Origin of the sequence: Sphingomonas sp. 3-13AW (assembly GCF_049311085.1) — a bacterium.
GTDB lineage: Bacteria > Pseudomonadota > Alphaproteobacteria > Sphingomonadales > Sphingomonadaceae > Sphingomonas.
Map to the genome: position 1 here is coordinate 166,501 of NZ_JASNVZ010000001.1, position 57,671 is coordinate 224,171.

54 protein-coding genes and 1 pseudogene (2 of these 55 only partly in view) are annotated in these 57,671 nt (G+C 60.6%); 5 read left to right on the forward strand and 50 right to left on the reverse strand.

Annotated elements, in window-relative coordinates; translation table 11 throughout:
• From QP045_RS00925 to QP045_RS01055, 27 genes are all read right to left on the reverse strand, one after another.
• Nucleotides 1-317, reverse strand: partial view of a phosphoadenosine phosphosulfate reductase family protein gene (locus QP045_RS00925; protein ID WP_422513072.1) — the 5' portion only. 757 nt of this gene lie to the left of the window's left edge; only the first 317 of its 1,074 coding nucleotides appear in the window; its start codon is at nucleotides 315-317; its stop codon lies off the left edge, out of view.
• 47 nt (nucleotides 318-364) lie between these two features.
• Nucleotides 365-700: a hypothetical protein gene (locus QP045_RS00930; RefSeq protein ID WP_422513073.1), complete on the reverse strand. Its 336-nt coding sequence runs from the start codon at nucleotides 698-700 to the stop codon at nucleotides 365-367.
• Between the two features lie 347 nt (nucleotides 701-1,047).
• Nucleotides 1,048-1,590 (reverse strand): DUF2939 domain-containing protein, encoded by a 543-nt coding sequence (locus QP045_RS00935; protein ID WP_422513074.1) that lies wholly within the window; start codon nucleotides 1,588-1,590, stop codon nucleotides 1,048-1,050.
• Nucleotides 1,587-2,756 carry a DNA methyltransferase gene (locus QP045_RS00940; protein WP_422513075.1) on the reverse strand — a complete coding sequence of 390 codons (1,170 nt, stop codon included), beginning with the start codon at nucleotides 2,754-2,756 and terminating at the stop codon, nucleotides 1,587-1,589. The genes QP045_RS00935 and QP045_RS00940 overlap by 4 nt, the downstream gene beginning before the upstream one ends.
• Entirely contained in the window at nucleotides 2,753-3,088 is a 336-nt protein-coding gene (locus QP045_RS00945; RefSeq protein ID WP_422513076.1) for a hypothetical protein, read from the reverse strand. Before QP045_RS00945 ends, QP045_RS00940 begins: the two co-directional genes overlap by 4 nt.
• A 20-nt stretch (nucleotides 3,089-3,108) precedes the next feature.
• Nucleotides 3,109-3,576 (reverse strand): hypothetical protein, encoded by a 468-nt coding sequence (locus QP045_RS00950; protein WP_422513077.1) that lies wholly within the window; start codon nucleotides 3,574-3,576, stop codon nucleotides 3,109-3,111.
• Between the two features lie 19 nt (nucleotides 3,577-3,595).
• Entirely contained in the window at nucleotides 3,596-3,958 is a 363-nt protein-coding gene (locus tag QP045_RS00955; protein WP_422513078.1) for an excalibur calcium-binding domain-containing protein, read from the reverse strand.
• A gap of 8 nt (nucleotides 3,959-3,966) precedes the next feature.
• The gene (locus QP045_RS00960; RefSeq protein ID WP_422513079.1) at nucleotides 3,967-4,626 is read right to left on the reverse strand and encodes a cell wall hydrolase; all 660 of its coding nucleotides are present in this window, start codon (nucleotides 4,624-4,626) and stop codon (nucleotides 3,967-3,969) included.
• Nucleotides 4,627-4,817: 191 nt separating this feature from the next.
• Nucleotides 4,818-5,234: a hypothetical protein gene (locus tag QP045_RS00965; protein ID WP_422513080.1), complete on the reverse strand. Its 417-nt coding sequence runs from the start codon at nucleotides 5,232-5,234 to the stop codon at nucleotides 4,818-4,820.
• A 141-nt stretch (nucleotides 5,235-5,375) separates the two neighbouring features.
• Entirely contained in the window at nucleotides 5,376-6,026 is a 651-nt protein-coding gene (locus QP045_RS00970) for a TadE/TadG family type IV pilus assembly protein (RefSeq protein WP_422513081.1), read from the reverse strand.
• Complete coding sequence (locus QP045_RS00975; protein ID WP_422513082.1) at nucleotides 6,026-6,691, reverse strand: TadE/TadG family type IV pilus assembly protein; 666 nt, start codon at nucleotides 6,689-6,691, stop codon at nucleotides 6,026-6,028. The genes QP045_RS00970 and QP045_RS00975 overlap by 1 nt, the downstream gene beginning before the upstream one ends.
• On the reverse strand, nucleotides 6,688-8,265 hold the full coding sequence (locus QP045_RS00980) for a pilus assembly protein TadG-related protein (RefSeq protein ID WP_422513083.1): 1,578 nt from the start codon (nucleotides 8,263-8,265) through the stop codon (nucleotides 6,688-6,690). Before QP045_RS00980 ends, QP045_RS00975 begins: the two co-directional genes overlap by 4 nt.
• Before the next feature lie 97 nt (nucleotides 8,266-8,362).
• Complete coding sequence (locus QP045_RS00985; protein ID WP_422513084.1) at nucleotides 8,363-9,421, reverse strand: DUF4236 domain-containing protein; 1,059 nt, start codon at nucleotides 9,419-9,421, stop codon at nucleotides 8,363-8,365.
• Nucleotides 9,422-9,636: 215 nt separating this feature from the next.
• On the reverse strand, nucleotides 9,637-10,761 hold the full coding sequence (locus QP045_RS00990; protein ID WP_422513085.1) for a S1C family serine protease: 1,125 nt from the start codon (nucleotides 10,759-10,761) through the stop codon (nucleotides 9,637-9,639).
• A gap of 37 nt (nucleotides 10,762-10,798) precedes the next feature.
• Nucleotides 10,799-11,347, reverse strand: coding sequence for a hypothetical protein (locus QP045_RS00995; RefSeq protein WP_422513086.1), 549 nt, complete (start codon nucleotides 11,345-11,347; stop codon nucleotides 10,799-10,801).
• A gap of 36 nt (nucleotides 11,348-11,383) precedes the next feature.
• Entirely contained in the window at nucleotides 11,384-12,406 is a 1,023-nt protein-coding gene (locus tag QP045_RS01000) for an ATP-grasp domain-containing protein (protein ID WP_422513087.1), read from the reverse strand.
• On the reverse strand, nucleotides 12,403-12,699 hold the full coding sequence (locus QP045_RS01005) for a hypothetical protein (RefSeq protein ID WP_422513088.1): 297 nt from the start codon (nucleotides 12,697-12,699) through the stop codon (nucleotides 12,403-12,405). Before QP045_RS01005 ends, QP045_RS01000 begins: the two co-directional genes overlap by 4 nt.
• A complete protein-coding gene (locus QP045_RS01010) occupies nucleotides 12,696-13,988 on the reverse strand; it encodes a VWA domain-containing protein (protein ID WP_422513089.1) in 1,293 nt (430 codons plus the stop codon). The genes QP045_RS01005 and QP045_RS01010 overlap by 4 nt, the downstream gene beginning before the upstream one ends.
• Nucleotides 13,989-14,145: 157 nt before the next feature.
• Entirely contained in the window at nucleotides 14,146-14,589 is a 444-nt protein-coding gene (locus QP045_RS01015; RefSeq protein ID WP_422513090.1) for a hypothetical protein, read from the reverse strand.
• 231 nt (nucleotides 14,590-14,820) lie between these two features.
• A complete protein-coding gene (locus QP045_RS01020) occupies nucleotides 14,821-15,405 on the reverse strand; it encodes a TerD family protein (protein ID WP_422513091.1) in 585 nt (194 codons plus the stop codon).
• A gap of 105 nt (nucleotides 15,406-15,510) precedes the next feature.
• Entirely contained in the window at nucleotides 15,511-16,131 is a 621-nt protein-coding gene (locus tag QP045_RS01025) for a TerD family protein (RefSeq protein ID WP_422513092.1), read from the reverse strand.
• A 75-nt stretch (nucleotides 16,132-16,206) separates the two neighbouring features.
• On the reverse strand, nucleotides 16,207-17,304 hold the full coding sequence (locus tag QP045_RS01030; RefSeq protein WP_422513516.1) for a DUF475 domain-containing protein: 1,098 nt from the start codon (nucleotides 17,302-17,304) through the stop codon (nucleotides 16,207-16,209).
• Between the two features lie 81 nt (nucleotides 17,305-17,385).
• Complete coding sequence (locus QP045_RS01035) at nucleotides 17,386-18,525, reverse strand: TerD family protein (protein ID WP_422513093.1); 1,140 nt, start codon at nucleotides 18,523-18,525, stop codon at nucleotides 17,386-17,388.
• A 10-nt stretch (nucleotides 18,526-18,535) separates the two neighbouring features.
• Nucleotides 18,536-18,904 (reverse strand): hypothetical protein, encoded by a 369-nt coding sequence (locus QP045_RS01040; RefSeq protein ID WP_422513094.1) that lies wholly within the window; start codon nucleotides 18,902-18,904, stop codon nucleotides 18,536-18,538.
• A gap of 113 nt (nucleotides 18,905-19,017) precedes the next feature.
• Nucleotides 19,018-19,608: a TerD family protein gene (locus tag QP045_RS01045; protein WP_422513095.1), complete on the reverse strand. Its 591-nt coding sequence runs from the start codon at nucleotides 19,606-19,608 to the stop codon at nucleotides 19,018-19,020.
• Nucleotides 19,609-19,994: 386 nt separating this feature from the next.
• Nucleotides 19,995-21,551, reverse strand: coding sequence for a UvrD-helicase domain-containing protein (locus QP045_RS01050; protein WP_422513096.1), 1,557 nt, complete (start codon nucleotides 21,549-21,551; stop codon nucleotides 19,995-19,997).
• Nucleotides 21,552-21,751: 200 nt separating this feature from the next.
• Entirely contained in the window at nucleotides 21,752-22,147 is a 396-nt protein-coding gene (locus QP045_RS01055) for a hypothetical protein (protein ID WP_422513097.1), read from the reverse strand.
• Nucleotides 22,148-22,457: 310 nt separating this feature from the next.
• Between QP045_RS01055 and QP045_RS01060 the strand changes: the two genes are divergently transcribed.
• Complete coding sequence (locus QP045_RS01060; protein ID WP_422513098.1) at nucleotides 22,458-23,528, forward strand: hypothetical protein; 1,071 nt, start codon at nucleotides 22,458-22,460, stop codon at nucleotides 23,526-23,528.
• On the opposite strand, the gene QP045_RS01065 is transcribed toward QP045_RS01060, so the two are convergent.
• The 8 genes from QP045_RS01065 to QP045_RS01100 form a co-directional block, all read right to left on the reverse strand.
• Nucleotides 23,525-23,911 (reverse strand): nucleoside-diphosphate kinase, encoded by a 387-nt coding sequence (locus QP045_RS01065; RefSeq protein WP_422513099.1) that lies wholly within the window; start codon nucleotides 23,909-23,911, stop codon nucleotides 23,525-23,527. The two genes, QP045_RS01060 and QP045_RS01065, sit on opposite strands and share 4 nt — an antisense overlap.
• 111 nt (nucleotides 23,912-24,022) lie before the next feature.
• Nucleotides 24,023-26,041, reverse strand: a complete 2,019-nt coding sequence (locus QP045_RS01070; protein ID WP_422513100.1) for a response regulator — start codon at nucleotides 26,039-26,041, stop codon at nucleotides 24,023-24,025.
• Nucleotides 26,042-26,095: 54 nt separating this feature from the next.
• On the reverse strand, nucleotides 26,096-26,617 hold the full coding sequence (locus tag QP045_RS01075) for a hypothetical protein (RefSeq protein WP_422513101.1): 522 nt from the start codon (nucleotides 26,615-26,617) through the stop codon (nucleotides 26,096-26,098).
• Nucleotides 26,614-28,188, reverse strand: coding sequence for a DNA cytosine methyltransferase (locus QP045_RS01080; RefSeq protein WP_422513102.1), 1,575 nt, complete (start codon nucleotides 28,186-28,188; stop codon nucleotides 26,614-26,616). The genes QP045_RS01075 and QP045_RS01080 overlap by 4 nt, the downstream gene beginning before the upstream one ends.
• A gap of 74 nt (nucleotides 28,189-28,262) precedes the next feature.
• Entirely contained in the window at nucleotides 28,263-29,468 is a 1,206-nt protein-coding gene (locus QP045_RS01085) for a hypothetical protein (RefSeq protein ID WP_422513103.1), read from the reverse strand.
• A gap of 74 nt (nucleotides 29,469-29,542) precedes the next feature.
• Nucleotides 29,543-30,280 carry a hypothetical protein gene (locus QP045_RS01090; protein WP_422513104.1) on the reverse strand — a complete coding sequence of 246 codons (738 nt, stop codon included), beginning with the start codon at nucleotides 30,278-30,280 and terminating at the stop codon, nucleotides 29,543-29,545.
• 124 nt (nucleotides 30,281-30,404) lie between these two features.
• Nucleotides 30,405-31,229 (reverse strand): transglycosylase SLT domain-containing protein, encoded by an 825-nt coding sequence (locus QP045_RS01095; RefSeq protein ID WP_422513105.1) that lies wholly within the window; start codon nucleotides 31,227-31,229, stop codon nucleotides 30,405-30,407.
• Nucleotides 31,230-31,239: 10 nt separating this feature from the next.
• Nucleotides 31,240-33,855 (reverse strand): AAA family ATPase, encoded by a 2,616-nt coding sequence (locus QP045_RS01100; protein WP_422513106.1) that lies wholly within the window; start codon nucleotides 33,853-33,855, stop codon nucleotides 31,240-31,242.
• A gap of 131 nt (nucleotides 33,856-33,986) precedes the next feature.
• On the opposite strand from QP045_RS01100, the gene QP045_RS01105 reads away from it, so the two are divergent.
• The 3 genes from QP045_RS01105 to QP045_RS01115 are packed head-to-tail and all read left to right on the forward strand — an operon-like array spanning nucleotide 33,987 to nucleotide 36,113.
• Nucleotides 33,987-34,502 (forward strand): hypothetical protein, encoded by a 516-nt coding sequence (locus QP045_RS01105; protein ID WP_422513107.1) that lies wholly within the window; start codon nucleotides 33,987-33,989, stop codon nucleotides 34,500-34,502.
• On the forward strand, nucleotides 34,499-34,786 hold the full coding sequence (locus tag QP045_RS01110; RefSeq protein WP_422513108.1) for a hypothetical protein: 288 nt from the start codon (nucleotides 34,499-34,501) through the stop codon (nucleotides 34,784-34,786). The genes QP045_RS01105 and QP045_RS01110 overlap by 4 nt, the downstream gene beginning before the upstream one ends.
• Nucleotides 34,776-36,113: a hypothetical protein gene (locus QP045_RS01115; protein ID WP_422513109.1), complete on the forward strand. Its 1,338-nt coding sequence runs from the start codon at nucleotides 34,776-34,778 to the stop codon at nucleotides 36,111-36,113. Before QP045_RS01110 ends, QP045_RS01115 begins: the two co-directional genes overlap by 11 nt.
• Before the next feature lie 54 nt (nucleotides 36,114-36,167).
• Here the strand turns inward: QP045_RS01115 and QP045_RS01120 are convergent, their stop codons facing one another.
• From QP045_RS01120 to QP045_RS01185, 14 genes and pseudogenes are all read right to left on the reverse strand, one after another.
• Nucleotides 36,168-36,503, reverse strand: coding sequence for a hypothetical protein (locus tag QP045_RS01120; protein WP_422513110.1), 336 nt, complete (start codon nucleotides 36,501-36,503; stop codon nucleotides 36,168-36,170).
• Nucleotides 36,504-36,567: 64 nt separating this feature from the next.
• Nucleotides 36,568-38,640: an ATP-dependent helicase gene (locus QP045_RS01125; RefSeq protein ID WP_422513111.1), complete on the reverse strand. Its 2,073-nt coding sequence runs from the start codon at nucleotides 38,638-38,640 to the stop codon at nucleotides 36,568-36,570.
• 37 nt (nucleotides 38,641-38,677) lie between these two features.
• Nucleotides 38,678-39,358 carry a hypothetical protein gene (locus QP045_RS01130; protein ID WP_422513112.1) on the reverse strand — a complete coding sequence of 227 codons (681 nt, stop codon included), beginning with the start codon at nucleotides 39,356-39,358 and terminating at the stop codon, nucleotides 38,678-38,680.
• Nucleotides 39,359-39,453: 95 nt separating this feature from the next.
• Nucleotides 39,454-40,509, reverse strand: coding sequence for a ribonucleotide-diphosphate reductase subunit beta (locus QP045_RS01135; protein WP_422513113.1), 1,056 nt, complete (start codon nucleotides 40,507-40,509; stop codon nucleotides 39,454-39,456).
• 139 nt (nucleotides 40,510-40,648) lie between these two features.
• Nucleotides 40,649-42,601, reverse strand: coding sequence for a ribonucleoside-diphosphate reductase subunit alpha (locus QP045_RS01140; RefSeq protein WP_422513114.1), 1,953 nt, complete (start codon nucleotides 42,599-42,601; stop codon nucleotides 40,649-40,651).
• 50 nt (nucleotides 42,602-42,651) lie between these two features.
• Nucleotides 42,652-42,882, reverse strand: a complete 231-nt coding sequence (locus QP045_RS01145; protein ID WP_422513115.1) for a hypothetical protein — start codon at nucleotides 42,880-42,882, stop codon at nucleotides 42,652-42,654.
• Nucleotides 42,879-43,301: a hypothetical protein gene (locus tag QP045_RS01150; protein ID WP_422513116.1), complete on the reverse strand. Its 423-nt coding sequence runs from the start codon at nucleotides 43,299-43,301 to the stop codon at nucleotides 42,879-42,881. The genes QP045_RS01145 and QP045_RS01150 overlap by 4 nt, the downstream gene beginning before the upstream one ends.
• 119 nt (nucleotides 43,302-43,420) lie before the next feature.
• Nucleotides 43,421-44,245, reverse strand: coding sequence for a hypothetical protein (locus tag QP045_RS01155; protein ID WP_422513117.1), 825 nt, complete (start codon nucleotides 44,243-44,245; stop codon nucleotides 43,421-43,423).
• A gap of 10 nt (nucleotides 44,246-44,255) precedes the next feature.
• Nucleotides 44,256-48,368, reverse strand: coding sequence for a hypothetical protein (locus tag QP045_RS01160; protein ID WP_422513118.1), 4,113 nt, complete (start codon nucleotides 48,366-48,368; stop codon nucleotides 44,256-44,258).
• Nucleotides 48,369-48,487: 119 nt separating this feature from the next.
• A complete protein-coding gene (locus QP045_RS01165; protein ID WP_422513526.1) occupies nucleotides 48,488-49,201 on the reverse strand; it encodes a hypothetical protein in 714 nt (237 codons plus the stop codon).
• A gap of 111 nt (nucleotides 49,202-49,312) precedes the next feature.
• Nucleotides 49,313-49,510: pseudogene (locus tag QP045_RS01170) on the reverse strand (CHC2 zinc finger domain-containing protein); the annotation flags it as partial.
• Between the two features lie 27 nt (nucleotides 49,511-49,537).
• Nucleotides 49,538-50,836 carry a Rad52/Rad22 family DNA repair protein gene (locus QP045_RS01175; protein WP_422513119.1) on the reverse strand — a complete coding sequence of 433 codons (1,299 nt, stop codon included), beginning with the start codon at nucleotides 50,834-50,836 and terminating at the stop codon, nucleotides 49,538-49,540.
• 49 nt (nucleotides 50,837-50,885) lie between these two features.
• A complete protein-coding gene (locus tag QP045_RS01180) occupies nucleotides 50,886-51,740 on the reverse strand; it encodes a hypothetical protein (RefSeq protein WP_422513120.1) in 855 nt (284 codons plus the stop codon).
• 114 nt (nucleotides 51,741-51,854) lie between these two features.
• Nucleotides 51,855-54,044, reverse strand: coding sequence for a DNA topoisomerase (locus QP045_RS01185; protein WP_422513121.1), 2,190 nt, complete (start codon nucleotides 54,042-54,044; stop codon nucleotides 51,855-51,857).
• A gap of 224 nt (nucleotides 54,045-54,268) precedes the next feature.
• Between QP045_RS01185 and QP045_RS01190 the strand changes: the two genes are divergently transcribed.
• On the forward strand, nucleotides 54,269-55,519 hold the full coding sequence (locus tag QP045_RS01190) for a hypothetical protein (RefSeq protein ID WP_422513122.1): 1,251 nt from the start codon (nucleotides 54,269-54,271) through the stop codon (nucleotides 55,517-55,519).
• A 116-nt stretch (nucleotides 55,520-55,635) separates the two neighbouring features.
• Here QP045_RS01190 and QP045_RS01195 read toward each other — a convergent pair whose 3' ends face one another.
• Nucleotides 55,636-57,671, reverse strand: partial view of an ATP-dependent helicase gene (locus QP045_RS01195; RefSeq protein ID WP_422513123.1) — the 3' portion only. The gene runs 25 nt beyond the window's last position; the window shows 2,036 of its 2,061 coding nt (coding positions 26-2,061); the start codon falls outside the window, past its right edge; its stop codon occupies nucleotides 55,636-55,638.

Consider the following 57,671-nt stretch of genomic DNA (forward strand, 5'->3'; position numbering starts at 1 on the left):
AACGCGGCCGCGAAGGCGTCGCAGTAAGCAGGTGTCACCGGCCAATCGAAAAAGGCGGCCTCACCGTGGCCGTCGATGTCGTGATGCCAGAGTTCAATGCGATCGCGCGGGACACCACGGTCGAGCAAGTCCAGGACACAAGCGACACTGTCCTTGCCGCCGGAGAATGCCACGATGACGTCGTCGTAGGTATCCAGGTCGGGTGTAGCTCTGCCTTCTACAACAGAAATCCGAGGAGCATTCACGTCCTTGATGTCGATCACATCGAGGACGCGTTCTGGGGTATCATCAAGGTCAAAGAAGCTGAACTGGTCCATGCTTCATCCCTTCCACGGTTGGAGGACCGGATCAGTGAGTTATCTGGTCAATAATCGGCGTCAGCATCGGGATCGCAGGCGCAGCGAGTGATCTTCCAAGTCCCGACGCTGTGTGAGGGGATCACGCCTCGAGGTGCAGAGTACCACGAAGGATCGAGGCGTTCGTTCCACCAAACGCCATCCAGGCGCAGCACCTCATCGGCGTAGATCGGCAACAGCAGATCAAGAACCTCGGCGGTTCCGGCGGATGGGCGATCCTGAAGCGCAACCACGTCCAGGGCCTTGGTGGAGACGTGTCCCTGGACCAACGTGACGCAATTGTCTTCTTCGTCGCCGTCGGCTTCGCTGAGCGCGGCCTCGCGACTTAAGAAGGTCTGGTGCATCTCCACGTCTAGTTCGTCGTCTCGGTACGTCCACCTCCAAAGAGGTACAGCGGCGCAATACCCGTGCCCCACTCCCCAGGCCAGGACGTCGGCTCGATCTGCCGCATTGAGACCCACAGCGTCGAGGAACAGGGCTCCGCGGCGGTCCATCCGCCAGGTCGCCCCACCGACTTGCCCTCGCGCGATCGTCCGCCAGGCGGCGGGGTGTAGCGATACCGAGAGGCCGGCCCCTTCGTACGAGTTTCTGCCCTTCGATGCAGGACGCATGTCGCCAACGTGCCAAAGCCGCTCGATGGGTACGATCAGAGGCTGTTTCATTTGCCGTCCCTATCTTCTAGCGGGCAGCGTTAGCGTGCCGCAGCAGGCCGGATGCCCACGAGCTTCCAGCCCAAGCCGCGCATCTGGAACACCACAGCCCCGCCCTTGCTTCCGGAAACCTCGAACTGGGTCAGGCCGCTGCGACGGACCGATACGTCCTCGCCGACGATCTTGCCGCCAATGGGGTTGTTCGAGCTGCGCGTGTCGGAAAGCATCATCGTGATCAAAGTCGGCTGGACGAAAGCATCGATCATCGCGTTGACGCCGGCGACAGCATTCTTGGCAGCCTCGGGGGATTTGCCATCGCGAGCAACTTTCCGAGCGATTTCGAGCGCGGTCTGCTGCTTGAGGTTCTCCCTCAGAGCGTCAAAGTCCACATAGCTCGTGACGGTCTGAGCGTCCTTCGCTGCCACAGCCCTCTGCATCCGATGAAGAGTGAGGTATGGGGAGACGGCAAGCCAGAGAGCAGCTACCAAGGTCAAACCGATGCCGGCGCCGATGGTGATGCTGCGGTTCTTCGTCATTTTTTCCGTCCTTTTGATGTATTCGCTGCGCGGTTCGATGGCAGTCACGCGGCAAAGCGGAAGCGCGCGCCTTCGATGTATTCACGGTGCATCTCGGTCGTGATCCATTTACGGCCGAGCTCTTCAGCTGCGAGCGCTGTCGTGCCGGACCCGCCAAACGGGTCGAGGACGAGTTCACCGGGACGGCTTAAAAAGCGGATCATGCGCGAAGCGAGTTCACGCGGCATTCTTGCCGGGTGAGGCCTTAGCCCTGCCTCACGACAGGCGGCCGTATAAGCCTGGTCGCCGGAATTCGGGAGACGAATGACGTTCGGCGCGATCGCTCCACCGTTGTCGACGGAGAAGGAGCCTTCCCGATGCGCGTGCCCGGAAGGCTTTATCGACCTGCCAACGCCACCTTTGTCGATGAGCTTTCGCATGGCAGGGGAGTAAGGTTCCAGGATCGAGCGGTTGTCTGCGTACGGACGCTCGGATGGAGAGAGCCACCACAGGGTTTCGTACGCGTTTTTCACTCTGATCCGCTCACGGCCGACGTAATTAGTGGGCACAGGAAGCGTCGACGGGTTATGCCACACGAAACGTTGACACAGGTTGAGGCCCAGCCGGTCGTGGAGGGCTATCACCGTGCGTTCTTGGTAGAGCGACACCGTTGGTGAGTTCTTGGTCCATACGTCCCCAAGGTTGATCACCAGGGACCCGTCCCCGGCCATTGCGGGCATCAAGGTCTCGATTATACGGCAAAGCCAGTCGACATACTCCTCAGCCGCCTCATTCCCGTACTTTTTGCGAGTGTTTAGGGGGTAGGGCGGGCTGGAAAGGAGCAGGCGGACACTGCCAGCATCGATGAGTGAAGCCGCTTCTTCTGCCAGCCCCCAGATTGCGCAGCCGTGCTCGGTGAAAAACACCGTGACCGGGCGGCCTGGGACTGATTTTGTCAGATGTTCCCTACCGCGGTCGCTTAAACTCCATCGCCTCTCGCCCCTTTCGACTAGCCCAGCGATGCGTGCGTGTTGTTGGGCCCACCGCACGCGATGTGCGAGCAGGTTGTGATCCTGTCCGCCGATCTTGCCGCGGCGCTGCGTGGCCTCAATGTCGAGGCCAAGACCGTCTGCGATCCTCTCTTTCAAGATCCCGGTCGTCGCGCTCCCGCCTTCGTCCTCAAGAGCTTCCAGCAATGGCAGGATAAGTTGCCTCTGGGAGGGCAGGCTGATCACAGGGTGTTACCGAACATATCAGGGGTCACTTCGCATCGGAGGGTGCAGCCGGCGGCATGCTCCCACAGGAGGGGGTGGTCGCGGCGGAGTAGCTCGAGGAGTGCGCCCTGATCGCGGAAGATCAGTATTTCAGGATGGGTCGTCGAGTCTAGTCCTGCAAGCTCGAGGTAAGCCTTTTTTAGCCCGGGTGGGGCATCGACGAAGCGCAGGCCGGTTCGCATTGCCATGAGGGCAACGACGTCTTCAGGCTCGGCGTGTGGGACCCATCCGCGCACATCGACGGTGCCGGAGAAACCCCGCCCTTCATACAAGAGGTCGAGAGGCGAGGTCATAGCAATTCTCCTAAGCCTTTTCAGGTGCGCGGCTTTTTGGCGTCTCCGAGGCCGCGAACAACAGTTCCGAAAACAGCGCCGAGCGGCGTCTTGGCGCCCTCTGGGGTGAGCGCTCCGGCAAAGGCGCCAAGCAGATCAATGCGGCCGTCCGTGCTGACCGGAATTCCCAGCGAAGCAAGGACCGCTTCTGCATCGCTGCTCATGGAGGAGTTGCTGCTGGCCGACGGTTCTCCTGTCGCTCGCATGTTGTCGGCGTGCGGACTGCCGTTGGCTTGGTAGGGCTTCTGGCGATTGCCAGCAGAAGTGTCAGCTTCAGAGGTCTCCGTCGTGCCTGTTAGATACGCGATGTACTGAGCCGCGGCCATTTTGCCCAAAGTGACGTTTCCGGCCGTTTTCTCGATGAAGTAGCGATCGATAATCTGACGCACGGTGGGGAGATCGTCCCCCTCAACCTGGATATTGCGATCGAGCAGACTGTTGATATTCACGTAAGGTTCCTTCCTGATGTCAGTGCTTTCCGCAGAGTTTCTCACAGGGGATGCCGTCTCCATCGCGATCCAGGCGACGCATTCCGCAGTGCTGCAAGTGATGATAAGCGTCGTCGCAGTCCGCCATGTCAGCGCAGACCCGCTTCCCGTCTCGACACGAGAGCGGATAGGCCGGATCGGCCGGCGCCGGCGGCTCCGCGATCATCGTTTCAGAGCGAATGGCGTCTACGTCCGACGGCAAGAGCATTTCGGCGTGGAACGGGTTGCGGCGCAAGTCCTGGCCCGGAGCGATTTGTTCAGGGGTTTCACTCCCGCCCATGGCTTCTTGTGAACAGGCCGCGAGCAGGAACGGAGCAAGTGCGATAAGTGGGGTGAAACGCATTCTCGTTCCTACGAGTAGAAGTGATGAGCCCCGATCCGGGCAACTGCTTGGCGGTTCCATCCTGGGGACACATAGGTCGCATGGAAGTACAGGGCTTTTCGCGCGCGGCTGGGCCACCCCTTCTTGGCGAGGAGCGCTACGGCGATAGCGGTTCGCCAAGCTTTGCTCGTCGCGTCCACTTCGGGGATCTCCCGTCCACGCACGAAGGAGAATTGTGAGGGTTGGCGGACTACCGCGCAGATGCTGTCGGGAAAGCTGTCCGATCGCGTCCGGTTCAGAACTGTGTGCGCGACGGCAAGCTGACCTTCAAGAGGCTCTCCCCGGGCCTCGAAATAGATGGTCCTAGCCAGACAATCGAGTTCACGAGAGCGGCGGTCAGGGATCGGGTGCTTTTTCACCGCCTCTCGCAGGCTGCGCCGCGATCGTTCCTGTCGCGAGGGAACTGTTGCTGCTGGTGCTGGCGACGGCACTGAAGCAGGCGATGGCGGGGGGATGAGCATGATGTCTCGCCGGGCATTCACCGGATTGGCCGGGATGAACCGATCGGAGACGCTAACGGTCAATATCCCGGCCGCTATGGGAACGAGATACACCCAGCTTCTCCCTGTCGGGACTGCTGATATCAAATTCTTTTCCGATCTGCCGTTGATGATGCCACCCCTTCTCATGAGGGGTCGGCCTTCAAGGCCTCTCCGGTACTTTCTGGATACGACCTAGCCGCCGCTAGACGAGCATGTCAAATCCGGCGCCGTTCCATCCTGAAACCCGTGGAGGTGCAGGCGCGCTTTCGCGCCGCCCGCCTCAAGGCGTTCCGAGTTCTGCCTTAGCCCTCCGAAAGGTAGGGCGCTCGCACCAGCCCTCAGGCTGCAACTGCCATAGGGCGCTCAAATGCGTAGCCAGCCGCGATGCAATCCAATGCTCGGCTGAGGCTGATCAGCAGTTTGTCGATCCCGGCCGCAAAGCCTGTGCATTTCGATCGATGGTGGGGATTTACGCCGGCGCCTACGGCAACGCCGAAGTCGTCCGTCATTCTCGCACCACTTTGCACGTGAGTGACCCAAGGCATGCAGTATACATCCCGATCCTCGCCGACGCCCTTGGAGCCGTCAAAATCGATGCAAACACGAGCGTCACCGAAGGATATCTCGAGGCCAATCTCGCGCGGATCGCACAAGTCTGGGTCTCGCCGGCTGACTCCGGCGCCCCGTGAGCGGCACAGGTCTTCGACCATTTTAGCCATGATCTCGCGATCTGCTTGCTTCATTTCTGTCAGCATGCCGTGCGTACTCCTGAATATGTGTGGGCCGCTGGGCGCGGGAAGGGCGGCCGAGAACCTAGTTGGTTCCAGCGAGCATAGAGGCCGAGCTGTACTGGAGATGCGGCGACGGACGGTTTGCACTGTCAGGCGTGGACCCGCTTAGCAGGTCTTGATCTTGCCCGAGCTAACGCCGCCATCATTCTTAATCGAGAAGGTGTTTCGATCTCGAACCACGTGCGCAGAGACCGCCCTCAGATCGTTACCTTCGGTTATGACCGAGAACGCATTACCTATCAAAGGCTGGTATCTCGTCTGCACTTCCACGACCATGATATTGACACCGTCAGCAGCTTTCAGTCCTGGCGCCGGCCCCACTTGGCGAAGCGAGGTGTCGGTACGCCCCTTGCCCTGCGCTCCGTAAGCGGATCTGATGGTGCGATCCTCACCCTCGCATCTTTGCCACTCGATCCACTGGCCATTCTTCGCAGCGTTCAGGCGAACAGAGGACAGGATCACCCTTCCTTTGCTGAGGATCGGGGTCCCCTCGGCTGCCAGTCTGGCGCCGGTCATGACTTGGCTGATGTCTGCTTCGTCGATCTGGTTTGTCCCCCGGGCGGCGTTCGCCGCGACCTCGCTCGCGATCCCCGCCACTTTCTGTTGGGTGATCGCCATGTTGGCGACTTCCAGGCCACCAAGGATGGCAACCAGAAATACCGGAAGGCCGATAGCAAACTCGATCAGGGATACGCCCCGGGTCTTCGTGCCTAGGTCACAGAGCAACCCTGCCACTCGGTCTGAGGCGGACTCCATCACAGGTCCTTACACGTTACCGGATTGCCCATCGCCGCGGAGATGCAACACTGCTTCGGTGCCTGGTCTTTCCCACCGCCGAAGGGCTCGTTCTGCATTGCAGATTGTCCCCTCAGGATGATCTCGGATGATCCCGTGAGGGTCTTGGTGAGAAGCGGGAAGAGGACAGGATATGTCAACGTGACCTTGTAGTTCACAATGTCATTCGGCCCGCCAAGACCACTTCGGCCCGGATCTACGTCCCAGCGCTGGTTCGCGTTGACGTCCGTCCAGCAATAGGGTGGGTTGGTGCTGGAGGTGTTCTTCTCTTCGGGGACCCGTACCTGGTCGAAGCTGTCGTAGTATGACTTCTCGACATCAACGCGTGCCTGGGTCGTTACCCGCAGTTCCGATCTGACCATCTCGTCGATTTTGGCCCCGTCAGCTCCGTTGGCATCATCCCCAGTGGTTGCCATGCGAGCTGCCTGCTGGAGCGTGCCGCTGAGGCGCGCTTTGCTGAACATCATGAAGCCGAACTCGATACCCGCCATGATGAGCAGGAAGAGCGGGAGAGCCAGAAGGGCGAACTCGACGGCTGCCAGGCCGCGGCGATCGCGCCGCAGCCGACACAGGAAGACAGATGGCATGGCTTTCCCTTTTGTGGAGAGCTGCAGCTGGTTCCTCATTTCGCTATCCGAAGAGAGCCGATGCTTTTTCCGATGGTCGCGAAGCGAGAGATGAGATCGTTGGAGTTGGCCGCAGTCGACGACTGGTCGGCGCTACTCGCGCATCGATCAAGCGACGCGACGCGACCGGTGCCGAACGCGATCGTCCACACGGAGATGGATTTCGCCTTGGCCGCGTTACAGGCCATGAGGAAGCGTTTGGTGTGGCGCTGGTTATTATCGTTGTCGCTAGTCGCGCCAACGCGGCGATCATAAGCCTCGATCCCATAGGACGAATAAGCGGCGGTGTGGTCGTAATTGGATGAACTGCAGTTGCTGTAATAGCATAGGTCACGAGGAGCGGACATCGCACCATCCGTCATGTAGACGATGTAGCGCTGAACGCCGATCTGGTTGAATGTATCGGGGTTGGTTGCCCCCCATATTCCCTCGTTCGAAATCAGGCGAGTTCCCCAGATCATGCCGATGTCGTGATAGGTAGACCCTCGTGCGACAAGCCTGGAGAGGAGAGTGTCGAGGTCCGAGGCTCTCATCTCAGTAAGTTCGGTTGCAGGGGCGGGGCAGTACGAGTTCACGCCGTTGCCGCCGACGTTCGCGCCGGCATATGGGTCGTAAATATAAGGTGGGTACTTCGTGTCGTCGCTCGTGCCCGGAATGAGATCGATATCGAGATCGAGCGCTGTGTTCGGCGCCGCGTCTCGAGTGTCGTTGGCAAGAATCCCGGGATCGGTCTTGCGCTCTTCGATGCAGCCTTCCCATCGGTTTCCGGAGCTGTCGCTGTTCCCGTTCAGGTTGCCGAGGGTGCCCCCCGCGACGTAGCTGCTCAGATTGTAGCGCTGCTGGCCGAAGCTCCAGGAGGTGGAGAACCAGCTTCGGGTGGCTTTCCAATGGTAATAGGGCACATTGGTCGTGCGGATGTAGTTCGGGTTCTTGGCGTAGAGCAGTTTGCCGACGTTCACGGTTGCAGCGTACGGGACGATCCCGAAGCGCATGCGCAGACCCTTCTTCTTGAGTGCCTCCTGGGCCGGCTGGAGCTGCTGATACAATGCTCGTACCGCCGACTTCAGCGCCTCGATCTTCCGTACGCCGTTGATGCTATCCTGCATGGAGCCGGTCGTGTCGAGCACCAGCATGATGTCGACGTTCTTGAAGGTCTGGACCGCAACGCCGCTCACCGAGATGTCGATTTTCTTGTACCCGAAAATGGCCATGACGGTGGTCGGTACAGAGGTGCGAGCCTGTACCCTGACCTCGCCCATATCGGGCTTCGTCGTGGTCGCGATAACCTTCGTGGATCCGTAGAGGCCTTCGGGGAAGTTGAAGGCGAGGTACGCGTCGACTTCGGGTTGTGCGGTCGCGATGTCGTCACCGGTCATGGCGCGTCGCCCAGCCAGCGCAGCAGCGTCGACGGCCTGCTGTAGCTTCGTGCGAGCCATATGGGCCCGGGCTATGTCTACACCGCTCCCGATCGCAGCCAACACAGGGAACAGGCCGGCGGCCATCAGGATCAAGGCGTTACCACGAGTGTCTTTAGCCAGGCGGAGCATTTGGCTACGCACGTCGAAGTTGTTCATCGGCTCTTCTCTCTCGGGCAACCCCTTGGTTACTCGGGGGTAAGTGGGAGCACCCTGCGAGTATGCAGGTTCATAATTCGTTTATGCCCCACGCTTCCTAGATGGCCGGGCAGGGCGCTACGGTCCGCAAGGAGCCACGACCTGTTCGCTCAAGCCTCATGCCAAAGCGTTGCAGCGCGTTTTCGGGATCAACGAGCGCAAGAGCCGAGAAATCGATTGCCGACCACCCCTCGCGGGGGATCGTGACGGCAACCACGTACTCGTCCTGGACCCTGCCGGTACCACCTGCCCTCTGGGTATAGCCTGAGATGCGAACCTCAGCGGCTGGAGAGCTCGCGAAAACCGTGCCGGCGAGCAGGAACACGACGGAGGCGACATGGGACGAATAGAGGTCCGCGACCCGCTTCGACGACAGGTCGACCAGCCGAATAGTCAGGGCCTTTCGGTTGATCGATGCCTCTTGGGACGGCATGTCCTCTATCTCAGGCAGATCGACATCGAGCGCGACGATCCGGCCATCCGGGCTGTGGTCATACGAGATTACGGTCTCACGTGGCCAAGTTAGCGCTGAGAGGGCTGCCTCCAGCCGCGACGGTTCGAAGCTAAAACCGGAAGAGCGCTCGTAATTCGCCTTGGCTGCTCGCCAGGACATCAGGGAGGCCATGTACCCTTCCTGGTCGGCAAAGTCGGATCGGACAGGCTTGGGGACCGCGTAGGTCGCGGGAGATTCACCGCTCGCCGGGGAGGGGGTGTCAAGGTGGAGGCTCGTCAGGACCGAGACCGCTCGCGCCAGAGCTTCAGCCTGTTCCTCTAGCATCCGCTCTGCCTCAACTCGGTTCTCGCGCACGGCAGCAGATCTCAGTTCGTCCGGAATGTCCCGCCCGTTGCCGTCGGTGAACTCGACACGTCCGTTGCGGACTTCGAGCATGAGCGTTGGCGGCAAGCTGGCTCCACTTCGACCCGGCGTACCCCCGCCATCTAGTCGCGTGCGGTAGCTCAGGCCGGAACCTGGAATGCCGACATTGCCGAAGACGCCCTTCCGGCCGATGCTTACGGAAGCGCCTCGTGGACCCACCGATAAAGAAGGCCCGCCGAGCCCAAGGTTGAGGCGAACACCGGGCATGATTGTCAATCGCTTACTGAAACGAAAACCCATTCAGCCCCTCCGTGGGTCGAGCAACATGGCTGCGTATCCGGCAGACCGCAGAATGGATGCTGGTGTCTCGGCGGGATGCATTTCCTGCAGCGAGGCTACAATCATAGGGGCGGTGGTCGTTGGATCAGCGGCGCGACAGAGGCGTACCGCATCAACGACGATTTCGACAAGGGCGTCGGGAACGTCAGATGCATGGATGGATCGGCTCTGCATCGTCAACTCCTATAGCAATCGACAGACACCACGGATTGCCGCGCGAGGCGAGCTAGAACTGCCCGGGTGAGTGGCTGTGGCTTTGCGTACTCCGGAGCCACGCAGCCCGCTGCTATGAGCATCTCACGAACCAGCGAGGCTTTGACGGCGAAGTTCACGTTCTCGCTGGCCGCTCCACGGTCCGCGAAAATGTTATGCCTCAGGGCCGACGACACCACGCCCACTAGTCTTCCAGACATGTCGAGCAAGGCTCCGCCGCTCGAGCCGCTGGCGATCGGGGCGGTGAACTGAACACGAGTGACGTCACCGCCGCCTCGCAAACCCGAGACGTCTCCATACGTCAGCTTTAGGTCGTCACCGAGAACCTGCGCCAGGGGAAAACCGGCCGCGAGGATCTCCTCTCCGAGATGACTCTCTGCCGGGTCTCGATGGGCGACAGCGGTGAGGCCGGCAAGATCGTGACGCACGAGGGCGATGTCGTGCTGGGGATCAGTCATGACGACGTGAGCGTCCGATCGTCTCCCCTCATGAGCGACAACCAGCCGCTCCACGCCTTCGATCACGTGATGATTGGTAACGATCAGGCCACGGCCAACGCAGACGCCGCTGCCTTGACCTTCCAGCGAACCGCAGCTCGGGCCGTGCGGAGACGGCTGGCCCTGTGGAGGTCGAGCGACTGGCTCAGCCTCTGACCGGCTGATCCGTGCGAAGGCGTTCCTATTCAGGTTGAAGGTGCGCGCATAGGCATCGACGCCGAATGCGTAACCATCGCCGCCGATGCGAGCGAGGCGTCGCCCTTGGCGGATATAGAGGACCATGAGGATGACAGCTGCATGGCTGCGGTCGGAGCGCTGGATCGCGAATGTGCGGCCTGCGATCGAGATCGTCCAGAGATTTGGCCCAGTCTCCTGTGGAGGTTCGTCGGCGCGGTAGACAACCACATCGAGCTCGTCCTCGATATCAGCTAGATCGGCTGACCACGTACTCCCTGATCGACGGAGGGGGGTGACAGCACCTGTTTTCCGATTGACGAGTGCAGCCGCTTGTCCTTCGCTCGCCGGCGCCTCGAGGACAAGCGTCGTCGGCCACGTCGACAGTTCGACGCGGCTTCCAGACTTCTCGATCATGTTGGTGTTCCTCGTTGGTCGCGGGGAGCGCAGACGATCAGATCGGAAGCGCCACCGCCATTGTCGCCACTCGCCGGCTCGAGGGAACCTGGCCGAGCAGGTGCGCGATCCCCATCATTGTCCCGCGCGCCCGATCTGCTGCATCGCCTTTGGCCGTCCGGATGATTTCCCAGGCTGAGCTGCCGTTGGCCGGGCGGCGTTCGCAAATCACCCGCCAGCTCTTCAGCTCGTAGGTAGGCCAAACCCGCGCTGTAAAGTTAAGCCGATTTGCCAGGTGTATATCGGTAGTCCCGCCCTTGCCGTAGACAGTAGAGCTCATGAATATGTCGTTGAGATTGCGAGCAATAACAACAGGTGGCACGCCTTGCCGCAGACGTGACTCATCAAACCCGATCCGTTCAAGAAATTCGTGATCGGTTTCTTCCCAGCCGGCTACGCCGTACGGATTTATTGCCGATGACCACAGCATGATAGCTGACGTGGGGGCAGTCCAACATGCCACACCAACTTCGATTGGGTAGCTATCGGAGGTGACGCTCGAAGGCGTCATCTCCATCGTCCATAACGGCCACGAGATCTCTTTCACGCTGTCATCCTCAAGCGGGCGGTGTCACCCCCGGGATCACTGCTTAGAAGCAGTGTGCCCGCGGATGATAGCCTCCGTATAGAAGTTTACGACGTGATCAAACGCGTCTTCTACCGGATCGATGCTCTGCCCCATCGCGCAACGTACCCAGTCCGCCGCGAGATCAACCCCGACGGGTATCCCATAGGAAAGGCCGCCGGCCATTCGTGGATTGATTTCCAGGATCTTCCACTCGCCGTTTGAGGTGGGCTTGAACTGAACGTTCACCACGCCGTTGAGGCGGTACCGGGAGGCGAGCCTGGCGGCGACCCGGACCAGTTCGTGGCCCCCGACGACCTTCTGGGTGCCCCCTTTGATTTTCACGCGAGTGACCGCTCGCAGGAGCCGGCCATCCCGCACGTGCGCATCGACTGAAGCCTCCGGGCCCGGGAGATGTTGCATGACGATCAGATCGACAGGCGAGCCTTTCCGCTCAGCCTGCGAGATCGCGGAGAGATAGGTAGCCAGGGGCATGCGCCGGCTCCCGATATTGTCCAGGCAGTCGAGCAGGTCGTCTTCTACGAGGTGCCAGTAGCCACGAGCGAAGATGCCATGTGCGGGCTTAACGCAAGCGTCGACGCCCAGCGCTCGAATGGTGTCTACCGCTTTTGCCACCGCCTCTGCGCCAGATGCGCGGATGGTCGGTGCTAGGACCGGATCTCCCTGGAGGTCTTCGGCCATGGCAGCCTTGTCGTCCAGAAGGCGGATTGTTGCTGGATCTCCCGGCAGCTCGAGGCGAATGCCGGCTGCGGCAAACCGTTCCGCCGCCTCCGCGATGGCAACCACTTCCTTTTGTGGAAAGAAGATATCTACACGCTTTTCGAGCGCCTTTTCGAGTGCCCAATCCGCGTAGTCGGCGCCGGCAAGGCCAGTGGGTTCACTCCACGTCTCACTGCCCGCCATCGCGGCGGGGGACATGGCTGCCTTGGCACTAACGAGCATTGTTACCCCGGGGACGCGCTCCTCCATGCCCCGCAGCGTCTGATACAGCGTATGCCCCTGATTGAACCAGATCCTCATGCTGTATGGTCGTCCTCAGATTTGCGATGAACGTTCAGGATGCGGCTGATCGCATCGATAAAGGCGATTGCGATGACCACCGCGAAGACGGCGAATACGACGGCTGGCGCGCGGCCCCACTCCGTTGCTACCATCTGTGAGAAGCGCAGGATCCCAAAAGCGTAGATTACGGCAAACGCGACCCCAAGAATGCCGACCTCCACGATTTCGTAGATACTCGGCCCCTTGTCGTCATGGCCTTGCGGAGCATCTTCCATCGTGGTTTCGTCCTGCGGCGAGAGCTGCTGGGTCATGGTAGGATCCCCGCAGACCGGGCGGCTCGCAGCCAGGCCGGGAATTCGGACAAGATGCGATCGTAAAGATCGTCGTCCGAGATCTTCGACAGGTCGTCGACGCTGAAAAAGCCGGCGTTGTCGATGACGCGGCCGTCGACCGTGTCGAGTTCGCGCAGCACGCCGTAATTCGCATTACCCACGCCAACGAACTGCCAGAAGATGCCCTTGGCCGAGGACTCGCGCAGGAGGTCCTTGATCACGCTCGACGTAGTCCGGTCGATCCCGCCATCCGTGACAAATATCACGAGACGAGGAATCCGCCGGTGTTCCGGCTCGCTCTCGAGAATTGCCCGCATCACAACAGGCTCGTTGTTGCCATAGCCGATCGATGCGCCACCGCTCTTGATAGCGCCTCCGAAGAAGCCCTTCTTACCGGTTTCGCTCGCGCCGATCCGGGCTCCTGGGCGGGGGAGCGTTCGCTCGACGAATCCTTCGAGATTGTGATCGGTGAGCGCCTCGACCTGTGCGCACGAGCTGGCATAAAACCAGGTATCCATGCTGCCGTCATCATCGAGCCGCAGCGCTACCGGCGCCGAACGCTCCACCGTTTCTTGGACCGTCCCATTGGCGTAGAGGGCAGCCATCGATCCGCTGCCGTCCATGACAAACGTCACTTCTGCCTTTTCGTGCTCGATCCCAAGCTTCTTGAGCGAGACGCCCACCTTTTGCTTGCGCAGGTCGACTTTGCCCAGCGTGACCGGCGCCTGAGGGGAGGAAGGCGCAACGTCCGTCCCGGAGGACGAGGGGCCGGCATCGTCCTCCACATCGCCGCCGAAGTGCTGGACGAGAGCTGCCAAGCCGCCGTTGAAGCCTTGGATGACGGCACCGATCCGCCAATCCGAGCCGTGGCGATAGAGGTCGAGCAGGACGACCGCTTTCTCGTCACCGAGCAGTGGCTTGGCATCGATCGTCATGGAGCCCGAGACATCCACGCTGAGGACGCTCGCCTGCCGCAGCATGAGATGGTCGTGGGTGGCAGTGATGGACACCCTGTGAATGTCGGAGGGTAGCCGATCAAGATTGACCGTGATCGTAGTCGAGTTGCTCCCCTTGGAGAACGTTAGAGCACCTTCAGGGCTCCGTTCGTTGCTGAACAGCACCACGTACCGATCGTCGCCGATCTTCCGGTCAGCGTTCAGCCCAAAGGCTGCGATATCGACATCCGCGGGAGAGTGACTGACGGAGAGGCGTATCTCCCGGCTAGTCGTCACGTCAGCGACGGGCCGCTTTTCGCCCGGCTTCATCATGTGCATGCGATACTTTCCGAATTGAGGATGGTTCTTTCAGCGGCGCAGATCGGTGCTGCTCAACGGGTGGCTTCGCGAAAGCCTTCGGGGTGCGAGCGAGAGATCTCCGATCGCTCCATCTGCCCGGGCGCTTCGTCAAACCAGAGCCGGCTCCAGGTCACTCAAGTTCGGGCGGACAGAAGGCCCTCAGGACCTTGTCGACCGGAGAACCGGGGATGATATCGCTGGCCTTGGCCGGAGAGGGCGGTGTGTATCGGTTACCCAACTCACCTGACCGGGCGATCTGCTGGGAGACCTCCAGAGACCAGGTTTTCGTCGTGCAATCCATTCGCCACAGCTGCTTGCTCGCGCCGCTCTCGTAAATGGGGTTTTCGCTCGTATCGATCGTCACCCAGACAAGCCTGTTCTCCGGCGTCCAGGCGTCGATATCTGAGACCTTGATCTTCCAGACCGTGCCTCCGGAATTGCGCGCGACCTCGAATGGGGCGTTCCGCAACTCGCGCAGGACCTCTTCAGTTTCGGCGCGTATTACCTCGATACGCCGCGTCTCAGCTGGATCCGCTGGCGCTGCAGCCTGCCATGCAGCGACGAGCGCTATCATCGTAAACAATTCGGGGAACCTTATTCAACGAGTGAACCGACACCGCCCTGACTAGCGTAAATCAAAAAAACCAAAGGGGTACCGGTGGACGCGTGTGATGGTAACGAAGCTCAGCCACGCCTTGGTGAGAGAGGAGGCCCGAGTGCCTTAGTCTAGCAATCAGACCCCCTCAACACATCATCCCGGCGATTTTTCTGCCGGCTTATTGGCAACGATTCCGAGGATGGAAGGTCAGGCGACGTTCACGCCATAATCGGTGGCCATGCGGGCAAGTCCACCAGAAAAACCCTGTCCGATTGCCTTGACTTTCCACTCGCCGGCATCGCTGCCGCGGTAGATCTCGACGAAGATCATCGCCGTCTCGCCAGCCGAATCCTCGGAAAGGTCGAACCGCGCCAGTTCCTCGTTCGACTTGTCGTTGAGGCAGCGAGCATAGGCGCCATCGACCATGCCGAAATTCTGCTTGCGCGTTTCCCACTCGTCGATCGTGACGGTGATCACCAGCTTCGTGATGTCTGCCGGAACCTTCGCCAGGTCGATGGTGATCGTCTCGTCGTCGCCGTCGCCCTCGCCCGTGCGGTTATCGCCGCCATAGACTACCGAGCCATCGGCCGACTTCGCGTTGCCGTAGAAGATGAAGTCCGCCTCGCTGCGCACCTTGCCGCTCGCGTTGAGCATGAACAACGAGGCGTCCAGGTCGAACTTGGAACCGTCCGTCCGCCGCGGATTCCAGCCGAGGCCGACCTTGAGCGAGGTGAGGCCGGGATCAGTCTTGGTCAGGGAGACATTGCCGCCCTTTTTCAGTGATACTGCCATGTTATTATTCCTAGGTACGTGGGGGTGGAATATTCTGCGCGCCGCCGATGATTACCGGGGCGCAGGTAAGGCCGTCTGCCCTGTGGCGACGGCCTTACTAACGGATCAGCCGTTGTCGTCGGCGTTGATTCCGTACATGTGGCATACCTTGTAGAGGCCGCCGGCGAATCCCTGCGACACGGCGCGGAACTTCCACTCGCCGTTGTGGCGATAGACCTCACCGATCACGATCGCAGTTTCGGTTGCCGCGTCTTCCGACAGGTCATAACGCACGATTTCGCGGCCGGTTTTGCGGTTGATGATGCGTGCGAACGCGTTCGAAACCATGCCGAAGTTGAGGCCCAGTTCGCGCGCCTTGGCGATCGTGATCACCACCGCGAGCTTCTGGATGTCGGCTGGAATGCTGTTCAGCGTGACGTCGATTGTCTCGTCGTCACCGTCGCCTGCGCCGGTGCGGTTGTCGCCCTTGTGAATAACCGCGTCGTTGAGGATGCGAAGGTTGCCGTAGAAGCAGAAGTCCGAAATGTCGTCAGTCAAGCCGTTTGGCGACTTGCTGGCAGCGCGGACCTTGTCGCCGAGGGCGAGTGCGAACAGCGAAGCGTCCAGATCGAATTCGCCGCCATCGGTCGCACGAACGTCCCAGCCGAGGCCAATCGAGATCTCGTTCAGGCCCGGCTCTTCCTTGCTCAGGCTGACGTTACCACCCTTCGAGAGCGAAATACCCATGATTACTCCTTAGTTTTCTTGTGGACGGGATCGTGCCGGCCGCCCCTCCCGTCGCAGGGGCGGCCGTATCTTGTGTTAGCGAGTATGGACGCCCGCGATGACTTCGCCGGTTGGCAGGATTGCTTCTGCCGCACCGTCCTCTTCATACTCTTCCGGGTAGAGTCGCTTGTGGCGGATGGAAGCCCACAGCGCCAACCCGATGCACGCGGCGCCGATCAGGCCGGTGACAATTTCAGGCGTGTGGACACGGATGCTGATGAGCATGATGATCGCGAGCGCGATGATCGCATAGAATGCACCAGGCTCGAGGTATCGGTACTCGTCAAGATGACCGCCACGCACCAGCGCGATTGTCATCGAGCGAACGAACATCGCGCCGATGCCAAGGCCGAGAGCGATGATCACGATATCGTTGGTGATCGCGAATGCTCCGATTACGCCGTCGAACGAGAACGATGCATCGAGCACTTCCAGGTACATGAACGACGCTGCGCCCGAGCGAACGACGACGCCCGTTTCATCTTCCTTGTTGAAGAAGTCACCGAACCACTTCACGGCGAAGTAGATCACGATTCCAGCGACGCCCGCCGTTAGAAAGGTCGTCTGCTCGGCCGGGTCGATCGTGAAAGACAAAGCGGCGACGATGAGGGTGGTGAGGATGTAGGGCGCATACGGAACGCGCGCCAAAGCTGCCATCGGCTTTTCAAGAACCGGTAGCCACATGTGCTCGCGTGTGTCGTCGAAGAAGAAGGTCAGGCCGACGAGCAGAAGAAACGCGCCGCCGAACCCTGAGATTCCGATGTGAGCGCCGGTTACGATCTGCTCATAAAGCTGATGGTCGAACAGGGCGATGCGTCCCGCTTCGATCGGTGAAACCCAGGCCGACACCGAGACGATGGCGAGGGGGAAGACGATCCGCATGCCGAACACCGCGATCAGGATGCCCCAGGTGAGGAAACGCTGCTGCCACTTCGGATCCATGTCCCTCAGGACGGCCGCGTTCACCATGGCGTTGTCGAGACTGAGGGAGGTTTCCATCATGCCGAGCACCGCGGCGATGAAGACCATCTGGAGCGCCGCGATCGCGAGGCCGGTCTCCACGTAACCGGTGACGCCGGCGAGTACCAGCGCCACCGCCGTAAAGGCGATAGAGCCATAAAAATTCTTAAACATGTTCATTTCCCTTGGAGAGAGAAGTCCACGCCCTAGCCTTATTTTTCCCTCAGCTAGTGACGACTATCGGTAGCTTAATCGTCAGTCCTTACGCGCCGCCTGCCACCGCATTTTGAAGCCCTGGCTATTGGCGTAATCTTCCTGGTTGATGTGATAGCTCACGAGGCTCGTGATCTTCATCTGACCGTTGATGTTCTCGATCAGAGCTACGCCGCACAGGCGTTTCCGGTTGTCACCACCAGTGAGACGTACTTCAATCTCAGGCTGATCTGGCATCTTGATGGTGATGACGCCATCGGTGGCGTTCCAGTTGGGTGCGCCATCGTAGATCAAGCCGAATACAGCAAGCCGACGGATGCGCTGGAACTGCGAGCCGTTAATCCGGATTGTCTCGCCTGCTGCGATGGCTCCGGTACGATCGTCGCCCGAAAGCTCGATAAACGGTTCCTGGTGATAATTGCCAAAGGATCGGCCGAGCGCTTGGACGACGCCACATCGGCCGTCCTCGAGCTCAAACAGACACCCGAGGTCGAGGTCGACGGCCTTCGCAAACAGCCCTTTCGGCTGGCTCCAGTTCAAATTCATGAACATTTCGCCGAAGCTGCTGCCCTTCTTGGCCAGGCTCACGCTCTCGTTCTTCTTCAGGCTGACCCTTTTTGGGGGCGGCGGAGGCGGAGGCGGCGGGGTGCTAGGATATGGCGCCGGCGCTGCTGCGGGTTCCCCGTCAACCTCGCCTCCGAAGTGGCGGATCATCTCGGCGAGACCGCCGTTGAAGCCTTGGGCAACCGCCCCCAGGCGCCATTCGCCCTTGTGGCGATAGATCTCCACCAGCTTGACGGCCTTCTCGTCCTTGAGGAAGCGACCGACGTTGAAGCTGGCATCACCGATAGAAACCACGAGCGGCAGTGCCTGGGAGACCGGGCACGTGTCGTGAGTTGCGGTCACCACCATTCGTTCGATGTTCGAAGGGAGGCGTCCCAACTCTACGTCGAAACGGGTGCTGCCTTGCGCGGGGCTGCTCATCCTGATTTCAGCCCCGGGCGTTTTCGGCTGGCTGAATAAGACGGAATAGCGATCATCCGAAATCCGCTGGTTGCCGTCGAGCGAAAAGATCGCGATGTCCAGATCGGCAGCGCCGTGGTCAACGATGATGCTGAAATTCTGCCCGACGCCGATTGCAGAGAGGGGCTTCTTCTCCCCCATGGTCATCTGAATGCTCAAAAGTATCTCCTCAGGCTGCAAGGGCCAGGGGTTTCCGCCCCGTCTCGGTCGGAACCGTATCCATCCCATTCAGCGCTTCGCCGATCGCCTTCAGGGTCGACGCATACTTGGGAGTGAAACGGGCGCCGAACCGCATCAGAAAGACGCGCACCTCTTGCGGGTACGACGCACGGACGGCGTACTGAGAGCTACTGAAAAGGCCCGTGTTCTCCCACGCCAGCTTGCGCAATGCGCGATAAGGGAACTCGTAACAGCGGATGCCGTCGAGCTCATCAGCGAGGCGCATGGTCCAATACGCCAGCGCATGTGCCTCAGGGCCGGCAATCCAGCCGACATAGACCATCGCATCGTGAAGATGCATGGCGCGTTCTTTTCTCATTTGCCCCGCCTTTGAATCGATTTCGAGACACCAAGCAGCGTCGTTGATCTTAGCTTCAGCCCCTTGCGAACAGAACCGCAGGGCGCCCGAACGGGCGCCCTGCGGTCGCCGCCTCAGAGATGTCCTTGCATCTGCGGAAGCAGGTCTTCGAATACGCGGGACCGGCCAGGCTCGCCGATTGCCTGGACTTCCCAGCTGCCCGACTTGCGCGACAGTGATGCCATGATCAGGCCAGTGTGGCTGCCGCCGCCCGAGATCTCGTAGCGTGCGATCTCGCGACCAGTCTTCGCGTCGACTGCACGAGCATATGCGTTGTCGATCGAATCGAACGTATCCCCGCGGAAGCTCGACACGACGAAGATGATGGTCTGGACATCGCTGGGCAGGCGGCTGAGATCAACCGTGATCACCTCGTCGTCGCCGTCGCCTGCGCCGGTAAGGTTGTCGCCGCTGTGCACGATGCTCCCGTCCTTGCTCCGCAACTGGCGGAACCAGACCTGATCGATCCGCGAGCCGTTAGCCCCGAAAAGCACCGCCGATGCATCGAGATCGATGCCACCGCCGCCACCGCCGCCGAAAAGGGCAGACATCAGGCCGCCCTTCTTCCGCTCGTCCCAGCCCAGTCCGAACTGAACGCTCTTCAAGCCCGCATCGACGTCCTTGCTCAGCGAAACGCGTTCGCCCTTCTTGAGAGAAACTCCCATAAAAATTCTTCCTTTTCCCTAGTTGAGCAGTCAATGCCCTAGCCCCCTTATTTAGGGGTATTTCGGGCATCGATGCATCCTTAAGCAACTCCAAAATTCAGGCTGCTGCGGATTCTTGCCCTCCTCCTGTGCGGAGGGGGGTTGTGAAGGCGTCGTCTCTGCGACAGCGTCGCGTTAGTCAGTCCGGTTGTCCAACCGGTCTGAGGACGCGTCGGGACGATCCATCCGCTGCCGCGTTTCCTCGACGGTCGCATCGATGTCGCTGGCGCCGAATGGCGGGTTTTCATACAGAGGGGGCGGACCGTCGGCGGTTCCGTTGCCTTCCCCGCCCATGCCGCAGGCGGTGAGGGCAGCGCAGGCTACGACGATAAAAAGGAAACCCTTTCTCATTCGACTGACTCCAGTGGGGCGCGGGCCGTATTCCCATCGCCAATATGCGGATGAAACGCGTCGAACAGCCGGTCTGCCAGCAGCAGACGTTTCTTCGCCCTCGTCACACCTACGTAGAGAAGGTGACACTCCTGATCGAAGGTAATCTGGTCCGTCTTACCTTCTAGCATTTTCTCCTTGAGATCACGCGGCGTTTCGAAGTCGTCAAGCATGACAACGACGTCAGCTTCGAGCCCCTTTGCCTTATGAGCGGTGGAGAGAATGATATATGCGTCTTCTGCCTTTTCCCGTGCGAGAACCTTCAGCCTGTCGATTAGAGCCGGGATCTCGTTGCCGTGTTCGGAGATCAAGCTGGAGAGCCGCTTCGCGTCAGGGTCGCCATCCTCAGCTTCGCTGGAGAATTCCTGCCAACTCGAAAATTGACGCACAAACTGGTCGGTTACCTTGTACATTTCCGCCCGTGAAAGATGATAGGCAGAGAGTAGCTGTGAAGCGAGCGGACCGAAGCCGCCGGCGACGTGGAAGGGCTTGTCGTGGATGTTGATCAGACCCTCGAAGAGGCGAGCATTCGTGCGAGCTAGAATGAAGCACTTCGGCGGCGCTGACCCGGAGTAGCGCTCTACGACGGTTTCGTGTTCAGGGCGGCCGACGATTGGTCGTTCGGGCGGCTCCGAGACATAGGTCAGGATGTGGTTGGCAACGTCCGCGACGTTGGATCCGAACCGCCAGCTCTGAGACAAGGGAAGACGCGGCGCATCGAACATGCGCATGGCCGACACGGCCCCGCGGAAAGCGTAAATGCTCTGGAACGGGTCGCCGACGATGATTGCGGGGAGGCCGCTTTTCTTGACGAGGCTGATTAGGACCGGGTTCAGGTCCTGCGCCTCATCGATCAGGAGATAGTCGTACTCCTTCGAAATCCCTCCGAACATCTCCAGGTGCTTTAGATAAATGTCGTGAGTGAACGGCAGATCGGAGGTCTGAAAGTTGATGAACCGCTCGACCACCGAAGAGAGGATAGGCATAACGGAATCCAGTGAGCGATCTGTCAGACCCTGAAGCCCACAATGGTACGGCTGGAGCTCTGCTCCCTGGTCGATCATGAAGCTCGTCAGGGCCTCGAGGAGTGCCTTCATCATGCGCTCCTCGGAGACATATAAGTTCCCCAGAGAAATACCTGCCTCACGGATATGCTGGCGTCGAATCTTGTTCACCAGGCGACCGTTGTAGCGGCTCACCCCAAGCGCCTGCGACGCGTACGAATGGGCCGTTCGAGCGGTGACATTCGTCCCGCGGAACCGCACCTTCGCCTCGCTCGCGATCGAACTGTTGAAACAGAGGTAGAGCCCTTTGGACTTCCACTTTTTCGCATATTCAACCAAGGTGCTGGTCTTGCCGGTTCCAGCGAATGCCTCCACGATGAGCGTGCCGCTGGGATCGTGTGTGACGATCCTGCTTTGCTCATCGGTCAAAGCGTTCCTGACGTTCACGGGGGTCGCTTCCGGCCTGTGGTCAGATCGGCCGATCGCCCTTGCATGGTTGCCGCCGCTCATCAGCAGCTCCTTTCGATGTTCGTTCCGGTGATCGCCCGCGAAAGAGCAAAGGCTCTCTCTGCAATTGCCATCCGGCTACAGGGGAACTCAGTGGGTCCGGCGCATGGAGCCCGTGGGATTTCGTGGCGTGACGCCTCTTTGGTGCAACGCACCCAGCGGCGCCGGGTATGCCGGAGGATCTTGTTTTCCGCTCCCATCCATCAATGCGCGTGGCTGAACGACACAAAGGTAGGATAATGCTGAGGAAGGATCTGGATCGCACCCTCCATCAGCAGAATGCAGGCAACGGCGACGATCCTGACCGTAATCCAGTGGACGCGCCCTTCGCTTAGCGGAGCTCGTAGGTTCGATCGGTGCATTTCCCGGTTCATAACGCCCGACGCCGCCCAAACAGCCAGTGCCGTGAACCCGACCGGGATAGCAGCGATTGATAAGCCGAAGAGGAAAGGGTCCGAGGGAGCCCCGATGCTCTGCGCCAGGCCCCCGAGGCGGCCAAGCTTCCAGAGGAACGCGCAGGCGAGCGAATAGGAGACCGCGCATAGCGCTGCAATGACGGCAAATGTCTTCAGGCGCCAGGCCCCGGTAAGGAAAACCACGTCACATCCCTTTCTGGAGAGGATGGGTTATAGGATGAAATTTCGGTGCGCGGAACCATGCCCGGATAATCGGTCACATTCTTGTGTCTCCTGCGCGGGTCCGTCCACCCTTCGCAGGCGCGAGTTGCTGTCGGTTGGCGAAAGAACACCGTGTGCGGATAGGGGCTGCATCCCTGATCAAGCGGCCGCGGCGTACCGCTCCGCCTCTCCATCTTCTCCTTACACCGCAAATAAGGACGCGGGTCCGGGTTAGGGGGTTTTCAGGATAGTGCGGGAGCTGTAGGTCGGCGCCTTCAGCGAGGGGGATTGAGTGATTGACCGCAACTGCGACGCGACCATCCTTTCAGGGGTCGCCGATCGCCGCCTCGCTGACAGGGTGCTCGAGTATGCACGCAGCACGCGGACAAGGCTCAATATCGAACCAGCCGATTTTGATCTGGGCTCGATGCTACATCACGACCTTCCATTCCTGGCTGCCGCCCTTGGGGCGCCGATGCAGGACGTTGAGATGCACCGGAATCCGCATATCACACGCTGCTACACAACTGACAGGAGCATCGCTGAGGCTTCTCGCCGGGTAATGCGATGCACCGTGTTCGCGCCTGGGATGCCGGACAATTACCTGCTCACCGATCCAACACGGGGCAATGTTGCCGCGCTGCTTGTAGATCGCGCGGCGAAGTGCGGAGGGGTTGCCCGCATCGATATGGATGGCCCGCGGGATGCTTTGGCCGGACACCTTGCCGCTGCGGGAGCCAGGCTTGGAAAGCCTGTGAGCCCGGAATGGTCAGCCGGGTGGCCGGACGCCCAGAGTGATCGACATGCAGATATCCGCGCGTACTCAGCTCGCGCCTTCGCCTTAGACGACAGGCAATTAGCAGCGGAACTCCTCGATCACTGTCGTGACGCAAGAGCCAGGCTTGGCATCGAGGACGGTCCGTCCTCTGTGGCCACAACCTTGTGGCAGACTGTGCCCAGCATGACGTCGTTATTCGGAGCAAAGCTGGAGAGCGGTGAGGCAGTGCGGTTCAGCCGTTCGGTCCGTGACATGGATGATCAGGAAGCATTCGGCTACGCTTCCAACCTGGTCTGGAACGCCTTGGAACAGAGCTTTCCAAATGAAAAAGCAGCTAGCGTGGGGGAGCGATCCCTTTTCTCCAGCCTCGGTACCGGCAACACGCTGGTGCTACTGCTCGACCGGACAGCACAGGCGCTTGATGCTGATCGTGGGGGATCGGACGATCCTGTTGGGCGCGCTGTGGCGAAGTTGAGCGAGACGCGTGCCCAAGCTTCTGATTTGCCCTGGCAGCCCGAAGCCCGCGCCGGCCGTTTGGAGAGTGTGGCAGCAATGGCTCATATAAGCAGCTGCCGCGCATTTTAGCCGAAGAAGCGCGAGATCTCAGCGGCCGCGGCTTCGGGAGAATCCGAGCCGTGAACACTGTTTTCCCGGTACCCGACAGCATATCGAGCTCGGAGCGTTCCGGCGGGCGCCTGGCTATGGTCCGTCGGCCCCATCAGCTCCCGAAATCGTCGGGGCGCATCGCCTTGCGGGTGTGTAAGAAGCAACATCACGACCTCTCCTGAAATCGTGTAGTCAACGAGCCCTCGGAAATGATCGCGATCTGCGTGCTCTCGATACAGCCACTCGGCTTCGTCTCGCGACAAAGAGCGCTGGATCCGCCGTTCGACGACGAAGCCGGCGACCTCGATATCGGTGACCATATCATCCTGCACGCCTCGCGCTGTTGCGTCTGGCTTGATCATGCCGAAGGTTCTGAGATTCATAAGGTCGTCCTCAATTTTCAGAAATGGGTGCACGGCTTCGGCGACGGTAGGGAGGGGCGGGGGGACGAAGGGCGACCGAAGCACGCGTGGCTATCCAATAAGCCTGCCTAATGCCTCCGAAATCTGAGCGGGGCGGAACGGCTTCGTAACCAGCAAGGTCCGACCGCCAAAGCCTTCCGTGATAGTCGCGTTCTCGGAATAGCCGGTCATGAACAGGATGGGGATGCCTGGCCGTTCGGACCGGGCCACCGTGGCGACCTGCCGCCCGTTCAGGACAGGCAGGCCAATATCGGTGACGAGGACGTCGATGGCTCGTCCCGAAGAAAGGATAGCAACCCCTTGACCGCCATCTTCAGCTTCGATCACGTGACATCCCATCTCGTCGAGAAGTTCGACCACAATTGCTCGAACTGCGGGCTCATCTTCGACTAGCAGGACCGTGGCCCCGCGAATGGCGCGGACAGAGTCCACCGGGGTTTCATCGATCATCGGCGAGATCGCTGTAGCCGGCAGGTATACCGATACGGTGGTCCCTTCGGCTTCGGCTGAGTGGATGTCCATGAAGCCGCCAGACTGGCGTGCAAAGCCGTAGACCATGGAGAGGCCGAGACCCGTCCCGTTCCCTATGCCCTTGGTCGTGAAGAATGGCTCCACCGCGTGGGACACTACTTCCGGCGTCATCCCGCAACCGTTGTCCGACACCGCGATCTTGATGAAGATTCCGGGATCGACGTCATGTCCAGGAGGAAGCTCGTCCAGTGCCACCTGGCCCGTAGCGATAAGGAGACGTCCCCCGGTGGGCATTGCCTCGCGGCTGTTGACGATCAGGTTCATCAAAGCGCTTTCGAGCTGCGATGAATCGCAAAGCACCCTGAGCGAAGTGCCGCTGGTAGATGTCTCCACCGCCACGTCCGGCCCCATTGCCCGGGAGATCATTTCCTCCATGCCGAGAACCAGGGCTTCAACATCGGCGAGGCGAGGGTCGACGGGTTGCCGTCGAGAGAAGGCAAGCAGCCGATGTGTAAGCGATGCTGCACGATTTGCTGATGTCGCTGCCATATCGAGATACCGCGGCACCGCCTCCAGGCGGCCGTCCGCGATCTTCCGGCCTATGAGGTCGATAGCACCCACAATTCCTGTCAGGATGTTGTTGAAGTCGTGAGCAATGCCGCCCGTCAGTTTGCCCACAGCTTCCATTTTCTGTGACTGACGCATAGCCGCTTCGGCTACTTCCAGCCTATGACGTTCGGCAAAGCGCTCAGTCACATCCAGGGAGAACTGCACCGCGGCCTTGGCTTCGCCCACCTCGTTGAGGAGAGGCGTGTACCTCGTCTCGTAGTGGTATTCGCGCCCCCGAGAGGAAACCTGCCAATTGTGGATGAAGTCCTCTCCCGCGAGAGCGCGGGCCCAACAGGCCTCTGCCTCCCTTAGCACTTCGGGCTGGGTTGAGAGCGCGTCCTTCAACGACTGACCTGGAAAGGGGATCATGCCGCTATGGCGGGCGAACCAATCCTCGAAGGCGGGATTGAACGAAAGATAGCGCAGGTTGGGGGCGATGATGCAAACCCCATACTGTGACCCCTTGAACACCTCGGCCCAGATGCTACGCTCTCCGAGGGCCTCTTCCAGGCGGCGATCAAAGAGCTTCTGCAGACGATCGGCCTTGAACTCTGCGACCTGGCGGGAAGTCACATTTTGGAAGGAGCTCTCGCGCAGCGCGTGACAGCCCAAGGCCAGCCCCGCCTGGGTCGCCAGGATCTGGATAGAGTCGTCGAGATCAGGACTCAGATCCTGACATGACAGCATTAAGGTCGCCCGGTGGGCGCCTAAGGAGTCGAGGATCGCGACTGCCGTACTGCCGGAATATGGGGTGACGGAACCATCAAGGATGGCACATTGCGCGCCTACGATCTCGGACGCGAACCTCTCCACGACCTGCAGGACATCGGCGTCAGATTCGGCCGCAGACAGCAAGCGTGACGCTTCAGCGATCCGCCGAACGAGATTGACATCAGGATTACAACCTCCTGCTGCATCTCTCTCCGCACGTTTCAAAATCTTGTCCTGCCGGGGGTGGGACGTCCTGGCGATGATGGGGTCGTCGGTCATCATACTGATTATAGGATCGCGACCCTCTGCAGGCAAAGCCATCCGCTGGGCCGGCTAATCCGTACGCCCGACCTCGGCGCTGATCTGACCCCGGGGGCGCCACGCTTGCGGATCAAGGTATCCTTCCTCCACAAGAATGTCCCACCCCTCCTCGGCGGTTCGGAAGATGCGGTAGGGGATCTGCTGATCCGTGCACCATTTTTCGAAATCGATTTGCCCGGGCCGCTGCGCACCACGCGAGGACTTGCATTCGAGAGCAAGAGAGCGATCTGAACGGCAGAAGACGTAATCACTCCAGCCGATGATCATGCCGAGTGCCTGAGCCTTGGTGTAGCGAATTTGGGCTTTCCGGCGGAGGCTTTTCCGCACCTCTTCATCAGCATGTCCGCCGCTTTCGCCGGCTATCTCATTCGCAATATGGTTCCAGATTCCTCGGACGTACCCCTCCATGGTCCAGACCCGCACGCGGTCGACGAACCGCTTTGCTTCGGTGTCTTCCGCCCCATAGCGGAGGTGATCTGCTTTCGGCCGGTCCATAAGGCGGAAAAGGTACGGCTTGACCGCTCTCATGATCATGCGGCCTTCAGCAGCACCGGACGTGGCCGCGGCGGGCGCACGTTGGCAGCGATAATCGCTGCCGCCATCGGTGGGGGAACGGAATTGCCCAGGAGCGACGTTTGTTCGGTCAGGGTGAGCGGCCTTCCCGCTGAGGTTCGATCGATGTGGTAGCTACGGGGGAAGCCGTGGCTGGTCGCCATCTCCCGCGGGGTGATCATTCTCATGCCGATGTCGCCAATACGCATCTCCCGGCCCCCATAGATGAGGCGTCCCGCGCTGTTGAGCTGCACCTCGCCCTTGGCGTAGCGGCGGTAATCCCAGAGGAACCGGGCGACTTCTTCGCTCCGGTCAACCAGAACTGGAGCCGGGGCCGTCGCCTCGCCGACATGTGCCGTAATCACAGCATGCTTGTTGCCGCTGGCGACCATCGTGCCAAGTGGCTTGGTGACCCCCGGGACGCGGGGATGCTGCCCTTCTCGTTCTCCGTATCCTACCTGAATGATAGTGGGGGAGACAAAGCCGAACTCGCCTCGATGGGCGGAGGTGATCGTTCGCAAAGTGTCTCCGGCACCGTAGACACGATCGTCGCCAGCATGAGTCAGCGGCACCACAAGGCCGAAATGGTTTGCCGTCGTCTGTGGCGGGAGAGTTTCGTTGAGCCCACGCCCGCGGAAGCCGTCATCCAGGCGCTTTTCCCCGTAGTATGAGACGATGCAAGGCTCGCTGTTTTCGATGACCTTTATGTACATGCCACGAGCAATACGCCGCATGGTCTTCTCAACCAGTGGCCGTTTGACGCCAGCAAGTTTGCCCTCCTCCTTCGAAAGGAAGATGCTGTGCACAGGTTCATTAAAGTCGAGGACGTCACGGCCAGTCAGCCACGGGCGAAGCCCACCCTCAAAGAAGCCGGTTTGTGACTTGGTGTGCGTCGGCTGGGGCCACCGGATAGGGAGGCCATCGCAGCGAGCTACGAGAAAAAGCCGCCGCCTGGTGGTCGCTGCGCCATAGTCTGCTGCTACGAACAGCTTGTGATCAACCTGATACCCTAGCGCCTCGAGCTGCGAGCGCCATGCGTGAAACGTTTCTCCCATGCGCTTCTTGATTGGGATTCCGTTAGCACCAACAGGCCCCCATTTGAGGAAGTCGGGCACGTTCTCGAGGCAGATTACGCGCGGGCGTACGGCGCGCGCCCACTTGATAACGACCCAGGCGAGATCGCGCACCGGCTCGGACACGGGGGCCTTGCCTCGGGCACGGCTGAACGAGCGGCAGTCAGGGGACGACCAGAAAACGCCTACCTTCTTGCCGGCCGGAACGGCGTCGTGGGGCTCAACCGCGAAAACGTCATTTACGAAGTGCAACGTCTCCGGATGATTTGCTTCATGAACCCCAAGCGCAATCGGGTTGTGATTGATGGCTATATGGGGCGAAATCCCGAGGGCCATTTCGAAACCGGTCGAAACGCCGCCGCCACCCGCGAAGCTATCCACGATGATCTCATCGTCGCGCAGTTCGTAGCCGGCGCCCGGGTCGGGATAGTGAGCATCGCCGGCGTAATCCGGGGACCGCATGCGTGAGATTGCGTGCATGAAGAATCCTGACGTTAAAAGAAAAGGGCGACCCGCGGGCCGCCCTTCGTTCGATTGGTGTTGGCTGACTTGTTCTATCGCGCCGGCCCCATACCGGTTCGCGACTGCTGGAACTGATGGAACGCGGCCATGCGTGCCTGGTAGGACGCGGTACCTTGATTACCGCCGACCGTGCCCGGGTTCGCGGCCATGGCGGCGCCCTGAATGGCAACGCCCTTGGCGAGTTCGCTGACCGCCTCGTTGGCCTTCTTCGACACCTTGCCAAGGATGTTCGCTGCGCCAGCTCCGAGCCTGAATGCTTTGGTGTTGGCGACCTTTTCACGAGACCGACCCACCACTCCGCTGCTCTCGCGCTCGCTCATGGGGATGTTCAGCTCAGTCTCGAACTTCTTGATGCTCGTGGTGACATGGCCGAGTTCCTTCTGGATGCCCTCCATCGCTTTCCCGGCAAGACTGGCCTTGTTGCTCTCAATCTTTTTCTGCGCGCTTTCACGGTGCGTGGCAAAGCCCTTTATGAAGGACTTCAGGAGATGGAGCCCGTCTTCGCCCTTGTTCGGTTCGGGGCTCCAAAGCTCGTTGCTGCGCGAGCGCTTGGCTTGCAAAGCCCGCTGCTGTGAATCCCCGCGTATCACGTTCCATTCACCCAGCGATGCGCTGAGTGCGGTCTTGCGGCTCTTGCTCTCACTGAGATCGCGACGGTTGGCGAGTTGCCCGATATCCGCGGCGAGCGTGTCCAGATTACCAGGGCCGGGAACCGCCTGCTTCTTGCCCGTCTCCGCATTGGTCTTGAGCCGCTGGGCCAACGCCTGCTCCATCTCGGAACTGGGATTGCGCCGGGTAGCTTTTACCCATGCCTCCGTCGCTCGCTTAGGATCCTCGACCGCAGCTGCAATCCAGGCATTCTGCGTATTGATAAAGGTCAGGCGGCCCAGCTCACGGGCCTCTCCAGCCTTTGCCTTCCAACCCCAGTCAGTGTCCTTGATGGCCTTGTCGAGGAGGTTGAATGCTTGGCTCTCGCCCGCAGCGAACCCGGCGGGCTCGTGCGCACGGAAAGATCGAGCTGGGTCGCCCGATTGCGGAGAGAAATTCGGACGGGCGGGAGCTTCCTTCCCCATAGAAGCTTCGACTTGTTTGTCGGCGTGAGGGGGGGCCTTCTCAGGAGGGGCATGGCCTTCGGGAATTTGTGCCGCCTGCGCGGCTCCCCCGGCACTCGCTGCAACGGGTTCGATGGGGTGGAGGCCGTGCTCGCCTCCATTCTGGGGTACGACGTCATCTGCCATAATGGCCTCCGCGGGAGAATAGATTACGTCCATTTTAGGACGTCTCATCCTGCAACGGTAGGCTTTTTTCTTACCTAGCGGGTCGCAGCGAGCCGGCGGTCTATCTCTTCGTCCGAGAGGTGCACGTCTCCGCAGGGAGGCGAGGGCTCGATCGAGATGGCGCCTTCACCGTGCGCGGCGCAATCGACCTCGGGCAGTGGCGTCAGCTGTACAGAGGCGGGCTTCTCCGAATGCATCGCCTCGTGCCAGATCTGATGAGCGACCTCCTCGGGGAGACCGATCGCGGACGCCCAGCGAGTGAACCAGTCGAAGTCGTCTCCGGGGCTGGGGTGAAGCGCCGCGTAGGCGGCGGCAACAGGTTTTGCGAGTTCACCGGCCCGGGACTTATCCTTGCTGAAAAGCCGGGCTCGGTAGGCACGCTTCATCGCTCGTAGCGACGCGAGGGGCGGGATACCGCTAAAATGAACCCTTTGCACGTGAGCCCACAGGATCGGCCACTGTTCGACGAGCTCCTGGATCGGCTCGCCAGCGACAGCGTCGAACATAGAGCCCAAGAGCTTCTGCTGTTCGTGCTCCTCGAAGCGCTGGGTGAGCGGACGCAGGCCCCAATTTGCCGCAATCGCTCTATGCGTGAGGTGTGTGACCTCACGCATCTGCGCGCCGTTTAGGTGTAATCCGTTGCCGGCGAAGCGACCCAAAAACCCCATTCCCGCGCAGGCCAAGCCGATGAACAGGGCCGCGTTCGGGTATCCCAGCATCAAGGCGGCTACATAGCCGACCAGGCCGGCCGTAATCGGCACCATCTTCGTCATAGCATTTTCCCTTCGAACCACTTCTCGATCCGAACTTCTTTCGAAAACTTCCTCTCGCAAGCGAGCAGGCTCATAGGAGCCGGAGGTATCACCTCCAGCTCCCCTCTGCCTCATTTTTTCGAAATCAGTTCGTCCAGGAAGCGTCCTGATAGAGGAGCTGCGCCATCATCTCTAGGTTGGGCCCGCAGCCGGGGCGATCCGAGCCGAAGATCTGCCCCCACCGCCGCGTTACCAGACAGACGTAGTTTGCGCCCCGCCACTGAGTCCGGCTGTGATAGGCTCCCACAGCGCGGGTCCATGTTCCGAGTTCGCGCTTGAGCTGGCTCAGGTAATAAGCTGCGTACTCGACGTTGTACTGGGGCGCCAGAAGTGTCTTCCAGTCATGGAACCTGTTGCCATGGTGTTTGAGGCTGATTTGCATGCAGCCCACATCCACGTTCTGAACCCCCCAATTTGCGTCTGCGACGCGCACCATGTCGTTCACGTCTCTTGCCGAGTAGGAGCGTCCGCCGACATTCATTGCAAAGGGGTTTGGCCGCCCGCCTCGTCCGCTTTCGGTGAGGGAGATCGCGTGCAAGAGATATGGCGGAAGGCCATATCGCCGCTCCGCATGCCGGATGTAATACTCGCAGCGGTCCGGCGTCATATCAGTGCCGTACCCACGAGCCGCAGACGAGGTCGGTGCTGCGGCAGCAATGACCTTCTGGTTGTAAACGGAGACGGCTTCCGAGGGCAGGGCACCAACCCTACCTCCGGCCGCACGGGCGGCACGTACTGCGGCTTGGGTATCCTTGATGACAGAGGCTACCGTCGCTGGCTCCCAGCTTTTCATGCGCTGTGCCTGTGCTGCTCGCCCCTTGCTGGGACCAAACACCTGTGCCGACGCGTGCGAAGGCACCGCAACTGCGAGCGCCGCACTGACGACTGCGATGATTTTCGCCTTCTTCAAGGGTGGCTCCTTAGAAAGCGACATCTTCTGCCATCGACCGGAGGCCGGCATCTTCATGGGTGAGGTCTTCCGAAGGTGTGAGCTTGCGATCGCGAGCGCCGTCTTCGTTCCCAAAGTGATCGCCTGCGGCTCCCATTTCATCTCCGTAGCCGTCGTCCGCTTCCTCCCGGATTGCATCAGTCAAGGTGGTGACGCGAGTGATCGAGTCCTCTTCGTTAATGGCGATCTGGATGGCCCGCTTAGTGCCCACCAAGATGCAAAGGCGCTTGGCACGCGTCACGCCCGTGTAGAGGAGCGTGCGCTTGAGCATAGCGTAGTGGGACGTGGTGACTGGGATCACCACGGCCTGGTACTCTGACCCTTGGCTCTTATGGATGGTCAAAGCGTATGCCAGAGCGAGGTTCGTCAGATGGCGGCCTTCGAACGTCTGGATGGATCCGCCGAAATCGACGTGGGACCTGACCGCATGACCTGCGATATCGGTGTCGATCGAGATGATCGTGCCGGTATCTCCGTTGAAAATATTGCGATCATAGTCGTTCTCGAGCTGGATGACCTTGTCGCCTGGTCCGCCTTCCGTCTGGATGAGCGATCCATCTGCTTTCTTGGCCTTGTCCGAGAGAAAGACGGAACCCTCGCGCCGGGAATGCACGGACAGGGCATCCAAGTCGCGCCCGGAATAGGTATAGCGGTGGCCTCCGAAATTCACGTGAACCTGCTGCCGATCATCGCGATCGCGATCGATCGCAATGACGGGCCCTGGCATGTTGGCTTGGACCTCGGCGTAGACAGCAGCCGATTGCACCACCTTATCGCCTACGCAAATTTCCATGCCATTGCCGACCCTTGCCCAGACTCCGTCATAGCGTTGGCGTCGCAGGCCGTTCTGGATCCGACGGTTGATCGCTACGGTACCGACCGTGTTGATCCTTGCAGGGCAGAGTACCTGAATGCTCGCCGGGTCTAGGTTCAGCGATGCCAGGTATTTCGGGAGATTGTCGACGTACATGTCGACGATTCTGTCCGCAACGTCCTCAGGGTCCGATAGATCGATGTGGACGAGGTCGGATTTCCCGGGAAGCCCCATCTGGGGCATTTGCCCTTTGCGGATTGAGTCCGCGCCGAGGGCAACAGCCGAGCCGGCGGCTTGCCGCCAGATCTGCGTCAGACGGACATGTGGCACCTGGCCGCTGGCCAACATGTCTGCGAGGACCTTGCCCGGTCCGACCGACGGGAGCTGGTCAGTATCTCCGACGATCAGGACGCGGCCCTGCCCCCACGCCCGGCTCAGGTCTGTCATGATGTTGATGTCGGGCATCGACCCTTCATCGATACAGATCATGCCGTATTCGAGGGGGTTGGCCTCTCCGCGGTCGAACCCCCCCTTCTCGGGCTTGAACTCCAGAAGCCGGTGGATGGTCTTGGCCTCGAAGCCTGTTGACTCCGTGATGCGCTTGGAGGCTTTGCCGGTCGGAGCGGCAAGCGAGAACTGCCGGTTCTCCGGCGCTTTCATCAGGATCCGGGGCGAAAGCATGCGCCACGCCTCGCAGATCACCTTGAGAGTGCTGGTCTTGCCGGTACCGGGACCGCCCGTAAGGATAGCGAACCGCTCTTGGAGAGCCATGATCGCTCCCGCGCGTTGTTCCTTGTTGAGCGTGATGGACAGGTTGACGCATGCCTTATCCACCGATTGCTCGATGGCTTCCATCCCGAAATCTGGCACATTGCGGTCACGCAGCTTTCGGACCAGGCGCCGGGCGAATTCGCGCTCGAGCCTGTTCAGCTTCACGAGCGCCCAGGCTCTCTGCCCACGGATGCGGGTGGGAACAATACGGCGAGGGGACAACTCCTCGAGTTGATCCTCGATCAGCCCCTCGCCAACGTAGAGCTTCTGCCTGCATTTTTCGAGCAACTGGCCATGATAGAGGGCGCAATCGCCGCTTAGAGATGCCTCTCGCAACGTCTCGATTATGCCAGCCCGGATACGAGAGGGCGCTTCCTTGGGAAGTCCCGTGGACTGAGCGATCTTGTCGGCCGTCGCGAACGCGACCCCGTCGAGATCGAGGATCAACCGATAGGGATCGGTCTGCAGGACAGACTGAGCATCCCCCTTATAACGCTCGAAGATCTTCCTCTGAATGGCAGGCCCGATATCGTGAGCAGCAAGCATGCTGCCGACGGCGGCCTCGGCGGATTTGGCGGTGATGGCCTCAATGATTTTCGGGGCCTTCTTCTTGCCCACGATAGCTATGACATCCTCATGCCCTTCGATGAGGCGGTCGACGGTCTCGAGGCCGAACCGCTTGACGAGCTTGGCGGCCGTGGTCGGGCCGACGCCCGGCAACTTGGCCTTGGAGAGCCATCTCTCGATACCGCGCAGCGTCTGGGGCATCCGCTTAACAGCGCGGCTCACCGAAAACTGCTGCCCGCGGGGGCCCTCCTTCCACTTGCCCTGAAGCTCGACGTCGTCGCCGACCTGGAACCCGTGCAGGGCGGCGTAGCCCACGACCACGGAACGACTGCCGTTCGCGTCGTGGACGGACATAACCGTGAAGCCATTGTCCTGCGCCGGGCCGAAGATGATGCTCTGCACACTCCCCTTCAGCTCTTCTTCGATCATAGCCATACCTCGGTTGTAGGATCAGATTGCCGGAGCGGCAACATTGTCGGATGAAAGACGGGGGATTAGTCGTTTGCCAAAGCCAAGTGCCATCCTATAACGCTGGTCAGGATAACTGCGTCATCAGGGAGGCTCCGATGGGACCGAGCGAATTTCCGCTCTACGACGAAGCGAAGGAGAGGGGTCTCTCAGTCTTCGAGAGTAATGGAATGCCGAAATTCAACCGGCGTCGGATGACGCAGGAGGAATACGTCCACATGACGAAGCAGGAGGGTGATCTCTTCGCGGTGTTCAAGGACGAGTTCGGCGCGATCGGCATCGAACAAGCCCGGATCGACGACTACCGTCAGATCGTGCTCGACGAGATCATCGCGCATAACCCCTTCGGCGACGAGATGGCTGAAGACGAGAGCAACATTGAGTTTCTCATCGGGATCGTGATGATTTCCAATGCCTACGGCTATCAGTTCTCGAACTTCGTACACCTTCTGCGTCACGATGGCTCGCAGGTGTATGACTCGCTCGCGCTCGGCCTGTGGGTCAGTGTCAATCAGTCGTTCTTTCGGCCGCCGATAGACCTCATGATCTCGGAGGCGGAGCACGACATGGACGCGCTCCAGTCGCAGCGTGAAGCCCTCGAGGACGCGGCATGAACAACCGGTTTCCCAGCATTCTCTTCCTCGGCCTGATCGTCGCGCTCCTCGCGACGATCATGAATGAGTGGGTCTTCTGGGGGGTTATGCTGGTGGGTGGAGCCGCCCTTGCCGTCGTAGTCTACAAGCTGGTGAGCCGCGGCTTATTCACGCCTCCCAGTGTCCTGCTGGACGAGGTGAGGAACAAGTTCGGCACGAACACTGCTCCGGACGCACATGACGAACGCCGTCTCGACGAGAAGGAACTGGGCCGCCTTCATAGGATCAGCAAAGATGACCAATAAGATGAAGTCCTTGTTCATTGCGATCCTGGCGATCCTGGCCTTCACTGCTGGGAACATCGCCGTCGTAGAACCTGCCTACGCACAGAACAATCCGCCACAAAGCGCGCCCAGGCCGGTCACGACAGCGGAGTCGGGATTTCTGCCGGACCTGAACATTTTCACGCCATCGAACACGAAAAATATCGGTGAATCGGTCTCGGATTTCCTCGGCCTCTATAACACTACGTGTTGGCCCTGCATGATCTTCGACACGTTCGCGGCAACCATGTTCTCGAAGGGGCAGGAAGTCTCGGGCCGTGCAGCCGACCCCATGCGGCGCATCATTGCCTCAGTATCTGTAGTCTTCTGCCTCGTGTATCTGGGTGGCGGTCTGGTTGCCGGCGACGCGTCCGACATTGCCCGCCGCTGGACCACGGTCTGGAAGTTCCTTCTGGGCGCTGCCCTCGGCAGCATATTCGTCGGTAGTGCGTTCGAGAACATGTGGAGCTGGGTGTATGGGCCGGTAATGGCCGTGCCGATAGCTATCAGTCAGGAGTTCGGTCAGGCGGACGCGAATACCCTGACCATCGCGGGAAATGCGGTAGCGTGCTCCTTGTCGTCTCCGTCGGGCCCGCAGGGTTCTGCTGGGATTGTGCAGGGCATGCAGGGGATCGTCTGTGGCGGCCATCGCCTGAGCGGAGCAGGGATGGCTTACGGCTGGGCTCTGATGACCCACACGAACGGATTCTTCGGCACTCTTACCAATTTGATCTGCGGCCTGATCCTGATGTCGGTGTTCTGCTGGGTCGCGATTACCTTCCCCCTGCGCTTCATTGATATTCTGATCCGCCTGACGATCATCGGTATTCTCTCCCCGGTGATCATCGTGCTGGCGGTTTTCAAGCCGACGAGGAGCTACGTCACCACGGCCATTCAGAACGTGCTATACGTGGGCTGCTTGTTCGCTTTCACCGGGATCATGTTCAATCTCGGCGCGTCTGTCTTCTCCGGAGTGCTAAATGCTTCGCTTGCTGGCATGCAGGGGGCTTCGGAAGACGCTTTGACGACCATCGTCAACGGGATCATCCTGATCGGCGGCGGTATTGTCTTCTCCGCGATGATCCAGATGGCTCCGGCGCTGGCTAAGGAGTTCTCGGGCTTCTCGGGTAGCGGCGGCGGCGTCGGTGACGCGGTGGGCGGCGCAGTCTCGTCGGCGGCGAGTGTGGCCGGCAAGGGGGCTGGCGCGGCGCTTGGCGCGCCGATTGCCTGGGGGAAGTCCTACGCTGGCAGCCAGGTGAACGCCCGGGTCATGAGCGGCAAGATCGCTCAGGCTCTCGGCAAGGACTGATTGCCCCGTCCGTGGGTAACTGAAAGGGGAGGCGAAAGCCTCCCCTTTCTCGTTTCAGGCGGAGTAGTAGCCGATCTCGGGAGAGAAGCGCCGCAGCGGCGCTGGCACCTCGGACGTGCCCATGAGGAGGATCTCGTTCTCGTCGAGGACGTCGGCATGGGCGTGATGGAGTATTCCAAGAATCGTGTCGCAGACGTCGTCGTCAGGCCCCTCTACGGCGTCGCCGTCGAGCGGGATCGCGTAGAGTGCGGCACTCTCATCGACCAGCCACTGGTCGTCCTTCCATTCGGGAGCCTCGACATAGCATCCATCGCCGTCGGCGGCTTCCTGGCAGGCGTCATCGCCGTACTTGCAGGCATGACGGTATTCGCCCTGGTAGCAGTACGCCAAAAGACGCCACGGACAGGGTCCGCGGCGTCGAGTTAGTCAGCTATATGGGCCTCTTTGGGCCGCCTCAGTCGTACTCCGGCTGGTTGTCGATGTAGATGACCGAGTCCGGCAGCTCATCAAGGAAACGACTGGGGCTCGCGGGCTTGAGGTTCCGTTCGCCTGTGGTGGTCAGAATGAGCGTTTCCCGAGCTCGGGTGATCTCCACATAAGCGCAGCGCCGTTCCTCCGCCAACTTCTCCCCCTTCTCCTGAAGAGACTGCCAGGAGGGGAAGACATTCTCTTCCCAAGCGATCCCAAAGACGACCGGCCATTCGAGGCCCTTCGCGGCGTGGATGGTGCCGAGCCACACGCCTGTTGCGTTACGGCCGCGCCCCTCGTCAGCGAAGCCGATCTGCTCAATGAGTTCAGTCGGCCCCATTGTCTTCCCGAGGATTTCGAGATCGGCAAGGCTGTCGAGACGATTGGTCAGCAACTCGGCTTTCTTGCTGTCTCCGGAAAGCTGCGCCTCCTCAAGATCGCTCCTGAGTGCCGCACGATACCCGGACTCTTCCATGAGATAGGAGAGCATCTGGCCGGCACTCGCATCCGTCCAGAACATGGCGTTCGCCTTGGTCATGATCTCGCCGAACTCCCTGACCCGGTCGGGCGTCGATCCGGGGAAGGTCTTGGACTTTGCAAAGGATTCGACGACCTGCATCAGCGACAGCTCGATTCCCTGCTTGCGGGCGAGTTCCGCAGCTTCGAGGATCTTCTTGACGTACGTATCGCCTACGCCTCGCCTGGGCACGTTGATGATCCGATCGAGCGCAGTTCCGTCGTCGGGATTCACCGCGAGCCTAAGGTAGGCTAGGGCATCCTTGATCTCTGCCTTCTCCTGGAGCTTCTGACCGCCGGATACCACATAGGGTATGCCTGCCATTGCCAGCCGCTGCTGGATCAGCTGCAGAGGATCGCTGGCCCGCGAGAGGATTGCGATGTCGGTGGGAGCCATTCCGCCCGCGATGGCTGCTTTGATCTCGCCGGTGATCCAGCGGGATTCGGTATCGGAGTTGATGAAGTAGCGGATCACCACGGGATCGGGATCTCGCTCTTCCCCGTTAGCCTTGGCAGGAGGCTCCTTGTTCGTGAAGAGCTTCTTGCCGAGCCGGTTGCGGTTGCGGGCGATGATGCCGTTCGCCGCTTCCAGGATCGGCTTGTACGAACGGAAGTTCTCTTCGAGCTTGATGGTCTTGGCATTCTCGAAGTTGCGATTGAAGTCGAGGATGTTCTCGATTTTCGCTCCACGCCAGCCGTAGATCGACTGGTCATCGTCGCCGACGACCGAGATGTTCGGATTGTCGCCCAGCACATACCTCAGCCATTCGTATTGAAGGCCATTGGTGTCCTGATACTCGTCGACTACCACGTGGCGCCAATGCCCGCAGACTTCTTCGGGTACAACTGCCCCGCCAGCGAATGCGTCGTGCACGATCTGGATCATGTCATTGAAGTCGAGGCTGTTGAGTTTACGTTTCTCTTCGCGGTAATCATTGTAGATGCCGCGGATGTCGTAGTCGGCCTCGCCGATTTTCCGCGCCATCGAGTGAGGGTCGTTAGCGACCTCTTCGATGAACTTCTCGGCCTCCTGGATCGTCTCCTTGTCGACGTCCTTGCCCCAGCGACGCTTCGCGAGGTTGCGGATGATGCGCTTCGTTTCGGCCGGATCGAGGATGACGTAATCCTCTGGCACGCCGAAACGGTGGTAGTGTTCTCGGAGGATCCGCCCGCTGATCCGGTGAAAAGTGCCCACGGACAGGCCGTTCAGCTCGTCGTCGAGCTTGTGCTTGATGCGCTCTTCGAGTTCCGCTGCAGCCTTGTTCGTAAAGGTAATCGCCAGGATCTCTTCGGGACGTGCGTCTCCGCTGGCAATCAAATGAGCGATTCGACGCGTCATCGTTTCGGTTTTGCCGGTGCCGGCGCCGGCGAGGATCACGAGAGGGGATCCACGGTGCAGCACGGCTTCGCGCTGTGGGGCGGTGAGCCCTACCAGGAGCGCTTGGGCGCGCTCACTGGCGGGGGAGGGCCGCACCGCCGGCTCTGGTGGCGGCAGGTCATCGAAATAGGGGACGAAATCGTCATCGTCGAAGCGTGTGGCCATGATGTCTTTCTCGTGTCAGGTTGCAGAGGCCGTTCCGTCAGGCCGCGGCCGCATCCTTCACGAGCATGTCGAGGACGAGGCCGGTCCAGGTTTCCGGTTCGGCTGAAAGGTTGCCGACGCGGCCGGCAGCGAGGGCCGAGATCTCCTCGAACTGTGCGCTACCGATGCATTCCTCGAACACGAGCGGTGCGATCCCAGCCACGTCGATGTCGAGGATTGCGACGAACCCGAGGTGTACCTGATCCACCGGTGTGGTGGTCACGTGGATGAGGTGACTCCATTCGAGGGCGTTCTCGGGCACGTCCATGGCGATCTCCTCGGAGATCTCGCGGATGGCCGCGCGCGTGAGGGTCTTCAGCACGTCGATCCGGTTCACGGGCGTTTCAGCGCCCTTCTCGCTGACGAGGGTCTCGTCGACTACCACGTCCGGAAGGTCGATATGGCCACCAACCCCGACCGAAAACTTCCCGTGGAGCCTGGCCTCGCTACCGCTCGCTTCTCGGACGTACGCCAGAAGGCGGTTCTTGTGGCGGACCAGCACGTACGGGATGAACTGGACGAACGATGTGTCCTCTTCGAGCATCGGCCGAGGCCCAATCCAGGCCTGCGCTTTGAGTACCGGGTCGAGCCCGTCGGCTCCAAGAGCCCGGATGCCAAAATCGAGGCCGCCAGGCAGAGTGTCAGCCTTGAGGGCCAGGATGTGCGCTTGCTTGCTCATGAGTTTTCCTTGCGTGAACAGGTAGAGCCGGAAATGAGAGGTCCCGGCGGCCATGGTGGACCGCCGGGACCGATGTGATCGTCAGATCGCGGCGATCACGAGTTCGCCGCAGCAACACCGTCGAACAGGCCTCCGGAGAGGACTTCGTCCACCGCCGGCGACGCGAGGTTGGCACGCTTGCGCTTGTCGAAACTATCCCAGACCTCGTTCCAGTTACCGCGGGTCGCGCCCTTGGAGTATTCGGTCGCGCGCTGCTCGAAGAAATTGGCGTGCTCGACGCCGTTCAGGAGCGGCACCAGCCACGGCAGCGGGTGCTCGTCGATCATGTAGATCGGCTTCATGCCGAGCTGTCCGAGGCGCCAGTCGGCGATGTAGCGAATGTACTTCTTGATCTCCTTGGGCGTCATGCCGTTGACCGGGCCCATCTCGAACGCGAGGTCGATGAAGTTGTCCTCGAGCCGGATTGTCGTCTGGCACTGGTCGGCGATGTCGTCCTTCACTGCCTTAGTCAGGCACTGCCGTTCCGCGCAGAAGGCGTGGAACAGCTTGATGATGCCCTCGCAGTGCAGGCTCTCGTCACGCACCGACCAGCTGACGATCTGGCCCATGCCCTTCATCTTGTTGAAGCGCGGAAAGTTCATCAGCATCGCGAACGACGCGAACAACTGAACGCCCTCGGTGAAGCCGCCGAACATCGCCAGGGTGCGTGCGATATCCTCGTCGGTATCGACGCCGAACTTGTCCAGATAGTCGACCTTGTCCTTCATTTCGGCGTACTGGAGGAACGCCGAGTACTCGGCCTCCGGCATGCCGATGGTATCGAGAAGGTGGCTGTAGGCCGCGATGTGGACCGTCTCCATGTTGCTGAACGCCGTCAGCATCATCTTGATCTCGGTGGGCTTGAACACGCGACCATATTTCTCGTGGTAGCAATCCTGCACCTCGATGTCGGCCTGGGTGAAGAAGCGGAAGATCTGCGTCAGCAGGTTCCGTTCGTTGTCACTGAGCTTTTGCGCCCAATCGCGACAATCCTCGCCGAGCGGCACTTCCTCCGGCAGCCAGTGTACCTGCTGCTGGCGCTTCCAGAATTCATAGGCCCAAGGATAGCTGAAGGGTTTGTAGACCTTGGTGGCTTCGAGAAGGGATGCCATGCTCGTTTTCCTAAATGCGCAGTGTCCTGTCCTTGCGGACGGGAGAAGATAGAGACGCGCGTCGAATGGAGCGCGATACTATTTGTGACTAGTAACTAAGCAGTACGGCGGTACTGCTTAGCAAAACCTACGAACGACTTTATTGACACGAAAGGCATTCGTCAAAATCAGTCGGAGCTGACATCTCGATTTGCTTCAGTGCCGGAGTATTGTCCGCCTCCACGCCACCATCGAGGCCACTGCCGGCGAAGCCCGCGCGCTGGATTGACTTCGACCGGAGATAGTAGAGCGACTTGATGCCCAGCTCCCACGCGCGGAAATGGAGCATAAGCAGATCCCACTTCTCGACGTCGGCAGGAATGAACAGGTTTAGCGACTGGGCCTGGTCGATATAGGACGATCGGTCACCCGCCAGCTCGAGCAGCCAGCGCTGGTCGATCTCGAAGCTTGTCTTGAAGGTGTCCTTCTCGTCCTGGCTCAGGAAGTCGAGATGCTGCACGGATCCGCCATGCTCGAGGATCGAGGCCCAGACGCCGGCTGAATCCTTGGACTTCGACGCGAGCAGCGCCTGCAGGTACGGGTTCCGCACTTCGAACGAGCCCGACAGGGTCTTGTGCGTGTAGACGTTCGCGGGGATCGGCTCGATGCAGGCGGAGGTGCCGCCGCAGATGATCGAGATCGACGCGGTCGGCGCGATCGCGGTCTTGCAGCTGAACCGCTCCATGACGCCCATATCAGCGGCATCGGGGCAGGGGCCACGTTCCTGGGCCAGCAGCATCGACGCCTCGTTTACCTTGGCGTTGATGTACTTGAAGCTGCGCAGGTTGAACGACTTGGCCATCGCACCTTCGAAGGGCAACCCCTTCTTCTGCAGGTAGCTGTGGAAGCCCATGACCCCAAGGCCGACCGAACGCTCTCGCTCAGCGGCGTACGCCGCCCGCGCCATTCCCGGCTCGTGGCGGTCGATGTAGTCCTGGAGCACATTGTCGAGGAAGCGCATGACGTCCTCGATAAAGCGCTTGTCACCGTTCCATTCGTCCCACCTCTCGAGGTTCAGCGAGGACAGGCAGCACACCGCGGTGCGCTCCTTGCCGTACTGGTCGCGGCCGGTCGGCAGAGTGATTTCGGAACACAAGTTGGAGGTCGTCACCTTGAGGCCGACGTCGCGCTGGAACTTCGGCATCGCTTTATTCACGTGATCAGTGAACACGAGGTAGGGCTCACCCGTCTGAAGCCGGGTTTCAACGAGCTTCTGGAAGAGGGCTCGAGCGTCGACCTCGCCACGTGGCTCGTTGGTCTTAGGCGAACGCAGGATCCATGTGTCGCCGTTGCGAACGGCCTCCATGAAGGAGTCAGGGATCAGCACACCGTGGTGAAGGTTCAAGGCCTTGCGGTTGAAGTCACCGGATGCTTTCCGGATTTCCAGGAATTCCTCAATTTCCGGATGGGAAACGTCGAGATAGCAGGCTGCAGATCCTCGGCGCAGCGAACCCTGAGAGATTGCCAGCGTCAGCGAGTCCATCACGCGGACGAACGGGATGATGCCGCTGGTCTTGCCGTTCAGGCCGACCGGCTCGCCAATGCCGCGGACGTTGCCCCAATAGGTGCCGATACCGCCGCCGCGCGATGCCAGCCAGACATTCTCGTTCCACGTCTCGACAATGCCTTCCAGGCTGTCGGGGACCGAGTTCAGATAGCAGGAGATGGGCAAGCCGCGGCCGGTACCGCCGTTGGACAGCACCGGGGTTGCCGGCATGAACCAGAGGCGAGAGATATAGTCGTAGACGCGCTGCGCGTGCTCCTGATCGTCCGAGTATGCAGATGCGACGCGGGCGAAGAGGTCCTGATACGTCTCTCCCGGGATGAGGTAGCGATCGTCGAGCGTGTTCTTGCCGAAATCAGTCAGTAGCGCGTCGCGGGAAGGGTCCGTCGTGATGGCGAACCGCCGTACCATGACCTCCTTTGTCGTGGGCTTGGTAGCCAACGCCTCAGCGACGGTCTCAGTCGTGGTTGCAGCAAGGGTAGCCGCATCGATGGAACCCTTCGCGGCGATGTCGTCGCCGGTCGCGGTCTCGGTCGTGTGGTAGCTCATCTTTTACCTTTCCAGCCGGAGCTGAGGTTATTTCTTGGAGGGCCGCAGGCTTACTTCCCGTGATGGGCACTGACCTCGATCAGCTTTACGGCTCCGTACTGGCGCTTAGCGTCCAGACCCCAGAGCCACTCGCTCACGTAATTGACGCCGGCGATCCGTGTCCTGGCGTAAGGCGGATCTTCACAGACGATCTCATAGGGAGCATGGTCAAGACCATGCTCCCATGCCTCATGGTCTGCATAAACGTGGCCGTCACGCAGATAGGCCAGGAGAACGGTCATCCCAGGTGGCCGGCCTTCCAGAAGCTGGCGATGCGTTCTGCGCGGGCTTCATCGTTGAAGGCGCCGATCACCTCATCGAAGGTGTGGCCGTTGTCGCGGCTACCTTCGAGGATGTGCGAACCCTTGACGGTGCTGATGCGCGTCTGGCGCTGGTCGAGAGGACGACCGTCGACGTCGTAGGCGAAGTGCTGGTCGACTGCCGGTTCACCCGGGTGACCAAGAGCATCACCTTCGCCCAGTTGTTGGGCGACGACCACAGGACCGTTGCCGCCAGTGGCAAGCGTCTTGAGATCTCCCTCGGTGCGCGCCTGGCGGATGACGGCCGAAACACGCGCGTCCAGCGCATCTCCTTCGGCCTGGAACCGGGCGATTTCGACCAGACTCGTGGTCCGGGCCATTACCCGGAATTCCTTCAACATATGGTGCTCCTTGGTGGTCGTCGCGTCCACCCCTTGGGGATCGGCGTATGCAGTGATTTTAGGATGAATGTTTGTCGGCGTAAAGCAAAGAGATTCAAGCTCCCGGCGCCGAGCTGCGGCTAGCGCACGTGGGTCTTGACTGCGACGTCGATCTGAACCCCCGCGATCTTCAGCGCACCCGCGTCGATTGCCGCCCGGATCTTTTCAGGATCAGGCGAACAGAGGTTAGCCGGAACCTGGTCCGGATCAATGATGCGGAAGGTTTTCTCCACGCTCTTGATAGCGATCCCGCCGTGCTCCGACCGGCTGGATTCCATCTTCCCGTCCCCAAGGCGACCAGCTTCCATCACGATCCCGTCGTGGGCCGCGGCCGCGGCAATGGCTGCGGCCTCGGCGAGACGAGCTTCCTCTGCCTTTTTGTACTCGGCCGTGTCATAGACCGACAGCCGCTTCTTTAGGGCATCGTGTGCCCCCTTGAGTTCCGCGAGCATTTTGACGGTCTTTTTCTCGCCCGGCTTCTCGGGGTCGTCGATCTCGACGGGAAGAGCGTAGACCTTGTCGATCGCAGTGCCGCCGTCGAGATAGGCTTTCTTCGCCGTCGTACGGCTCTTGTCGATCGCTTCGAACGCCTTTTTGACCATCACGCTCAAAGCAGTGACGCGACTGTAGACGTCCTGGCTTTCGATGACTGCCGGGGCACGCAGGAACATGAGAAGCGTGTCGAGGTGATTGGTCCGCAACTCCTCCGCGGCTTGCTTGTGCGCGTCGGGAATTTCCGCAGCAACCAGAAGGCCGACGGGCTCGGGCGGGTTGTTGTCAGTCCGCGTGATGATGCGGTCCGTCGCGGGATCTTCAAGAATATCGTACATGGGATCGTTCTTCCTATCTCTGTCCAAAGAGAGAGGGGCCCGACTTGCGTCGGACCCCTCCGGTATACTCAGCAATGCAGATGAGTTAGCGGCGCATCGAGCCCATCTGCTCGAGAGCGGCGAACGCCGCCTTCTTGCTCATCGACTGCTTCTCGACAGTCTGCTCGTCCATTCCGTGAACACGGCTCAGTTGCGAGAATTCCTCCTGAACCTCGGTGTTGGCGGCGCCGAGGCGAGACAGCGAGCGCTGCTCTTCCTGGAAGCCGACGCGACCGATCTTCTCGACGCCATGCTCGCCGTCCACGCCGATCTTGCGTTCGACGTAGACCGACGGACGCCCCATCACCGGCGCAAGCCCTTGGTCGATTTCGGCGACCAGACGGTCGATCGACTTTTCCGAGCTCAAAGGACGGGCACCGTTCTCCCATTCGAACGAGCGGGAGTGGTTGCCGCTACGCAGCATGTCGTCCTTGGCGAAGCGCGAGCTGACGAACGTGCCGGCGTTGCCCCGCATCACACCACCCTGGAGGGTGACCTCGGTGTCGCCCTCCAGGATCTCGGCGAAGCCCTGAGCCGAGACGCCCTGCGCGGGACGTTCGCTCTGGATCATCATCTTGCCGTCATCCCGAAGGAGCCGACGATTGGCCGAGTAAGCCTCCGAGTGGAACGCCTCCGGGTTCGAGGAGGCAAGCACCGCGACGGGCTTGTCCTGCTCGATCATCTGGCGGACGGTGTGCATAGCCGGATCCCGCTCGTTCGAGGCAACCACCACGGCAACCGTGGCGATCTCCGCGAGGTTGGCACGCATGCGGTCACGGTTCTCGACGTAAACCGGCACAATCTTTGGCTCGGCAGCTGCTTCCAGCTCAGCGTCGCTGATCGTGTTGACCTTGGCGCCGGCGTTCCAGTTGATTTCACCGTTCTCCTGGACCTCGCCCTTCCGCGGGATGGCCGGCGAGCCATCAGGACGAATGAAGTGCTTCTTGTCCGGATCGTAGTGGAACTTCTCCTGCTCAACATCCGACTTCGGAGTGTCGACCCGCGCGCCTGCCTGAGCGATCTGCTCCGGCATCAGAACCGACCCACGGCCGGTTTCGACGAGCTTGTGGACCATGTTGCGCAGTTTCACCGGCGCAGCCTCGATAGGACCGGGAGTCATGACGACGATCTTCGCGCTCTCGACCTTCATAGCCTCTTCGAGCACGACCTTCGAGACGCCTTCTTCGAGAGCCACAGCAATGCCGTAGCCGTTCTTGGAGAACCGCTCGACGGTTGCGCGCACTTGGTCGCGATCAACCTTCTCACCCGGGTCACGGGTTTCGCGCGTGTCCCGGATGGCCTCACGGTACGATGCAATCGCATCGTCACGAACCTTGCGGCCTTCTTCGGTGGCGAGGCTGGAGGAATCCACTCCCTTCAGCTTCTCCTCCATCACGAGGCGCGCGTCTTCGCGGCGAAGCAATTCGCCCGGTTCGTTGTAAGGCTGGCTGCCGCCGATGAACGCTGCCAGCTTCATCTTCGAGAAGTCGAAGGCATCCGGGTTAGCCGTATGCTCGATCATCACGCTCTTCGGCTGATAGTCAGGACCGTTCGCCAGCTTGAGCGGATGCATCTCCATGTCGGGATGGTAGATGGTGTTGCCGTTCCTTTTGGCCACGTCAGTGATCGCCTCGGCGTAGTCGAGCGCCTTGCTCCACTCCTCCTTGTTGTTGATCACGCGCAGGGTCTCGGCCGGCATCGCCGGAATTTCCTTGCCGTCGGTCCCCTTGAGAGGCTCACCGTCGGGCCCGCGGAGCACGATCTGGTGCAAGGCACGGTGGAATTCAGGATCCCGGTTGTTCGCGATCTCCTTGATCGTGAGCTGAACCCCGTCAAAGGCGGCAGCGCGACGAGCATCCATGCCCGGCAGGGCGGCGAGGGCCAGGCGACCCTCATCGCTGTCGATGGCGTAGTCGGCAGACGGCTTCGGCTGGTTCTGCTTGTCGATGGTGCGCATGCGCTCATCGAACTTCTGGTTGATCGCGTCCTCACGGTTCGGACCCATCCGGGTCGTATAGCGGCGCGCTTCGTCGAGCGGCATTTCACTGCCGTCGCCGTTGATGAACGTCGTCTTCTTGTTCGTCTCGTAGGCGAGGCGCGTCATGTGCGCCATGTGCATGTCCTTCGACAGCGCAGGGCGCTTGGCATCGCTCAGAATGATGAACGTATGCGCACGATCCGCCACGGCCTCCTGAGCCACCTTCACCTCCTGGGCTCCGGGGTTCAGCGTGCCCCTGTCGTGGGCATGACCGGTGACGAGCACGATGGCGCCGCGCATCTTGCGGCGGTCCTCCATGACCTGGTCGATCTCTGCCTGCGAGGCGTCCCGCGAGCTGTTCAGCTGCAGAGGCTTCGTGACGCAGCGCTGCTCACCGGTGGCGGGGTCGACCTCGTACTGACGCGCGCTGGCTGGGCGATCGTAGACCGTGATCTCCGTCCCAGCCTCGCGGGTACGGACTTTCTCGCGCTCGAGCCCCTTGTCGGCCAAGGTCGCAAACGACAGCGTCCGCTTTGCCTCGGCGTACAGGATCGTACGTTCGGTAGCCTTCTCCTGCAGCCAGCGTACGTTCGCGTTTTCCGGCTCATCGACAGCCCAGATGGTCGCGTGCTTCGGGATCCGGTCATAGGCGTCGCCCATGATATCCTTACCGGGAGCATGCTTCTGATGGCCACGGTCTGCGAAGCGCGAAGCTTCGAAGCCGACGCCGTAGATGCCGTCAGCGGGACGCGCGAGGCCCGCGGTGTAGTAGCGCTGCGGATCGTCGTTCTTGTCGATCGAAATGGCGATTGCGCGAGTCTTTGCCAAGGCCTTGCCGTCCATGCGCTCGCCGTCCCGGTCGATGCCGAGAGACAGCTTGCGGGCAGTACCCGCGACGTGGATCGCCTGAGCCTCGGCGACCGTCATGTTCGCACCCTGCACGTACGCAACAGTCGCGGAGCGAGCGACCAGTGCGTTGGCGCTGAGGGAGCGGCGGATCGGGTCGTTCGCCTCTTCACGGTTGAGCGTCATCAGCTCGATGGTGGGATATTCGCCCTTCTGCTCGCCCGGGTTGCGAGCGTCGACGTACACGCCATTGGTGCTGGCAAGAGCCACGACATCGATGGTCGGACGACCATGTTCTGCCAGGGTCTGGTAGAAGTCGGCGTCCGGCTCGACCGCAAGGATGGTCACGTCACGTTCGCCCATGCGGCCATCGTCGCGGATGGTCTCAAGCATGATAGCGAGGTTCTCGGCGGCCTGCGGGCCGGTGCCGACGATCACGGCCACGGTCTGCGGAATGTCCTGGGAGAACGGGGATTCGGCCACGCCGGCATCGCGCCACGCCGAGAAAGCCTCGTGCACGGTCTCACGCTCGGGCAGCGTTTCCCACTTCATGACCTGACGAGCGAGCGTTTCCATCACGCTCGCTTCGGCGGCGGTCTCCATCCGGAACGACGGGTTGTTCTCCGTCTTGAGCTCCGCGTAGTCGAGCGCAAGCGGGATCGAGTTGAGGACATCAGCCATGCGACGGTGCTCGTCACGGCTATCTTCGTCGAAGCTGCGCGAGGTGCCGATGGACTCGACCATGTCCATCGCGTCGATTTCGCGGCTGGAGAGCGAGTTGTTCAGCTGGCGAGCGGCATTCTTCATCGTCTCAACGGAGCCGAGGGAAAGCCCCTGGGAGGCCAGCGAGGCCTCCGCCGTGGTCATGTCGAAGCCAACCGAATGACCGGCGGCGATGTTCAGAGCGCGCCTCGAAGCGGCGATCGGATCGAGACCAAGGGCACGCGCCTCCTTCTGGATGAGCGCGACGTCCGTCTGGATGTCGGCAAGCAGGGTCAGCTGCGTCTCATCCAGATATCCGGAGTAGGCGTCGCTCGCGCGGTTGGCATCGTCGCGGCGAACGTTCATCGAACGCTCAAGAAGACGCTGCGAGCGGAACGCATCGTCCGTCACACCACGCAATTCATTGAACGTCTGCTCCCGCACCGCGTCCTCGGGATGCGTCAGCAGCTGCTCCAGGTGAGCCGACAGAGCCTGAGCCGCGGTTTCAGGGCTCCAGTACGCACCCCGATTGGGGTTGTTCAGCTTGTGCTCGCGATGGATCGAAACGCCGGGGTTGTTCTTCTTGTCGGTTTCGCTGAGCTGGGCCCAGTCAGTGTAGCTGTAAGACGACATGCTAAGTAAGCTCCTGCTGGATGTCTGATCCGAATTGTCACAGCCTGAAAACGGCCTTGCAAGGCCCGTTCGTAATTTATTTTCCTCTCATCCTAAAAACTTCGGATCTTTACAGTTGCTCAGTCGTCAAATTCGATCGGCTCGAATGGCATGCCCAGCGTCCGCACCGTGTCTACCAGCGGATGCGGGCAAGTTCTCATTGCCTCCTTGAGGAGGGAGTGGGTCCACCCCTCGCGTACATGGTCGGCCGCGCCCCATCCATCGCCAATGATATAGCACTCCGGAATGAGCACGCCCTTATGTGGACGGACATGGGTCGGGAAGCGCAGAATGCGCAGATCGCGCACGGGGATGCCGTATAGCTGCTCCATCTCAAGAGCCATGTCATATCCCGGCCCATCATTGTCCGGGGCTCTGATTACCAACCGTCCACGCAGGGGGGTGTGGTCCGACTTGTGCCAAGCCTTGGCGCCGCCCTGTGGGGTCGTGGGAATCCAGTTTGGAAAGAGGAGGCCTGAAGCGTCGGCGTCCTTCTCTCCTTCATTGTATATGATTGGGGGGACCTGTGACTCCTCAGCACTGGCGGTGATCCGGTGCAGATTGTACAAAGGGCGCGGCTCCTGAAAGCCTTTCATCTTGAACACGTCTTTGTTCTTCGCGCGGTCATGCCCCCAGAGCCAGGGGACGATTTCCTTACCCCCCTCTCTCTTGTTGTAGCGGCAGACCCATCCGTAAATGGATCCGTCGGCGTTTCGATACGTCCATACGTTAGCGGGCGCGCCGTATTCGAAGTGGTAGAATTCATCGATCGAGACTGCCACGTCGTCAGGCACGGGAGTGATCTGTGTGAACGGATCGTCCTCCGCTTTCGGCTTTGCTGGGCGGCCCTTCGTCCGTGCGGCTGGCGCCTTCTTGCCGTTCAGGAGCGCCCGGAGAGCATTGAAGACCTCGCGAGAGTCACACCCTCCGAAACAGTGCCAGATAAGTCCCGCCGCTCCATCATCCAACTGGAGTGACGGGGTACGATCTTCGTGTGCAGGACAGCACACCTTCCAACCCCGGCCGGTAGGCTTCGCCTTCCCGCGACCGGGCTTGGAAAGAAGATTAGCGACATCCTTCGCCGGCCAATCGGTAACTAGCATCTCGGTTCTTCCAGTCGCATCACTTGGTTAGTCGAGCAGCGCGACGTTGATCTGCCGTTCGCGGAGGCGCTCTACGATCAGGGCCCGAACGTCAGGGTCGAGTTCGTTGATGCGCTGCGCGTAGTTCTTGACCATCTGCTCCTGGTCCTCGATCTGACGCATGCCTTCCAGCTGACGGATGAAGGTAGCGCCGAAGTCGGTCTGGTTATCCCGCGTCACCGGAACCTTGCGGAGATCGTAGTTGGTGTTTGCGCGGCGAGAGTTCTTTACCTCGGGCGTGGCAGCTTCGGTCTTTTCCGCTTTCGGAGTGGTGCGACCATCTCCGGTAGGCGCAGCACTGCGATCAGAGGAGGCTGGCCGATCCGCAGACGCCGGACCCGCGCTATTGCCGCGCTGCTGCTCGGATGTTTGGACGGACTCACGAGGCCTATCGGAACGGTCCGTGCGCCGGTCATCCTCCGGGTTCCTGGAACGATCGTCTCTCTCGCGCTGCTCACGCCGGGGAGCCTCATCACGGTCGTCGCGCGGCCGCGATTCACGCCGGCGCTCATCAGCCCGGGCATCATGACCTCGCACGTCGAGCCGGCGCTCGTCGTCGCGATCGTCGCGCGCGCGGGGCTCACGCCGACGTTCATCGTTGCGGTCATCACGGTTTCGGCCGCGGGGATCCTCACGGTCAACGTCTTCGAAGCGATCACGACCGGAAGCGTCATCACGATGGCGCTCCTGATGCTCGGCCCGATCCCTCAGGGCACGCTGCACGACCTGCCTATTCTTGTTGCCGTTGTGGGCATAGACAACCGGATCCTGTTTGCCACCGACCAGGAACATGCCGAGAGCACGCCCGAGGAGATTGCAGCAACGTTTCAGGCCGTCACTTTCCGCCCCCTTGACGGCCATGCCAACCGCATCTTTGCGGTGACCGTTTATCTTTACCTCTCCGTAGCCGATACCAGACTGGACGAAGACCGTGGGGGTGCCGGTTTCCGTCTGCGGCTTGATGGTCAGTTTGACTTGCGAGATCACCTGGAAGACGTACATCTCGGTAGAAGGTGCGTTCTGGTAACCGGGCTTGTCGTACTGGAAATCGTCCATCTTCTGGATCTCGGCTTCGACGCCCCAGCCGAGCGGCCCAAACAGCTTGTTGAGCGTGTCAGTGAGGATGTCGACCTTCACGTAAGACAGAGTCGTCCTGTTGCTTCCCTCTCGCTCTGAGAGCAGCCAGGGATGAATGTCCCGGTCCAGCTTCTGCAGCAAGTCAGCTGGGCAGTAGCGAGTGCCCTCCCCATCTGAAAGGCGATAGATCGTCGGCGTCATGTCGTTCATTCTATTACTCCCTGAGGGAAAGGTTGTTCGCCAGTTTTAGGATGGATTCTCAGAAGAGGCTCTGCCCCTTCTTTACGACGGTGATCTTCGCAGCCCCTTTGGCGTCGCGTGCGATGTCAACGACGTGGCTGGGGGTCTCCAGCTTTTCCTTTGTTCCCGCCATCGCGATGAACATCGTGTCGATCTGCGTGACCCGGGCTTCATGCTGCCCCACCTGAGCCTTCAGGGGGACCAGCCTTTTCACGAGATCGACGCGTTCTACACTAAGCGCGTCGACCTGGCCCGCCGAGGCCGCGATCTTCTGGACTGCCGCACCTGACCGGATCTCGCGAGAATCCCGGTCGAAATCGAGGTCAGGTTCCTCTCGCTCGGCTACCAGCCGAAGGAAGGCATCGACCTTCGATTTCATCTCGGCACGCTCGCTGGACGTGAGGCTCACCACGAAAAGCTGGCTGCTGTAGCCGTCCACGAGAACACCGACGACGACCTTCTCGACCCCATAGGCGTAAGCCACTGCCTTGTATCGGCGAAGAGCCTTTGCCGGCAACTTGTCGGGCGCATGCCATTCACGCATCGTCGTCGAGGCCCGGATGTCGACGATCAGCACCGCCTCTTTGCCGTCGGTTCGTTGATTGGGTGCGATGCCCCAAGCCTTTGAAGGCATCACCCCGGTGCTGGCAGCAGCATCCCGCGGATTAAGTGCCACCTGGCTCTTCAGGGCATGGTCCTCGCAGATGCCCTTCATGATCTCCGAGGCGAGGCGGCCTTTCCAGATGCCGCCCTCACTCATGTCCCGTTCTTCGCCGGAGATGAGTTCATTCCACAACTGGTAGTCTGACTGCCGCGAGTTCTCGCCGTAAAGGGTGGGCACCTCGCCGGCGCGAAGGTAGTTCCTCGATGTCATAATTGCTCCTTGGAAGGTGTTCGTAATAGGAGCACACCCCGACGGCATTGCCCCCGGGGTGCGGTGTCTATGAACTTGCGGGTTGAGCTTCGCTGTTTCTGGATAGGAAGCGTATCAGGCGGCCTTGGGCTCATCAAGCCAGCCCGCCTCCCGTATTTCGCTTTCGAAGGCTGGGAAACGGTCCTTCATCATGACCCACTTGCTCAACTCGCCGTGGAAGACAGCACCCATCGCCTTGACCTTGTCCTTATCGGCGAAAGGCACATGCAACGTGACGAATTCGCCAACGATCGGCTTATGGCCCCGCTTTTGGCGGGTATCGTCCTGCGCACGGGCAGCACGGCGCAGCCCGCCGTTGCCTTCTGGAGGTGAGAGCTTGAAAGCAGGCAGATCAAGGCAGGTGCGGATCGACTGGATGTTTCGGCTCTGGAGTGTTTTGCGCGCCTCGTTGGGATCTAGAAGTCCTTGCTCCACATCCCTGAGCATCATCTCGAGCCGGGCCGTTGAAACAGGGTTCACGAGCTGAGGCACGTGCTTCTCGCAGAATTCTACGAGGCTGCGCCCCAGCGAAGAAGGCGCAAACTGCCCCTTGTTCACAAAAACGAATTCTCGTTCCTTGAGCTTCTTCAGCATTGTGCCCCAGGTGGTTTGTGTACCAAGCACACCCGCATCCTTCAGGAGCCTTTTGGTTTCCGGGTCATCAATGACCGTCGCCAAGTTCTTCATCGCTGCCAGCAGGGTAGCCTCCGTGAAGGCCTTGGGTGCTCGCGTCGTCTTGGCGATCGGCGATGCATGCGCGGCAGTGCCGATCGTACCGTTAGGCAGCCGGGGCAGGGTAGCGTCACCTTCATCCTCCGCCACGGTCTTTTCGTCCTTGTCGGCGGCGGAATCCGCTTCTCCGAAGAGAGTCTTCCAACCCGGCTTCAGGATCGTTCGGCCGGACGCGGTCAGCGTGTGTCCGCCGGCTGTCCAGGACATGGTGAGCTGCTCGTATGCGCAGTCCTCATGGAACTGGGCGAGGTACTGACGGACGACGAGCAGGTAGAGCTTGCGCTCGTCCTGTGTCAGCTGCCCCTCGACATCGCTGACGGATCCTGCAGCCGGGGGGCTCGACAGATCGGGCCGCTCGGTCGTCGGAATTATCCCGTGGTGATCAGCTCCAGACTTCTGGAGCAGCTTCGAAGAGAAGACCTCCGGCCGGATAAGCGGCTCCTGGGGCACCATCTTCGAGAGATCGGGAAATTGGGCGCCGCCCTTGAGGTCGACAGGCCGGGTCATGTCCATATTGGAGACGTTGCGCAGCGTCTCCTCGACTTCGTTGACCTGATCATCCTCGAGGTGCGTGCCGCTTGTACGCGGATAGCTGATCAGCTTGTGTGTGTTGTAGAGAGACTGACTGATCTCTTCAGTCTTGGCCGCACTCCACCCCCAAAGGTTGTGCGCACGGATCTGCAGCGTCGAGCTCTCAAAGAGAGTAGGGGGCCGCTGGCTCATCGCCTGGCGATTAACCCCGAGTGGCGCAGACTTGCCCATGATTTGCTGAGCAATCATCCGTGCCTGGGCGACGTCGAGGATCCGTTTGTCTTCGGGCGGACGCAGGTGCATCTCGAAGTCGTGCCCGCCGCCCTGCATCTTGGCGGTAATCTCGTAGTACTGCTGCGACTTGAAGTTTTCGATTTCGCGGGTGCGCTTCACGACCAGCGCCAGGACGGCCGTCTGGACGCGCCCTGCGGAGACGGGCTTGTCATGGCCGTCAGGACGGAATTTCTCGCTGAAGATGCGCGTCAGATTGATACCTTCGATAAAGTCTGACTCAGCCCGGATCTGCGCCGCGATCGCCAACCTGCCGTGGCGCTCATACGGGAGCAGATCCGCGATAGCCTTGCGAAGCGATGCCTCATTGGCGCCGGAGGTCCAAAGGCGCCGCAAGGGCCCCTTGTAACCGAGGTGCGTGAGAATGAGCCAAGCGATATACTCTCCTTCGCGACCGGCGTCGGTCGCGACGATCACCTCGCTCGCGCCCTTCATCCCGCGCTCAATGCAATCATACCAGGGCTGTGCGTCCTCGATAACCTTGAACATCCAGCGGCTGGGGAAGAATGGAAGATGCTCCACCGCCCAGGACTGGTATTTGGGATCGTAGTCGTGGGGCTCCGCCAGAGAGACGACATGACCCTTCGCCCATAAGACGCGACCATCATCCGTATCGCGCCCATGCATTTGGCCTGGGATTCCCCGGGGGTTGCCGAGAACCTGTGCGAGAGCTTTGCCCACGCTGGATTTTTCCGTCAGCCAAACCTTCATCGAGCCATTCCCTGGATGCGCAAGTAGCTATCGTTGTAGGATGGGACGCAATTTTTGGGTAGGAGGCGCTTGCGGGCCGTTCGGGGACAGTGATACCATTCGCTCCGAAGCCGACGGGTTGTCCATCGGTCTCGTGATCTCGGGTGGGAAGCGCACGAAGGTGTGGCCGGTCCCATGGAACAAGGCCAAAGCGCAGCGCCTGCTGACGCGAAGGAGAAAAGAAGATGGATTTCGATCAGAAGACTTCGGACGGTCGTGAATACGCCCGCCTTTTCCCGACCATGAGCGGCGATGCAGGTAACCGTGCTCTTCGGACCACTGCTGTCGAAGCCGGCAACAAGGACATGGTGGGCTGGGATAAGCCGGAGGGGAAGGACATCGAGTGGCGCCTGTACAAGGATCAGATCCCGGCAGGGCTCGACGTCGACGCGAAGTTCGGCAAATTTGTGACGGAAGAGGCCAAGGCGGCGAGCCTGGCCGAGGTCGCTGCTTTCAAGGAGCGTCAGTCGCTCGCGTCGAACGTCACCAAGGCTCCCCGCGGCCAGGAAATCCCCGCTGACGAGCGGATGTACCCCCACGCAAGCGTCCGGGCCGAGTTCGACCGCGACGTCGCTGCGCGCAAGAAGGAGGGCGTGGAGGTAAAGTATGATTCCGGCGCCGGGGCCTTCCACGTCGTGGCTGGCTCGAAGGAGGGCTGGGACAAGTACAAGACGCCTGAGGCGAAGGCGCAGTGGGACAGCGAGGCGACGCTTTCTCGGGCGAAGCGTCGTGAGATGGCGCGTGATGCGGATCGAGCGATCGATGCGACGGCAGAACGCGCTGCTGGTCGACACTTCGTGGCCGACAACGCCAACGGCTTCAAGCTGCTCGACCCGAACGCAGGGCTGTCCAACAAAAAGGCGAATGACGCCCAGATGGCGGCTCTGGGCAAGGCTTCGGACGTCGAAGTCGCTCGCATTCTGGCTCGCACCCGCGAGGCAGGCAGCGAGCTGCGCGACAAGATGACCGAGATCCGCAAGAACAAGGCGCTCGATCTGCATGCCGATAAGGGGCTGACGCCCTCCGAGTTCTACCAGGAAGGCCGCCGGCGTCCGGGTGAAGGCCGGTATGAAGGTGAGGAGCGGCAGCGCAAGTTGGCCGGCGGCGCCGGGCTCGGTCCGACGGAGTTCGCCCAGCTGGTCGCCTTGGAGCGTGGCTATTCGGTCATCCGCAAGGAAGCCATTTCGCGTGGCCTGATCGCAGAGCGTTCGCGTGACCAGGGCCAGTCGAATGACCGCAGCGCCGAGCAGGGCCAGAGCCAGCAGCAGGGCCAGAGCCAGCAGCGTCAGGCGCCGGCGAAGGAGCAGGCGCCCGAGATGGCTGCAGCCGACGCGCCGGCTGCTGACGCGGGCGGCGAAGGCACCCCGAAGGGGCGTGCGCGCAGCAAGCGGAGCTGGGCGAATGCTCTGGCGCAGAACGCGGGCATCGGCGGCTGAGGAAGGAGGTGATCCCATCTGGGATGGAGGGCGCGTAAGCGCCCTTCATTTCGTTTGGAGCATCGGATGAGGGAATGGGCGGACTCCGGGTGGAGTCCGCCCATTTTTTTCACGCGCTATTCAGCGAGGACGCCCATTTCCTGAAGGAACTGCGAGGGTCGACGACTGCGGTTACCCTTGGCCCAGGTGATGATCATGATGCGGCGAGCACGAGTGATCGCTACATATGCGAGGCGCCTCTCTTCTTCGAGGTCACGCACGGTACCATGACGCTGAGAGGGGAACTCGCCCTCCTCCCATTCGGGTGAGAATACGACGTCAAACTCGAGCCCCTTTGCCTTATGGATCGTCATGACGTTTACCCCGGTCTTTCCGGAGTTCATGTCGATCGACGTGAGCGACCCCAAGATCGACTTCACAACCGCTACGGGGTCGCCCGTGTCCGTGGCCGCGTTGTTGGCGAGGGAATCTACCAGCGACACGAACCGTCCGTAGAGATGGTCATCCGGATCCTTCGAGGTCGAAACCATCTCGGGGATTCCCAGCAGGCGCCCAGCTTCCGCAAACGGCGTTGAGGGATTGTCGTGGATGATCTGCCGGATCTTGCCGAGGTTATCGAGCAAGTCGGCGCCGGCGGAGCCGTCCTTCAGCTTGTTCATCTCCCGGTACCGGACCAGGAAGCCGATTGGGCCCATCTTCTGGTCCCGGTTCTTCTCGTTCCACCCAGTCACGCGCTGGACGATCTGGTTCATCATCTGATCGTCAAAAAGGATCTCCGGATACCGGACCATCTTCTCGAAGTTCAGGGGATTGTCGATACCCACCGCTGCCTGCATCCACGCAACAAGCGCGCCGACTGGCCGGGTATGGAGTGGCAGATCCTCGTGCAGATTGATGGGTATCCCCTCGGCACCGAGTTGCGTCGCGATGGTGCCGCAGCCCTTGTTCATACGACAAAGGATCGCCATCCGCTCGTACGGGATCCCCAGCTTCTCGTGCGCGTACATGATATTCTCGAGGATGCGGTCCTTCTCATCCTCGCGATCTTTGCACTCAATCGCGCGTACAAAGGCTTCCTCGTCGGGACGGGTTCGTACATCCTTGTCGTAGCGGTCCGCATTCTTGAGGATGAGCTTGGCCGCCACACGGAAGATCGGCCGCGGCGTGCGGTAGTTGTATGCAAGGTGAAGAACGGCGGCGTCAGGCCAGTAGTTCTTGAATTTGGTGACGTTCTTGATCTCGGAACCGCGCCAGCCATAGATCGATTGATCATCGTCCGCTGCTACGAAGAAGCCGGTATTCTCTCCTACGAGATTATTCAAAAACCTAACCTGAGCCCTCGCGACGTCCTGATACTCATCGACGATGATTTCGTCGAACTTTCCGCGCCAAGTGTCCTGGAACTCTTTGTCCTTTTCAAGCAGCAGCGTCGGCAGGTACAGCATGTCGGAATAGTCGATCATGTCGTAGAGGCGCAGATAGTCCGTATACGCCTGATAGATCGCGATCTCGGCCTCACCGATCCCTGTAGCCCACCGCAAGGCTCCTTTGCGGTATGTGTCCATCGCCACCTCAGGCGGGACCATCTGGTTCTTCGCTTCGTTGATAAAGGCAATGATCTGCCGGACGAGGGTGAATGTATCGACCCCGTCCGCCATGGGGTGGTTGTGCTTCTGCAACTCCTGTTCGATGATTTGGCGCTGTGCGACTTCGTCGATGATGGTCCGGTCGGGGCTCTGCCCCTTACGGATGGCATCCGCCTTCAGGATGCGGAGGCCGATCGAGTGGAGGGTGCCGACCCATGCCTCACGCACATCAGTCTTCAGCATCGGCGAGATGCGTTCAACGAGCTCGTTGGCGGCCTTGTTCGTGTACGTCGATACGAGGATCCGATCCATTGGGATCCCGTTACGCAGCTTGGCAGCGATACGAGCGGCGATCGTCCTGGTCTTGCCCGTACCGGCCGGCGCAATCAGGAGCGCGTGCTGAGCATCGGAGATCGCAGCCTTGTACTGATCATCGCTGAGATCGGCGAGGAGGGCGTCGCAGGCGGCGATGTTAACGCGGCTCCGCTCGACCTCGGGGCGGATAGCGGCAGTCTTCTTGACGTCTGCCACCGTGCCATCGAGGTCGAGGTCGTCGAAAATGTCTT

Coding starts and splice junctions, on each gene's coding strand:
- QP045_RS01085 (WP_422513103.1), bottom strand. CDS start 29,468: ATGGCAGATGACGTCGTACCCCAGAATGGAGGCGAGCACGGCCTCCAC.
- QP045_RS01130 (WP_422513112.1), bottom strand. CDS start 39,358: ATGAGCAAGCAAGCGCACATCCTGGCCCTCAAGGCTGACACTCTGCCT.
- QP045_RS01020 (WP_422513091.1), bottom strand. CDS start 15,405: ATGGCAGTATCACTGAAAAAGGGCGGCAATGTCTCCCTGACCAAGACT.
- QP045_RS00970 (WP_422513081.1), bottom strand. CDS start 6,026: ATGGAGTCCGCCTCAGACCGAGTGGCAGGGTTGCTCTGTGACCTAGGC.
- QP045_RS00990 (WP_422513085.1), bottom strand. CDS start 10,761: ATGATCGAGAAGTCTGGAAGCCGCGTCGAACTGTCGACGTGGCCGACG.
- QP045_RS01175 (WP_422513119.1), bottom strand. CDS start 50,836: ATGAACGACATGACGCCGACGATCTATCGCCTTTCAGATGGGGAGGGC.
- QP045_RS01015 (WP_422513090.1), bottom strand. CDS start 14,589: ATGATAGCGCTCGTCGCTGCATGGCAGGCTGCAGCGCCAGCGGATCCA.
- QP045_RS01040 (WP_422513094.1), bottom strand. CDS start 18,904: ATGAGAAAAGAACGCGCCATGCATCTTCACGATGCGATGGTCTATGTC.
- QP045_RS01150 (WP_422513116.1), bottom strand. CDS start 43,301: ATGTTGAAGGAATTCCGGGTAATGGCCCGGACCACGAGTCTGGTCGAA.
- QP045_RS01070 (WP_422513100.1), bottom strand. CDS start 26,041: ATGACCGACGACCCCATCATCGCCAGGACGTCCCACCCCCGGCAGGAC.
- QP045_RS01075 (WP_422513101.1), bottom strand. CDS start 26,617: ATGATCATGAGAGCGGTCAAGCCGTACCTTTTCCGCCTTATGGACCGG.
- QP045_RS01065 (WP_422513099.1), bottom strand. CDS start 23,911: ATGATCAAGCCAGACGCAACAGCGCGAGGCGTGCAGGATGATATGGTC.
- QP045_RS00960 (WP_422513079.1), bottom strand. CDS start 4,626: ATGAGAAGGGGTGGCATCATCAACGGCAGATCGGAAAAGAATTTGATA.
- QP045_RS01160 (WP_422513118.1), bottom strand. CDS start 48,368: ATGTCGTCTTACAGCTACACTGACTGGGCCCAGCTCAGCGAAACCGAC.
- QP045_RS01025 (WP_422513092.1), bottom strand. CDS start 16,131: ATGGGTATTTCGCTCTCGAAGGGTGGTAACGTCAGCCTGAGCAAGGAA.
- QP045_RS01145 (WP_422513115.1), bottom strand. CDS start 42,882: ATGACCGTTCTCCTGGCCTATCTGCGTGACGGCCACGTTTATGCAGAC.
- QP045_RS01100 (WP_422513106.1), bottom strand. CDS start 33,855: ATGGCTATGATCGAAGAAGAGCTGAAGGGGAGTGTGCAGAGCATCATC.
- QP045_RS01180 (WP_422513120.1), bottom strand. CDS start 51,740: ATGACATCGAGGAACTACCTTCGCGCCGGCGAGGTGCCCACCCTTTAC.
- QP045_RS01010 (WP_422513089.1), bottom strand. CDS start 13,988: ATGATGAAGCCGGGCGAAAAGCGGCCCGTCGCTGACGTGACGACTAGC.
- QP045_RS01030 (WP_422513516.1), bottom strand. CDS start 17,304: ATGTTTAAGAATTTTTATGGCTCTATCGCCTTTACGGCGGTGGCGCTG.
- QP045_RS01050 (WP_422513096.1), bottom strand. CDS start 21,551: ATGAGCGGCGGCAACCATGCAAGGGCGATCGGCCGATCTGACCACAGG.
- QP045_RS01005 (WP_422513088.1), bottom strand. CDS start 12,699: ATGACCCAGCAGCTCTCGCCGCAGGACGAAACCACGATGGAAGATGCT.
- QP045_RS01125 (WP_422513111.1), bottom strand. CDS start 38,640: ATGGCCACACGCTTCGACGATGACGATTTCGTCCCCTATTTCGATGAC.
- QP045_RS01190 (WP_422513122.1), top strand. CDS start 54,269: ATGGATTTCGATCAGAAGACTTCGGACGGTCGTGAATACGCCCGCCTT.
- QP045_RS00965 (WP_422513080.1), bottom strand. CDS start 5,234: ATGCTGACAGAAATGAAGCAAGCAGATCGCGAGATCATGGCTAAAATG.
- QP045_RS01105 (WP_422513107.1), top strand. CDS start 33,987: ATGGGACCGAGCGAATTTCCGCTCTACGACGAAGCGAAGGAGAGGGGT.
- QP045_RS01140 (WP_422513114.1), bottom strand. CDS start 42,601: ATGAGCTACCACACGACCGAGACCGCGACCGGCGACGACATCGCCGCG.
- QP045_RS01185 (WP_422513121.1), bottom strand. CDS start 54,044: ATGAAGGTTTGGCTGACGGAAAAATCCAGCGTGGGCAAAGCTCTCGCA.
- QP045_RS00930 (WP_422513073.1), bottom strand. CDS start 700: ATGCACCAGACCTTCTTAAGTCGCGAGGCCGCGCTCAGCGAAGCCGAC.
- QP045_RS00985 (WP_422513084.1), bottom strand. CDS start 9,421: ATGGGTTTTCGTTTCAGTAAGCGATTGACAATCATGCCCGGTGTTCGC.
- QP045_RS01090 (WP_422513104.1), bottom strand. CDS start 30,280: ATGACGAAGATGGTGCCGATTACGGCCGGCCTGGTCGGCTATGTAGCC.
- QP045_RS01080 (WP_422513102.1), bottom strand. CDS start 28,188: ATGCACGCAATCTCACGCATGCGGTCCCCGGATTACGCCGGCGATGCT.
- QP045_RS00955 (WP_422513078.1), bottom strand. CDS start 3,958: ATGCGTTTCACCCCACTTATCGCACTTGCTCCGTTCCTGCTCGCGGCC.
- QP045_RS01115 (WP_422513109.1), top strand. CDS start 34,776: ATGACCAATAAGATGAAGTCCTTGTTCATTGCGATCCTGGCGATCCTG.
- QP045_RS00975 (WP_422513082.1), bottom strand. CDS start 6,691: ATGAGGAACCAGCTGCAGCTCTCCACAAAAGGGAAAGCCATGCCATCT.
- QP045_RS01135 (WP_422513113.1), bottom strand. CDS start 40,509: ATGGCATCCCTTCTCGAAGCCACCAAGGTCTACAAACCCTTCAGCTAT.
- QP045_RS00980 (WP_422513083.1), bottom strand. CDS start 8,265: ATGAACAACTTCGACGTGCGTAGCCAAATGCTCCGCCTGGCTAAAGAC.
- QP045_RS00945 (WP_422513076.1), bottom strand. CDS start 3,088: ATGACCTCGCCTCTCGACCTCTTGTATGAAGGGCGGGGTTTCTCCGGC.
- QP045_RS01045 (WP_422513095.1), bottom strand. CDS start 19,608: ATGGGAGTTTCTCTCAAGAAGGGCGAACGCGTTTCGCTGAGCAAGGAC.
- QP045_RS01110 (WP_422513108.1), top strand. CDS start 34,499: ATGAACAACCGGTTTCCCAGCATTCTCTTCCTCGGCCTGATCGTCGCG.
- QP045_RS01000 (WP_422513087.1), bottom strand. CDS start 12,406: ATGAGGATCTGGTTCAATCAGGGGCATACGCTGTATCAGACGCTGCGG.